Raw genomic sequence first — 57671 nt, 5'->3', positions numbered from 1 at the left:
GACTGGTAGTTTTAATTTGAATCGACAAAATAGATACTCTATATATATGCTGTGTTATTGATGTGAAATTCTGACCGCTTCTGTGGCTTCCACTAAGGCAGAAGTAACCCCAGTCTCCATTGCAGAGTGCCCTGCATCAGGAATGATTGATAGTGTTGCGTGAGGCATGGCTTTTTTAAGCTCCCAGGCACTGATTGGTGGACAAACCATATCATAGCGACCTTGAATAATAGTCGTCGGAATGTGACGGAGTGAACGGGCCTCTATGAGTAAATCTCGATGGCCAACAAAGCACTGATTCAGGATGTAATGAATTTGGACTCTTGCCCGCGCAACTTCAATCTCGACTGGGGTAGTGTTTTCTGATGAACTTACTCGGGGTAATAAGGACATGATGCTGCTTTCAAAAGCATTCCAAGTTAATGCTGCTGGGCCAGCAATGCTGATGTCGTCTGAAAATACTCGCGATCCATATGCCTTAAGCGGGCTTGATTGTTCATCGATGGGTAAAAAGCTAAGGAGTTTTTCCCAGCTTTCAGGATAAAAGCTTTTGACTTCCCCCAAAAACCAATCTAGTTCACTCGGCCTGCTTAAAAAGATACCACGCAGAATTAAACCGCTGACTGAATTTGGATGGGCAATCGCATAAGCCAGTGCAAGCGTACTCCCCCACGAGCCACCAAATACCAACCATTTGTTAATTCCTAAATGTTGCTTAAGCGCTTCAATGTCGCTGACAAGCGCGTCGGTATCATTTTCTTCTATACAGCCAAGCGGCGTGCTCCTTCCGCAACCGCGCTGATCGAGCAGAATGATGCGGTAAAAGCTAGGGTCAAAAAAACGTCTTTGAGATGGATTGCAACCGCTGCCTGGACCGCCATGTAAAAAAACAACAGGAAAACCGTCTGGATTTCCACATTCTTCGTAATAAACGGCATGTTTTTTGGTAACAATCAACTGATCAGAATGAAATGTAACCAATTCGGGGAATAAATTAAAGCTTGTTAATTGCATCGGAAAAAGTGCTTTCATGTTGATTATTTTCATTTATTTTAGATATGATAACATCGTCAAAAATGATGAATAAATTTTTTTCAATTAATTGTAAATAAATTGTTAACAATCTATTGCAAATCATTTTTGACTGATCTAATATCTCAATGCGCCCACATTACGTGAGGCGAAAGTGACGAATAAAATAATGAGGTTAATCACATAATATAAATGTGAAACTCGCAATTTTAGGAGTCATTTGTAGTTAACCCTTAGTACTTACCACTTTGGAGATTTAAAAATGAAGATGAGTAAAATCAATCTAGCTTTAGGTCTAGTAGTTGGTGCATCATTGGCTATGCCAATGGTAGCTTCTGCTGCTGCTGATCAAGAAGCTGCAATGAAAGATGCTAACAACTGGGCACATCCACGTGGCCAACACAATAACCAAGGTTATTCAGCATTAGCACAAATCAACAAGGGCAACGTTAAAAACGTTAAAGCTGCTTGGACATTCGCTACTGGTGTAAACCGTGGTCATGAAGGTTCACCAGTTGTTGTTGGTAACATGATGTATGTACATACAGCATTCCCAAACAACATCTACGCTCTTGATTTGAACGACAATCAAAAAATCGTTTGGTCATATTTCCCTAAACAAGACCCATCAGTTCAAGCAGTTCTTTGCTGCGACAACGTTTCACGTGGTCTAGGTTACGGTGATGGCAAGATTTTCTTGAACCAAAACGACGGTACTTTAGTTGCTCTTGATGCTAAGACAGGCAAAAAAGTATGGGATGTTAAGAACGTTGATCCAAAAGTTGGCGCTACTAACACAAACGCTGCTCACGTAATCAAGGACAAAGTTTTAGTTGGTTGTTCTGGTGCTGAGTTCGGTGTTCGTTGCTTCATGGCAGCTTACAACATCAAAGACGGTTCATTGGCATGGAAAGCATACTCAACAGGTCCAGATTCAGAAATGTTGATCGGTGCTGACTTCAACAAAGAAAATCCACAATATTCAGCTTTGTCAGTATACGAAGATGTTAACGGTGGTAACAAACTAGGTGGTTCTTTCAAGAAAATCGCTAACGACAAGTTAAAAGTTGGTGAAAAAGACCTAGGCGTTAAAACATGGTTGAAACCACAAGCAGTTAAAGATGGTTGGCAACATGGTGGTGGTTCAGTGTGGGGTTGGTACCCATACGACGCTAAGTCAAACTTAGTGTACTACGGTACAGGTAACCCATCAGTTTGGAACCCAGACGTACGTCCAGGTGACAACAAGTGGTCAATGACTGTATTTGCACGTGATGTAGATACTGGTATGGCTAAATGGGGCATGCAAATGACTCCACATGACGAGTGGGATTACGACGGTATTAACGAAGTTATCTTGTTCGACAAAGGTGGCAAAACATACGCTAACCACATGGACCGTAACGGCTTCGTTTACACATGGGAAGCTTCAAATGGTACTTTAGTTGTTGCAAACAAAGTTCACTCATTCGTGAACTGGGCTAGCGACATCGATTTGAAAACTGGTGTGCCAAACAAATTGGCTACAGCTTCAACTCACCAAGACTACAATGCAAAAGGCGTTTGTCCAGCTGCTTTGGGTACTAAAGATCAACAACCAGCTGCTTACTCACCAAAAACTGGTTTAATGTACATTCCATTGAACCACGTATGTATGACATACGAGCCAGTTGAATCTAAATATGTTGCTGGTCAACCATGGGTTGGCGCTACATTGACTATGTTTGCTGGTCCAGATGGCGTAATGGGTGGTTTCACTGCTTGGGATCCAATCAAGGGTAAATCAGTTTGGTACAACAAAGAGAAATTCTCAGCATGGGGTGGTGTATTAACAACTGCTTCAGACTTAGTTTTCTACGGTACTCTTGATCGTTGGTTCAAGGCTGTTGATGCACAATCAGGTAAAGAACTTTGGAAATTCCAAGTTGGTTCTGGCGTGATTGGTAATGCATTCACATACGGTAACAAAGGTAAACAATACGTTGGCGTGCTATCAGGTATCGGTGGCTGGGCTGGTGTTGCGATGAACCTTGGTATGACTAACCCAACAGACGCTCTTGGCGCTGCTGGTGGTTATGCTGAATTGACAAAATACAACGCTGCTCCTGGCGGCGGTGCATTGAACGTGTTCAGCCTATAATTTATAGTTGAAAAACTGTAGTTATAGAACTAACCGTTAGTTAGTTTGTCATATAAACACCCCGCTTCGGCGGGGTGTTTTTTTAGTTTTAGATTTATGCAATCTAACGAATAAAGGAAGATCAAATGTTAAAAAACCTATTACTGTCAATGTTGTTGAGTAGTGTTGTCGTAGGCAACGTGCTTGCTGCAGATATGCCAGATATTCCAGCAATTAATCCTGATGAAGGTCGTATTGGTGAAGTTCGTCGTGTTGAAGATCCAACAGAATTTAAAGTCTGTGCAGATCCTGACAATATGCCTTACTCAAACAGCAAACAAGAAGGTTTTGAAGACAAAATTGCTGAAGTCCTAGCAAAAGAATTAGGTAAGAAGATTTCGTATCAATACGCTTATTACCGCCAAGGTTTTTTAAGAAATACACTCAATGCGAACCGTTGTGACTACGTCATGAGTACCACATCGGATAATGATTCAATGCGCACATCTATTCCATATTATCGTTCAGGTTATGTGTTTGTTTATCGTAAAAGCAGTGGCTACAATATTACAGATTGGGATTCGGCCGATCTAAGAAAAGGGGTGATTGGCATCATTGGTCAAAGTCCACCAACACGTCCGCTCGCTGATAATAACTTAATGGGTAATGCTCGCCCATATCGTCTACAGCGCGATCTGAATTTTCCACCAAGTCAATTGATTGATGACTTAGCAAAAGGTGATATTGATGTAGCGATTGTTTGGGGTCCGATTGCTGGCTATTTTGTAAAGAAATCAACAGTGCCACTGGTCATGAATCCAATTCCTGAATACGAAGATAAAAACGTTAAAGGTAAAGAAAACTGGAACATTTCAATCGGCGTGCGCAACAAAGATAAAGCGCGTGTTGAAGAGCTAAATAAAGCAATTGTGAATCGTCAGGCTGATATTGATAAGATTCTTAACGATTATGGTATTCCACGTTCACCGGTTGTGATTGGTGATAGTCTAGAGAAAAAGGCACGTGAGAAAACACAAGGTGAGAAAGTAGATAAGCCGATCTAGTTACTGAGGATGATGATTGAATTTAGATAAATAAAGTCAACCATCATCCTTCGTATTCGTTATAAAATAATGGTTCAAGTTAATTTTAGCATCACATATAAATAGAAATTAATACACTAAATCTAGGAGATGACATGTTTAGCAACAACGCTGTAAAAGCAGTTATTTTGAGTTCACTTTTGGTGTTAGCAGGCCTTGCACCAATTCATGCAAATGCTGCTTGCCAATTAGTTTCAACAAAAGATGGTAGTCCTTTAGATATTAAAGTGACACCTGAAGATACACCAGAAGCTAAAGAGTTTTTAGCGACATGTGTAAATCCTTACACAAAACGCGCAGTGGCAGATGCTGATGTAGCAAAAAGTGGTAAAAAGTTGTTTGGTTATTGGTCATGTACACAATGTCATGGTGGTAATGCAGGTGGCCAAACAGGTCCAAGTGCAACAGATGCTACATGGCAGTACTCTAAACACATTACAGACAAAGGCATTTTTGAAACAGTTGCGGGCGGTTCAAACGCAGGTATGCCAACATGGCATTCACAGCCTGCAGGCAATCCTGAGTTGCTCAAAACAGATGAAATTTTGAGAATTATCGGCTGGTTGCGTACGATGTACGCTGGTGGTGGTGACAAACCTTGGTTGAATGAGACTCCACAGAAATAAACATTTGTAAGTGTTATCAAAAGGCCACCCTAGGGTGGCCTTTTTTGTTTTATGGGCATTAACAAGACTTGAGTTAAAATAGTATTGCAAGATCAAAATATACAAAATATGGAGATGATTATGCGAGCAAATCTATTGAGGAGTTCAGTGTTAACTTTTGCTGTATTAGCCGGGTGTTCACGTCAATCAGAAAGTGTACCGTCATCAACAATTGCGTCCACATCAAGTAGTGCCATGGTTACCTTTGTTAAGACACAAGATGGAAGCCCATTAGAAATTAAGGCCGAGCTATTTGATACCGCTCAGGCTAAAGAATTTAGTCGCACAGGTAAGAACCCATATATTGGCAATGCAGATGCGATTGCACAAGGTAAAAAGTTATTCCAGATGTATTCATGCACACAATGTCATGGCGGAGATGCTGGCGGCCAAACTGGCCCAAGCCTTCGTGGCCCAGACTTTCGATATGCAAAAGATGCTACAAACAAAGGGATGTTCGAAACTATTTGGCATGGTACTAATGGTGGTATGGGGGCAAAAGGTAAGGGATTGATGGACCCCACAGACCCAAACAATGGCTTAAAACCAGATGAAGTCTTGCAAATCCAAGCTTGGATTCGCAGTCATGATGGCAAACTCACTGGTAACGAATAAGTTGTATTTTAATTTTTATAGGTAACCTATTTTTATGCGATTCAAAAAACGATCAAATGCAGATCTTCACCAAGTCGTCATTGTTGGCGGTGGCGCCGGTGGCTTAGAGCTTGCTACACGCCTTGGTGATAGCCTTGGCCGCAAGGGTAAAGCAGAAATTACCCTGATTGATCGAACAAGAACCCACGTGTGGAAGCCTTTGCTGCATGAAATTGCAGCGGGCAGCATGAATCCAGACAAGCATGAATTAGAGTATTTAGCCCAAGCCCATTGGCATCACTTTAATTTTAGGCTTGGTGAAATGGATGGCTTGGATCGCTCTAAAAAAGAGGTGTATATCAGCGCCAATTACGACGAAAACGGCGCTGAAATTATTCCGAGAAGAACAATTAAATACGACACCTTAATTATTGCCATTGGAAGTACAACCAATGATTTTGGTATTAAAGGCGCTCGCGAGAATTCAATTGCATTAGATACGATGGATCAAGCAGAGCGATTCCATCGACGCCTGCACAATGCGTTAGTGCGCGCACAAACGCAAGCTGGACCAGTACATGCTGGGCAACTTGAGGTTGTGATTGTGGGGGCCGGAGCGACGGGTGTGGAGCTATCAGCAGAATTACACAATACTACCCGTGAGTTGGCAGCCTATGGTCTTGATAAAATCGATCCAGATAAAGACATCAACATTTCGTTGATTGAGGCGTCAGATCGTGTGTTGCCAGCATTGCCTGTTAACTTGTCCAAAGCCGTCGATTTAGAACTACGTAAATTGCGTGTTCGTGTCTACGCGGGTGAACGTGTGACGGAAGTCACGGATAAAGGGATTTACACCCACAGCGGCAGGTTTATTCCATCTGAGCTTGTCGTTTGGGCTGCTGGCATTAAAGCGCCAGATTTTCTGAATGGCATAGATGGTCTAGAGTCGAATCGTATTAATCAATTGATCGTGAAGCAAACCTTGCAAACAACGCTAGATGAAAACATATTTGCATTTGGAGATTGCGCTGCGTGTCCGAGGGCTGGCAGCATTGATAATGTGCCACCTCGAGCGCAAGCCGCCCATCAGCAAGCTTCTATGCTCATAAAAACAGTCAAAGCACGCTTGAATGGTAAAGCGTTGCCAAACTATGTATATCGAGACTATGGATCGCTTGTGAATCTTGGCAGTTATTCAACCGTTGGAAGCCTAATGGGGTCAGTGTCAGGCGGGACAATGTTTATTGAGGGTATGTTTGCGCGATTAATGTATCAATCGCTTTATAAAATGCATTTAATCGCATTACATGGGTTTTTTACCGTGTTCTTACAGACGCTTGCTCGCATGATTACAAGGCGCACAGAGCCTCAAGTAAAACTGCATTAAAAGCTTGAGAGGTCAAATTGAGAGGCCCAGCTTTGTTTAAGCTGGGCTTTTTTGTTGAATGTGTTTTCGGTATAAGTGGGCAATCGCCCCCATGGTTAAGATCACAAATAAACCAAAAATAATAATGATATGGTCGATTTCAAAATTTTTCCCAACCATCCACGTGTAGGCACCAAGCATCAGCAGAATCCCAATATTTTCATTGAAGTTCTGAACAGCAATCGAGTGGCCTGCGCCCAGTAACGTGTGGCCACGGTGCTGCAATAGCGAGTTGAGAGGCACCAAGAAGTAGCCTGCTAGTACGCCAATCGAGAACAACAGGATAGCCGCAACTATCGGATTATGAACAAACACCATGCCAACCACTAACACGCCCATATAAATGCCAGCTGGAAGAACGTTTGCTGCTTTTTCTAGTTTGACATAAATAGAAGCAATCACAGAGCCAACGGCAATGCCAACGGCAAGAACGCCAATGAGTTTGGTTGCATCTGTTTGATTGAATCCAAAATTTTGATCCGCCCATCTCAAGACCACGAACTGGAGTGTTGCGCCAGCGCCCCAGAACAGTGTTGTCACAGCAAGTGAGACTTGACCCTGGGTATCCTTCCAAAGTGTCGTAAAGGCGTGCCAAAAGTCCTTCATCAGGAAGCTCAATGAGCGCTGTTCAACGCGGTGATCAATCGGCATTTTTGGGATGTGATAATTAAAATAAGCCGCCAACAAATAAAGGCCAGTAATAATTGCAATACCAAAGTAAGGGTCGTTCGCGGATATGGTAGAGCCAAACACAGGGCCTAAAATAATGGCAGTCACGGTTGTCCCCTCCATCCAGCCATTGGCCATAATGAGTTGATTGGGGGGGAGCATTTCAGTCAGGATGCCGTATTTTGCAGGCGAATAGGCTGCGGCACCGATCCCAACAATGGCGTAGGCATAAAGTGGCGGGACGCCCATCAAAGCCAACACACAACCAAAAAACTTGATGCCATTACTCAAAAACATCACTTTGCCTTTAGGTAAAGCATCGGCAAAGGGGCCAACAAAGGGAGCCAAGACAATATAAGAGATAATAAAAAACTCTCTTAAAAGAGGCTCATGCCAAGTTGGCGCGTTGAGTTGATGAAGAAGCGCAATGGCAGCGAAGAGCAAAGCATTGTCCGCGACGGCAGATAAAAACTGTGCCAGTAGTAGCGTGAAAAATCCTTTGCCCATGACGCTTTTCAATTAGAGGATCTCGGAAGCAAAGTCAGCTAAGCGAGAGCGCTCGCCACGCATCAGTGTGATGTGGCCGTTATGACCCCAACCTTTAAAACGATCCACCACATATGTCAGACCAGAACTGCCCTCAGTTAAATACGGCGTATCAATTTGTGCAATATTGCCCAAGCAAACCACTTTAGTGCCAGGACCAGCGCGCGTAATTAAGGTTTTCATTTGTTTGGGCGTCAGATTTTGCGCTTCATCAATAATTAAAAACTTATTCAGAAAAGTGCGACCACGCATAAAGTTAAGCGATTTAATTTTGATGCGTGTGCGAATGAGATCTTGCGTGGCGGCTCGTCCCCAGTCGCCAGCGTCATCATCCGATTTGTTCAGTACATCAAGGTTGTCTTCTAAAGCACCCATCCACGGCGCCATCTTCTCTTCTTCAGTGCCGGGCAAGAAACCAATGTCTTCGCCTACTGGAACGGTGACCCTCGTCATGATAATTTCACTGTATATTTTTTTATCCAGCGTTTGTGTTAATGCAGAGGCTAAGGTGAGTAAGGTTTTGCCGCTACCCGCTTGGCCAAGTAATGAGACAAAATCTATTTCTGGGTCCATGAGGAGATTCAAGGCAAAATTTTGTTCGCGGTTGCGTGCTGCAATGCCCCAAACAGCGTGTTTGACTTGAGTAAAATCTTTAATGATTTCTAAAACAGCGGTGTTGCCTTCTATGCTTCTAACAATGGCCTCAAAAGGTTTTTCAAAGGCATAAAACACAAACTCATTAATGAGCAAGCTTCTGCAAAGCGGGCCTGTGATTCGGTAAAACATGCGTCCCGCATCTTGCCATGACTCCATGTCCTTGCTGTGTTTATCCCAAAAATTCTCAGGGAGCTCTTTTGTCCCTGAGTAGAGCAGCTCGGTGTCTTCAAGTACTTTGTCGTTAAAGTAATCTTCAGCGGGGACATTTAAGGCACGCGCTTTGATGCGAATGTTAATGTCTTTACTGACCAGCACGACTTCACGTTCGGGGTGTTTCTTTTTTAACGCAAGGACAACCCCTAAAATTTGGTTATCAGCAATGCTTCCCGCCAACATCGGTAAAGAAAAATCCATGGCATCTGTTTGCAGGAACAAGCGGCCCGTTGCATGCTTGTTGCCTTTGATCGATAGTAAGCAACCATCTTCTAGGTTGCCAAGACCTGCACCTACAATCTCTTCTAAATTTCGGCTAGTTTGACGGGCATTTCGCGCAACTTCCGTGATTCCTTTTTTGTTGTTATCCAATTCTTCAAGGGTCACCATTGGGAGGTAAATATCGTGTTCTTCAAAGCGGAATAAGCTTGAAGGGTCATGCATTAGTACGTTGGTATCAAGCACAAATAGTTTATTGCCAGCCGACTTTTTCTTAGCCATTCGATTAGATTCCCCTGAAAATACTAAAAATGAAAAGATAAATCTCTATAAAGAACGAATAAATTCTAATACCTCGGGGATGTGGCCATCCACTTTAACGCCGCGCCATTCGTGGATTAATACGCCATCTTTATTGATAATAAAGGTGCTGCGCTGAATGCCACGCACCTCTTTGCCGTACATTTTTTTCATTTTGATCACGCCAAATAATTGGCAGGCTAGTTCTTCAGTATCGGCTAGTAGATCAAACGGAAACTCAAATTTCGCTTTGAAGTTTTCATGTGACTTAATGCTATCGCGAGAAATGCCAAAGATTTCAGTATTTGCAGAGTTAAATTCTGCGTAATGATCGCGAAATTGCTGACCTTGTGTGGTGCATCCGGGCGTTGCGTCTTTTGGGTAAAAGTAAATGACAAGTGTTTTGCCGAGATGCGCTGAAAGCTTGAAAGTTTTACCGCCAGTGGATGGGAGTTCGAAGTCTGGGACGCTGGTATTGTTCATGGTGTTTGATTGAATTGACTTACGCTCATTGTTGTTAAAAAAAAAGATTAGCGCAAGTAAGTTTTATGAAGATTTGAAGAAGCCCTCAAATTTCTACTCTTTAGCGCTACTCGAGTCGAAATGAAACAGGCACCGTAACGTTAAATGCGTTACTTTTTAGGACTTCTGGAGGCGTGGGGAAGTTCGATTTTTTAACCATCTCTAGCGCTTGTTTATCAAGCACTTCAAAGCCGCTTGAAGTATGGATTTTTTGGCTCAAAATTTTGCCATTTCCATCCAACTGGAAATCAATTTCAACGACGCCCTGCCAGCCACGCATTTTTGCAATACCTGGATAGTTAATGTGTTTAGCAATTTCACGGCTTAACGCACTTCCGTATTGATTACGTGCTGAATCAAGATCGGCTTGATTAACCGAAGGCTTTGGTGGTTCTAGTTTAGCCACGACAGGCGTAGGCGCCACAAAAACTGGTGTCACTTCCGCTTTTGGGGCAGCAGCAATGACTGTTGGAGGTGGCTCGCTAACCGGTTGCGGCGTACTAACTGTCTTCACAACTGGCTGAGGAATTGGCTTCGCTTTTGGCGGCGGGACTATTTTAGGTTTTACCGGTTCGGGTGGTTTAACTGGAGCAGGAGGCGCCGGTGGTTCTGGTTTAGGTGGCGCTAATTCAATAATCAATTCTGGTGGTTTAACCGGCTCTTCCAAAGAAATATTGGGTATCCCTAGGGCAGCAATTAAATGCAGCCCAATAGAAATAAAAAACGCCCATGTCAGCGCATTTTCACGATTAAATAAAGGTGGGGATAATTTGGTCAAAATATGAAAGCGATGCTTCTGTATCAAGTGTTTATCTATATGCAGCGATTAAACGGTTCGTAAGTGAAGCTCAGATTATACATGAAGCATCGTTTTTACTACTTCAATGCTTATTTACTCCCACTCTAATCCAGGATAAATATTGTTCACATTACGTCGATTAACGATATCAAAGAGTTGCCAATAGCTGCGCTCAGAAGCAGCGGCGGTTCCCATTGCTTTTTCCATCACCTCGCCTTTTTTAATGCTCGCACGAATATCGTTTAATAGCGTCCATAAGTAACGCTCTTGATCATTCAGCTGCTTTTTCCAATTCGCATCTTTCAGTGAACTGCTGTGCCCAGGAATCGCAAATTCTGCTTCATTGGTTTTCAGCGCGTTAATCACCGCTAACCAGCCTTTGATGTCACCATCAATTGAAGGAGTGCGCTCCACAAAAAGCAAGTCGCCGGTCCAGAGCGTTGAACTTTTATGATCAAATACCGTTAAATCAGTGTTGGTGTGTGCGATTGGGTAAGCGGTTAGCAAAAGCGTTCTGTCGCCCAAATCTAGTTTGCTCTCGCCTTTCACTAGCAAGCTGGGTTTAATGATTTCGCTTCCTGCAAATGCATCACCTAACCATTGTTGGTTAATCCGTAAATAGTTCTCACGACGGCGTTCCATCGCATCCGGCAGTTTTTCATGTCCCACGAAAGTGGCTTTATCTTGAATAAATGCCGCGTTACCAAAAATATGGTCTGGATGCACATGGGTATTAATCACATATAAAATCGGCAATTCTGAAACTTGCCGAATCGCCTCACGCAAAGCTTGACCAGTTTTTAAGCTACCGCCCGTATCAATCACTGCAATACCCTTGCTCCCAACGATAAAGCTCAAATTGCAAATGTCAGCATGATATCCCTCGGACATATCTTCGTGCACACCATGATGCACGTAAATACCGTTTCCTAAGTTTTCCATGGTTAATGGGCTGGCAAGTGCAAATGTGGTACTCAAAATTGTGGCTATCGCTAGCATTATTCTTTTTAACATTTAAAATCCTTACAGGGATTAAATTCAGGTCTAGCAAGACAACGGTTTATGATGCAATATAGCACGCTAAGTTTAAGAAAAAATATCTAAAAGAGGAGAAAGTAATGACGCAGAATCAATATACAAAAACCGCCATTGTGTTGCATTGGCTCATTGGCGTTGCCATTTTGGCGATGTTTGCTTTAGGCTGGTTTATGGCCGACATTCCAAAGGACCAACCAAAATCAACGGCTTTCGATTTGTTTAATTTGGGTATTTACACTTGGAACTTGGCAACAGAAGTCACGCCAAGAACATTCTATTTTAATTTGCATAAATCAGTGGGCATTACCATCTTGGCGCTTGTTGCCTTCCGTATGTTTTGGCGCATCACACATCGCCCACCAGCGCTATTAGATAGCATGTCAGCAACAGAGAAAAAACTCGCTACTGGCGGCCACCATCTTCTTTACTTGCTAATGTTTGCTTTGCCTATCTCTGGTTTGGTGATGGCGATGAACAGCAAATTTGAATATGGCGTGAAATGGTTTGGCATCAGCTTGATGAATGGTCTTGATAATAAAGGCATTCGCGAATCGTTTGTAGAAGTGCACGAAGTCGTTGGCATTATTATGTTGGTGGCGATTGGCGTTCACGTGTTAGGCGCTTTGAAACACAAGTTCATTGATAAAGATGGCACGATGAGCCGCATGTCATTATGTGGTTTATGCCGCAAAGATGCTTGCAAAAAGTAACTCATGATCCGTTCTGCCCTTCACAATTAACTTGCCCGTTTACTGGCTGAGCTTGTCGAAGGGAATGTGTTTTGATGGTTCGACAAGCTCACCATGAACGGAAAGCTTGGGGTACAAGAAATTTGGGGTACGGAAAACTTAAGTACTAAATAAGAAAAGGGCGCATCAGCGCCCTTTTCTTTATCTCTGTCACCCCACGCATGATGCGGTGTCCACTTTGCTGCACTTCAAAATAGATGCCGCATCTAGGGCGGCATGACAGCCTAAATCTACTTCACGTCTGTCTGATGGCTAAACGCTTTGCCATCATTATCAGACGCTTTAACTTCCAACACGCCTGGCGCTTTGGGGATAAAGTTAAAGCGTAAATAAGGGTCTTCACTGGTGCCAACACCAAAATCGACATCCATCACAGGCACGTTGTTATAAGTGAAAGCCGCTTTCTGGATGTAAAACGCAGGCACAAACCCTTGAGAAACTAAGTCACGTTGCAAGCCAGTGCGCATCGGGTGTTTGATGATAAACGTTGCGGCGGTTGCATCCCCAAATTTAACTGGGCTTTCCACATTCATTTTAATCTTACCTGCGGATGCACGAATCGCAGCTTCATCACCATCTACCGTACCACCGCAGCCGCCAGCTGCACGAATCTCAACGGAGGCTAAGTAAAGTTTGCCATCGGCAGTTTCACCTACCGCACGAATATAAGAGTCCATCTCCATACGAATACGCGTAGCTAACTTAAACTTACCTAATTGATCAGTAAGGTGATAAGTCGCTGTTAAAGGAATTGGGTTGGAATCCACTAAAAGATAAAGCGTTTTAATCGCATTCGCATCGGCTTGTGTTTGATCTATCGCGATTTCAAGCGGCACTTGCGCACCACTCTCGGCACGGCGAGGTGCTACAAAAGTAATAAAGGGTGCATCTGCCATCGGGCGCTGAGCAAAAAAAGCCTCTTTAACTAAAGGCCATTTTGAAGGATCGGATTCAGCGTGTGTCTGCACGCTGAAACTGATGAACGCTAAGCCTGTAAAAAGTAGCTTTAATAAGAGGTTAATGTTTTTCATGAGGATCCCCAATTGAGTATTCGACTTAGTGCTTAGTCAGTGATTAAGACCAGATCGTTTAATTATTCATCTGATTTTAAGTGATTATCAACAAAAGTGAAAATAATTAGCTGATTTTTAGCAAAAAATCTGGGTTTTAGTGATTTTACGTATGGCTATTTATTTAACAATTCTTTAACATTCGCCGCGGTTATTTAACAAGTATTTAACATTTACGAATAAATTTAAGAATTGATTAATTTAAAAATGAATAAAAAACTAATTTTTTCACTGGTTGCGGCCAGCTTATCAACCTCAGCACTTGCTGAAGGCAAAATAATTTTGTCTCCTGTGGTTGTGACGGCAACTAAAAACGCTGTTAACAGCTTTGATTTACCAGTATCAATTGATGTCGTGGATAAAAGCAGTATCCAAGACGGGCAAGCACAAATGGTGCTTTCAGAAAGTTTGATTCGCGTGCCAGGTATTACAGCGCAAAATCGTACCCAGTATTCACAAGACCCACAAATTTCAACACGCGGCTTTGGCTCACGCTCTGCTTTTGGTGTGCGTGGTTTGCGCATTTATGTAGATGGTATTCCGTTTAGTATGCCTGATGGCATTGGTCAGCCTGGGAATATTGATTTAAACGCTGTTAAATCAATTGAAGTGATGCGCGGTCCATTTTCATCACTTTATGGCAGTTCATCTGGTGGCGTGATTCAGTTGTTAACTGAAGATTCACCAAAAACTCCATTAGAGGTAAGTGGCGGTTATATGTTTGGTAGCTACGGCACACAAAAAGAAACATTACGTGCTGCTGGCTCAGAAGGTAATTTTGAATACTTAGTGAACTACTCAAAATTTGAAACCGATGGTTATCGTGAAAATAGTGCAGCAAACAAAGAACAACTAACAGCGAAGATGAAGTTTAAGCTCACCGACACCACTAAAGTAACAGTGATGGCAAACTGGATGGATATGAATGCACAAGATCCTCTCGGATTAGGCCGCAACGCTACAACAGATTTGCCTTCAGCATTCGCAACACCAAAAGCTGTTCCGGGTGCAGCCTTTAGAGCAAACACACGGGTAAGTAGAACTAATACACAAGCCGGTATCAATTTAGAGCAAATCATTAATGAAAATAACACATTAAATCTAATTGCTTATGGTGGCCAGCGTGATAATTTACAGTTTCTATCATTGAGTCCTACCACTACATCGGGTCGAGCGAGTGCTATTGCGCGTGACTTTTGGGGCACTGAACTACGCTGGACAAACAAGGGTGAATTACTTTCACGTCCATACACTATCACTTCAGGTTTAACTTATGGTCGTATGGAAGATGCTCGTAAAGACATATCAGCTACAGCTGGTGTAATGCTAGATGAATCTAGTTTAACTAATGTTAATCGTCGCGAAACCAACATAGCCTATAATTTTGATCAGTACGTTCAGGGTCAATTAGGCTTGCTGGATAATTTAGATATTCACGCTGGTGTTCGTCACACCAAAGTTAATCTTAAAGTTGAGGACAATCTCGTTGATGCATCTAGAGCCCCCTATAGCGGATTTAATGCTAAATATAGAGATAGTAGCGGTAAGGTTAGTTATGATAAAACCACGCCAGTTATCGGCACTGTTTGGAAAGTAAACCCACAATTTAATCTTTATGCAAACTACGGTAAAGGGTTTGAGACGCCGACATTGATTGAAGTTGCTTACGCAACTGATACTGGCTCTGGCCCAAATCTTGGGTTAAAGCCAAGTACCAGCGATAATTATGAGATTGGTGCTAAAGCATTTGTAAGTGATATTGCTAGATTGAACGCCGCTTTTTTTAGAACAGATACAGAAAGTGAAATTGTTACATCACAATCTGGCACTTATGCGGTTTATTCAAATGCAGGAAAAACTAAGCGTCAAGGTTTAGAGTTGTCCGCCGATGCCAATCTGCCACATAACTTCGGTTTGTATGGCGCTTATACTTACTTGGATGCAACATTTACATCTGATTACCAATCATCTGGCAATACTGTGAAATCAGGCAACAAAATACCTGGCACATATCGAAGCCAGTTGTATGGTGAGATGTCATGGAAAGCACCAACGGTAGGATTTTCTACAGCCCTTGAAGCTCGCTATAACAGTAAAGTTTATGTGGATGATGTAAATTCTGATATTGCACCTTCTTATACAGTCTTCAATGTTAGAGCAGTGCTGCAACAAGAAGTGCAAAAATGGCGGTTCAGTGAATATGTTAGAGTGGAAAATTTGTTTGATAAAGATTATATCGGCTCTGTGCGTGTCAATGATTCCAACTCACGCTTCTTTGAAGCAGCGCCAGGACGTAATTATTTGATGGGCGTTAATGCAACTTATCGCTTCTAATTAAAGATGGTGCTCTAGTAAAAAGCCGTCATCATTTGACGGCTTTTTTATTGGCATGGAAATAAGGAGTCTATTTTGGCAGTCTTAGGATTTAATCATTACAACTTGCGTGCTGAGCGTTCGATGATGGAGCAGCTCAAGGTGTTTTATCGCGATGTGGTTGGTTTGCAGATTGGCGAGCGTCCGCAATTAACTAGCTTTGGTTATTGGCTTTATGCCGGTAGCAAGGATGTGCTGCATTTGTCTGAGGCAAAGTCAGAGGAAAAGCGAAAAGAAAACGTGGCAACGACGTTTGACCATGTCGCATTTACGGCAACCGATTATGATGCGACGATAGCTCGTTTAGAAAAGTTAGGGATTAAGTTTAAAGCCCGTGAGATATCCGATGCTGGCCAAAAACAGATATTTTTTAGCGACCCTGCTGGCAATGGGATTGAGCTGAATTTCTCTTAAAACGTTTTCTTAGCAGCACCCTAGCAAGTTAGGCTTTTACATAACCCCATCAAATAGTTGTACTTTGACCAAAGTACCAGCTTCTACGTTGCCCACCTCATCCTCTAGCACAATAAAGCAGTTGGCTTGCGACATCGAACTTAAAACCCCTGAGCTTTGATTGCCTGTGGTTTTCACTTGCCAATGGCCATCTTCGTCCACAAATAACATCCCACGTTGAAATTCCGTGCGACCCTTGAGCTTTCTAATTTCGCTGGTGCAAACCACATTGAGCATAGGAATAGACGCAGGGTTACTTTGCCCCATGAGCATTAGCATGGCTTGCCTGACAAATTGATAGAACGTCACCATCACCGCCACAGGGTTGCCTGGTAAGCCAAAGTAATGGGCATTGCCGATTTTGCCAAAGGCAAGTGGGCGACCCGGTTTCATGGCAATTTTCCAGAACAGCACTTGGCCAAGTTTTTGGAGTAGCTGTTTCATATAGTCCGCTTCGCCAACCGATACGCCACCGCTGGTTAATATTACATCTGAATTTTCAGCGGCTTTTAGAAGCGTTTTTTCTAGCAAAACAGGGTCGTCTGGGATCGCGCCTAGGTCTTGTATTTCAAGGCCCAGGCGGGTCAGCATGCCAAAGAGTGTGTAACGATTACTATCGAAAATCTGCCCTGTTTTTAAAGTACTACCAATACTGACCAGTTCGTCGCCTGTTGAGAAAAAACTGACCCGTAATTTTCGATAAACAGTGACCTCGCCAATGCCGAGTGATGCAATCAGACCTAAATCCGCAGGGCTGATTTGATGCCCAACATTTAAAACGACTTGTCCCGCCTTGAGGTCTTCTCCAGCATAGCGAACGTTGGCGCCACGTTTTGGCGCATCGTTCAATTGAACAAACTCACCATGTATTTCAACGCGTTCTTGCGCAATGACGGTATCTGCACCTGCAGGAATAGCCGCACCAGTCATAATCCTTACGCACGCGCCTGTTTCAAATTTCCCTGTTAGTGCATTGCCAGCAAAAGCTGCGCCGGTGATTTTTAAGCGCGTTGTTCCCTGGGCTAAATCGTCCGCATTAAAAGCATAGCCATCCATGGCTGAATTGTCATGGTTAGGTACGTTGTGGGTGGCATGGATTTCTTCTGCCAATACACGTCCTAAAGCAGCATGAAGATGCACGCGTTCAGTTTCTTGCACGGGGCTTAAAAAAGCTTTGATGTATTCTCTTGCCTGCGCAACCGGCATGGAATTTGGATCATAGTCATCACATACGCTGGTGGTGTTTGCAAGTTCGTTAAGCGTTTTTTTAGTCGTCATTTTTTAAGCCAAGTCGTGATAAACGCGGCAATCGCGTTAATGTCGTTTAGGTCAATTTGGGGGGTCGCTATTGGCAAAGGCGTGTCCGTTGCAATGGCAATAATATTGGCATCTTCTGATCCTAATAGCGGTGTGCCTAGAGCTGAACGATGCACTTCAATCTTGGGAATGGCTTCGTGTTTAAAGCCTTCAGCCAATACAAGGTCAGTTAAATTACCATCCATTTGCGCGAGTAAATGCGCAAGATTAGGATCATTTTCTGCATGCGGAGTGCGCACTAACTCGGTCATTAAAGCCCACCGCTGGCGGGATGCGACCATCATCTGCACAGCACCAGCTTGGCGCAACTTAAAGCTGTCTTTGCCTGCATGGTCGATATCAAATTCGTGGTGCGCGTGTTTCACGACCGAAATGCGTAAGCCTTGTTGGATGAGTGCGGGAATAAGTTGTGTCAATAAAGTGGTCTTGCCGATGCCGCTACTGTGGGCGCAAAAACCTAGCACGGGGATATGATTCGTATTTTTATGGTTGTTCAAGATTCACCCTCAAGCTTGCTTAATTCTTCGGGTGTATTGACGTTGGAAAACGCAGATGGATTGTCGTCAAAACTTACTTCTACATAGGCATGTTGTTTTTGCCAGCCTTCAACTTTGCGGCCACCTGCATTTAAAAAATCCTCAAGGTCTTGCACCAAACTTGTTCGGCATAAGCAAAATACTGGATGATGTTGTTCGCCTGTTTTAGCAACGGCAATGTCTGCTTGTTGCAATTCTAAAGCCGCCATTAATCGCTGGGATAAGTCTTCTGGCAGAAGTGGTGAGTCACATGGAACGCTGAGTAGAAATTCTGTTTTTGCGGCTTTCATGCCAGCATGTAAGCCAGCTAAAGGGCCGGCGAAATCTGATATTTCATCAGTAATGACAGTAAAGCTCAAGCTTTGGTAAGTCTCTATTTCTCTGTTGGCATTAATTAAAATTTCGCCAACTTGCGGGCTTAAACGCTGAATGACATGCGCCACCATCGGCTGGCCTTTAAACGCAATCAGGCCTTTATCTGAGCCGCCCATACGACTAGCTTTGCCGCCCGCGAGAATCAGTCCTGTGATCTTTTCTTTCATCCGCTAGCCGCCCGTGTGTGACATAAATCTAACAACAGCTGGCGCAGCACGCTTGAGATCAAAATCATGGCCTTTAGGTTTGATTTTCATGCTCTCGATAATCGCTTGTTTGAGCGGTTCATCATCATGGGGATGGGCGCGCAGAATCGGCATCAGTTCGATTTTGTCATCTTGGCCCAAGCATAAGTAAAGCTCGCCTTTGCAAGTGATGCGCACACGATTACATGCTTCGCAAAAGTTGTGGCTATGCGGTGAAATAAAGCCAACTTTTGTCTGGGTGTCAGTTACTTGCCAATAGCGAGCAGGGCCGCCAGTATTCAGCGCACTGCTTACGAGTGGAAAGTGTTGTTGAAGTGTGGCGAGCGTTTCGGTATTGCTGACAAAAGAGCTATCGCGCGCATGGTCAACAGCGCCTATTGGCATTTCTTCAATGAATGAAATATCAATTTTTTGCTCGATCGCAAATCGCACTAAATCTAATGTTTCATCATCATTGATGCCGCGCATGAGCACAGTATTGAGTTTAATGTTTTCAAAGCTCACTTGTTTGGCGGCGGCGATACCACCTAAGACTTTTGCTAAATCGCCGACGCGTGTGATCTTTTTGAAGCGTTCAGCATTGAGACTATCCAGACTAATATTGATGCGCTTAACGCCGGCAGCTTTTAATGCGAGTGCTTGATGCGCAAGCTGAGAACCATTGGTCGTGGTAACAAGCTCCCGCACGCCGGCCAATTGACCAATTTCTTCAAATAGCCAAATGGCATTTTTGCGAACTAAGGGCTCGCCACCGGTGATGCGGACTTTGCTTACACCCAGTGCAACGAAGGTTTTAACGATGCGAGCGCATTCTTCAAGACTCAGCACTTCGTCTCTGGATAAGAAAGAGACATCTTCGCCCATGCAATACGTACAGCGAAAATCGCAGCGATCGGTGATAGACAAGCGAATGTAATCGACTTGTCGTCCGTGCGCATCAATCAGTGTATTGGGTTCAGTTGGCATATTGGTTGTTAATCGGCTGAGATTTAGGCTTGGCTTACGGTATCTGTCTTTGAATATTAAGTCTTTGGGCAGCGGGACACAATGCTGTTCAACCTGTGGATATGGGTTTAGTTTATTTTTTGATACAGCCTAAACTTTTCATGTCGATCAGCGGGACGGTTGCCTTGCCAAATCACTTTCCACCCTTCACCCGGATTGATATGCCCGTGATGCTTATCTTCCTGAACCAAATATAAATCGCAATTTGGTTGGATGGTATTTTTTAAAGGAAGAACACGAAGTTCGGTGTAGTAATCCAACAACGCTTGTTGTGCTTGGCCGAAGCCAGTACTGTTGATGCAGCCATGTTTTTTGGGTAAAGCTTCTTTGAAACTCAACATCACGCTTTGATAGCTTTTGGCTGAATCTATCATTGGTAGCCATAATGCCATCAGCAAGCTCCAGGCCATGGTAATACCAACAGCCCAATCGGTGACTGCAGCACGGTTTGAGCGTTTGGCATTGATGGTAATTCCCCATACTAGGGTCGCGAATAAGGCAATGACTAGTGCAGGGTAGTTAATGTGGGCTTCTGTGAGGCCAGACAGAATATGCATGCGTGCCGAAAGTTTTGCGGGGTAGCCTGTCATGATGGCAATCCAGCCAAGCCAAATGAGAATGCCCATCAAGCCAAACAACACCAGACCGAACCAATTTAGCGCCCCAGCCGCGCCTCGTTTAAGCGTTTCCGCGGCACCACCAGCCATGGCTACAAGCGGAATAAGAAGCGTCAGTATGGCAACGTCAGCATTTTTTGATTTCAGCCCAATCATTAAAAATGCCATGATGAAAAAGGTCACGATTAGTTGAAATTTTGGTTTGGAAAGCAAACTTGAGCGAAATCGCCATACGCCCCAGCCTGCAATCGGAAGTGCTGGCCAAGCGAACCAGGAAAGGGTGCGGATGGTATATAAGTGGTTAAATTGCGAAAATTGTATTTGGTTGTCCCACCAAGCACTTAAATGGTTGGGTGACATATGCCACATCAATACAGGCCATATCAACATCCATGGGGCTAAAGTAATCGCAGCCAAGCCAAGCACAATGGCGTAGCTTTTTGATCGCCATGCTTTGAATAACATCGGCAATAGAATCGCTGTGAATAGGCTAATTGCAGCAGTGATCAGTCCTGTCGACATAAAGCTAATGCCGATGCCGGTCCCTAGCAATACACTGGCTCTGAAGGGCCTGCGTCTTGCAAGCGCTAATCCATAGAATGCCATGGCACTACCCGTCAGTGCTGAGACTTCTGGCATGAGTAAGTGGGCCACAGCAATGAGGCCAATCGAGCTGAGCATAATGAAGGTGGTTTGTCGTCCCATGCCTTCACCCCATAACTCCCGCCCTATCATGCCGGATAGAAGAAGTGTCAGTGCCATCCAAAAGCCACTCGCAATGCGTGCAGCATCATGCGTATTTAATAATGGGCTGAGTGCTTTAGAAAAGGTTGCTGCTGAGAGATAGTACAAAGGCGGGTTTTTGATGACGGAGTCGCCAATCGCAAGAGGCGTGAGCAGATGCTCGCCTGCGAGCATGCTTTTGATGATGCTGATACTGGTGGATTCGTTTGGCTTCCAAGGTTGATGGCCAATTAGACCGAGGCAAATCCAAATACAACAGAGAATAATTAAGAGGCGCGTTTTTGCTACCTCACCAATTCTTGCTCTTGGTGTGGCTAAATTGCCTTGCCAATCATGATCAATCTCAAATGCCATCTAGATTTTGCCTTGATTCCATATGCTTATTTCAGATGTTGGATAGTCTAAAATAAAAAAGGCAGCGTGAGCTGCCTTTTTTGAGTATGCACCCAATATTACATGCCGTATTTTTGGCGGAATTTCTCAACACGACCAGCAGTATCTAAAATCTTTTGCTTGCCTGTGTAGAATGGATGACATTGTGAACATACTTCAATGTTTAAGTCTTTGCTGTTAGTAGAACGCGTTTTGAACTTGCTGCCGCAGCTGCAAGATACGTTAATTTCGTTGTACTCTGGATGAATTTCGGCCTTCATGGTCAAATCTCTTTCAATAGCTTTTTACTGAGCCCGCAATTATCAATGAATTATTTAAATTAAGCAACTACTAAGCGGATATTTAAGCCGAGCAATTAACCTCTACGCATGCTGTCAAAAAAGTCAGCATTGTTTTTGGTGGCTTTGATTTTATCAAGCAAGAATTCCATCGCTTCCAAGTCGTCCATTGGGTAGAGTAATTTACGTAGCACCCAAATCTTTTGCAGAATATCTTTTTCAATCAACAGTTCTTCACGGCGTGTGCCAGATTTATTGACGTTAATCGCTGGATAAATGCGTTTTTCAGCCATGCGGCGGTCAAGATGGATTTCCATATTGCCTGTGCCTTTAAACTCTTCATAAATCACATCATCCATCCGTGAACCTGTATCCACAAGTGCGGTTGCGATGATCGTGAGTGAACCACCTTCTTCAATATTACGCGCTGCGCCGAAGAAACGTTTCGGGCGTTGTAATGCATTGGCATCCACACCACCGGTGAGTACTTTGCCTGATGCAGGTACAACCGTGTTGTAAGCGCGTGCTAGCCGGGTAATTGAGTCTAATAAAATCACCACATCTTTTTTATGTTCAACCAAGCGTTTTGCTTTTTCTAACACCATTTCAGCGACTTGTACGTGACGTGTTGCTGGCTCATCAAAGGTTGAAGCAACCACTTCGCCTTTGACTGAACGTGTCATTTCCGTCACTTCTTCAGGACGCTCGTCAATCAACAGTACGATCAAGCTAACATCAGGATGGTTGGCGGTAATCGCGTGTGCAATATGTTGCATCATCACGGTTTTACCGCTTTTTGGACTCGCCACTAAAAGGGCACGTTGGCCGCGGCCAATTGGCGCAATCATGTCAATGACACGGCCAGTCACGTTTTCTTCACTGCGAATATCACGCTCTAATGTGAGCGGAATAGTTGGAAATAGTGGCGTTAAGTTTTCAAACAGAATCTTGTTTTTGGTGTTTTCTGGAGACTCGCCGTTAACACTATCTACTTTCACTAAAGCAAAGTAACGTTCACCATCTTTTGGGGTGCGAATCTCACCTTGAATCGTATCGCCAGTGTGTAAATTGAAACGGCGAATTTGTGAAGGTGAAACATAAATATCATCAGGGCCTGCTAAGTAAGAGGTGTCTGGTGAACGTAAAAAGCCAAAACCATCTTGCAAGACCTCTAAAGTACCATCCCCAAAAATGCTATCGCCTTTTTTAGCCGTATTTTTCAACAAAGCAAAAATTAAGTCTTGTTTGCGCATGCGGCTGGCGTTTTCGATCTCGCTTGCAATGGCCATATCGACGAGTTCTGTGACGGGGAGGTGTTTTAGGTCTGATAAATGCATATGGGGAGGCTCACTGAAAAACGAAACTACTTAAGAGGGATGATGAAGCTTGGAACTTACAAAAAGTGTCTGGTTCTGAATGAACCAGACACAAGACTATATCGATTAAATGTTGCTGTCAATGAAAGCGGTTAATTGCGATTTTGATAGTGCACCAACCTTGGTGGCTTCTACGTTGCCGTTTTTGAACAGCATTAAGGTTGGAATGCCACGAATGCCGTATTTAGGCGGTGTGTTTTGATTTTCATCAATATTAAGCTTGGCAACTTTAACGCGGCCTTCATATTCTTTCGCAACTTCATCCAAAATTGGCGCAATCATTTTGCATGGGCCACACCACTCAGCCCAGTAATCAACTAATACTGGAAGTTGTGATTGTAAAACGTCTTGCTCGAAAGCGTCGTCGCTAGTATGAATGATTTGATCGCTCATGTTGTGGTGAACCTTTAAATTGAAAATTAATATCTGAAATTAGAAAAAGTTAAAAACTATTCCGCTATCCTAGCGAAAAAACAGCCTTAAGTGAAGTGTTGTCTTGATCTCTTTCGCATGAATCGATGCTGATTGGATTGAGGGATGACTCAAAGTGTGCGTCTTTGCTTGTGTTGGTGATAATATTTGATCATGAACTGTTTTCAATCTTTACGCATGATTCGTTTATTAAGCCAATGTTTATTGGCCTTAACTTTGTTAGCGCTGTCAGTATTTAACGCAAAAGCTGAGCTTTCTAACAATGAAGTTTCCAAAAGCATCGCCTCCAAGGATTTTGTGATGAAAGACCTGGCGGGCAAAGAGCATCGTTTATCTGACTATCGCGGCAAATGGGTATTAATCAACTATTGGGCAACCTGGTGCCCGCCTTGTTTAGATGAATTGCCAGATTTTATTTCGCTTTATGAACAACGCTATCTACAAGCCAAATCTAAGGATTTGATGGTGCTTGGCATCGCTGTTGACTATAAAAATGCCCAGGAGGTCCGTCTGTTTGTAGATGATATGCTGGTCTCTTACCCAATTATATTGGGGACCCCCAAAATTTTTGCGCAGTTTGGTTCACCAAAGATTCTGCCTACCACGCTGATTTACAATCCGCAGGGTAAGCTAGTGAAACTTAAACAGGGTGGGCTTACTAAGCTTGCTGTTGAGTCGATCATCATGGCGTCACCGCATGAATCAATAGAGAAGTAATGGCTTTGAGCCATAAAAAAGCCTGCGCTAAGGCAGGCGATTTTTTTAAACGAACGGTATTTTAAGTTGGCGTGTCAATGCTGACACCGTTTTCATCCAAGACGTTTAAATTATTTTCCGTCGAAAAGTGCATCAGTTGCGCGTAGCCTTCAGGATTGATGTCTTTGAGCTTTAAATCAACCGCCAAACAACGAACGCCGTTCACTACACGAGGCTTTAAGTAGGGTGAGTACTTGAGTTTACGGTCTGCGCCAAAGCTCGCGTAGGTGCTACACATGCGATCCACCCAGTCACTTGGACGGAATGGCTTGCCCGCGCGCGTCAGGCCTTCAATAATAATTTCTTTCGTTGTTTCACTCATATAAATTACCTAGTTATCCACATTACCAATTTTGTATAAACCTTATTTTATCAAGGAATAAGGCTCTCGCGTTTAATCTATATATTCAAATACCTTCACCACTGTTTTAACACCACCGATACTACGAGCAATTTCGACTGCATCATCGGCTTCTTTATGAGTTACCAAGCCAAGAAGATAAACGCTGCCGCTCTCGGTCACTACTTTGACATAGTTAGCCGAGAATTTATTTTCTTTAATAAAGTTGGCTTTTACTTTTGACGTGATGTAAGCATCATTGGTTCTAGTGCTCAGTGAAGAATTTGGGCCTATTGCAAGATAATTGTGAATGCTGAGTACGTTTTCAATGGGCTTCACTAATGACTCTGCTTTTTTCTTATTCGCTTCGTCCGAAACTTCGCCTGTAATCAGTAACTGGCGGTTAAAACTTGTTAGGTTTGCATGCACTTTTTCTTTGAGGCTATCTGCAATCGCTTTGCTGGCTTTAAGCTCTATGGCTTGGTCTTCAATATAAGTGCCTGATGTGCGTCTGTCAGCCGCCATTGAGCCGCCCACTGCAGCGCCGCCTACAATGACCGGAACGCAAGCAGTGAGTTGTGTGCTGAGGGCAGCAGCGAGGATTAACGTTCCAAGTGAAGTTTTAGTGAATACACGCATTTAATCTACTCCAAGTAAAAGACAATCGATAGCATCGCACAAGCAATGCAAAATGAGAATATAAGCTTCTTGAATTCTTGCGGGGCTGTCGTTGGGTACACCAAGGTGAATATCCTGGTCCTCCAACAGCTCAACCAACAAGCCGCCATCACCACCGCTAAGCGCAATCACGCTCATGTTACGTTCTTTTGCGGCTTTGATGGCATTTAATATATTCGCGGCATTGCCACTTGTGCTGATCGCAAGCAATACGTCACCCGCATAGCCAAGCGCTAATACTTGCTTAGCAAAAGTTTGATCATAATGACCAAAGTTCGCAATGGCAGTGAGCGTTGTGCTGTCAGCACTTAATGAAATGGCTGCCAAGCCTGGTCGCTCCATTTCAAAATGGTTGAGCATGCGAGAGCTAAAGTATTGTGCATTCGATGCCCCAGCGCCGTTGCCGCATGCAAGCACCTTCTTTTCTTTTAAAAATGCCTCGACCATGATCTCTGCGGATGCCGCAATTGGCTCAGCCAGGAGTTCTGCAAGCGCCAGTTTTAAGTGGGCACTGTCTTCAAAATGCTGAATGATGCGTTTTTTTAAATCCATGAAATTACCACTGTCTTTTCTGTTTTTATCGTGAGCTTAAGCTTCAAACGCATTTTTAATCCAATGAATGTGTTGCGCATCTAATTTGTCCATAAGGACAACATCAAATCGACAGGCTTGATTGCCCTGTTGCTGAAGAAAATAAGCCGCTGTCATGATGATTTTGTGTTGCTTTGATGCGGTAATGCTCTCTTCAGCTCCGCCAAATGCTTTATTTTTGCGAAAGCGTACCTCAATAAACACTAAGCTTTCGCCATCGCGCATAATTAAATCAATCTCACCAAAACGAGAGCGATAATTGTTAGCAATGAGCTTTAATCCTTTTGCTTTTAAGTATTCTGCCGCAAAGTCCTCGGCTGCTTGGCCCTGATCATTCATGACCTAAGTTAATGAGGGGCTTCCAGCCTAATGCCATCATTAGCAAAGCTAGCATTGGATAAAGTGCGCCTTATTTGACCGCTCGCATTGATTTCTATTTTGCCAGAAAGCCCGTCGATCGTGGCGCCATTGGAGGGCATTGCCTCTAGCGCAAGAATGATTTGATAGGCATCAGCACCCAATGCAAACCATCGCTGCATTTCACCAGCCGGTAAGTCCTTGGCGGCTTCTTTATAGCGTAAGAATTTTGGATTTTCTCTATCCGTTAGCCAAGGCGCATCAACAAATCGAATACCTTTTAATGGCGCGTCATCAGCATTAGCGCTGAGGCCGCTAAAAATCTCAGAGAGTCCAAATGTTGGCATATTGGTAGGCAGTAATTGGCGTATAGTCCTCGCACTCTCAGCCGGTTCTGCAATAAAAATCATGTCGCAAGCACACTCGTTAATTTGTTGTTTAATGTTCTGATCGTCAGCATTGGTGACGGTCAATAGACCACCCGTAGAAAGCCAGTTTTCCTTGAATACTTCAGCATTTTTTTGACTCAAAGCTTGATTAGTTTTAACAATCGCCGCTTTGGTCATGCCTAAGTTGTAAGCGAGTTTGATGATTTGTTGAATTTCATCAGATGCCGATAAGCCGTAAAAGAATTGGTTGGGATGGCTAGGGTTATTTTCTTTTTTGTGTAGCATCAATGTGATGGCTGAGCTTGTCTCATGACGGACGGCCTCCACTTCATTTTCAGTGAATGGGCCTAGAACATAACGCGCGCCTTCGTTTAATGCTTGTTGGTAAAGTAAAGTGGTATGGGTTGCATCCACATCGCTCGCGTATATATTGACAACAGCATTGTCATTGGCAATTTTTTTGGCCGCAGTAAACCCGCGTTCAATGGCATCCGAAATGGGATAAAGATCGGCTTTTGAAAAGGGCAATAAAATAGCCACAGGGCCTTTTAATTTTGCTTTTTGAATGCTTTTTTTGGATGAGGGGGCTGGCAATAACCCTGACGCAATAGTGTTTTTAGCGGCATGATCAGGATAAGCGAGGTGCCAGCGATCGATGGCTTGCTGATTGCTTTCGCCATTGTTTTGGTATTTTGCCGCGAGCGCTAAATCAATCCAGCCCTGAATATTCGTGTCGTTGCTATTTCCGCGCATTTCAGTCAGATTTTTTTTGCTTAAAACAGAAACAATCTCCCAAATCTGATGTTCGTTGGCATTGATATCTTCTTGGTTGATGGGCGTGAGTTTTTGCAGTAACGCATCAGCAATGACACGTTGCTCTAAAGCGCGAAGGCTATCTGATTGGTTTTCGTAGGCTAGTGCTAGGCTTGTGTGTAAACTTACGTTTGCCTGCAGATTCAGTGATTGATTTGTTTGCAGTGGCAGTAACTCAAGAAATGTTGTGTCAAAATCGCCCTCGATGCTGGCAAAAATCCCATTCAGAAGCTTTGAGTATGGGGAAAGACTGGGAATGCTTGCAGCGGCCAATTGTGCACAAACTTTGTCGTTCTTTTTGAGGCAGTTGTAACTTTCTACAAAATAATCCTCAGTGCTTTTTGTGAGCTTAGAATTTTTTTCTGCGTAAGCTAAATTGTTAGTACCAAATATAGTTGGGATGGCTGATAAAATCAGCACGAACAGCATGAAAGAGAGTTTGAATTGAGTGTTCATCATGAACCTACATTATATGTGGTCGCCACCCCAATTGGAAACCTCCAAGATATTACGCTACGCGCGCTAGAAATTTTAAAAACGGTGGATGCGATTGCAGCAGAAGACACGCGGCATACCTCGCATTTATTGTCACATTTTGCGATTCAAAAAAAGTTGATTGCTGTGCATGAGCACAATGAACAAAAATCCGCTCAAATTTTGTTGGATCGGCTGCGGGCTGGAGAGTCGATTGCGTTGGTTACCGACGCCGGAACCCCAGGCATTAGCGACCCAGGGGCGATTGTGGTGGACGTGCTTCGAGAAGCCGGGGTTAGGGTTGTACCGGTACCGGGCGCTAGCGCGGTGATTGCCGCCCTATCTGCCTCTGGCATTACCGCTAACGGCTTTGTGTTTCATGGCTTTTTGCCAGCAAGCGGCTCGCAAAGGCGCAAGACTTTAGAAGTCTTAAAAGCCTACCCATCCACATTGGTGTTTTATGAAGCGCCGCATCGTATTATTGAATGTGTAGAAGACTTGGCGACCGTATTAGGGGGTGAGCGTCGGATTACCATCGCCCGTGAGATTACTAAGACCTTCGAGACTTTTCGTCGCTGTGCTTTGCAAGACGCTAAAATATGGCTGGAAAGCGACTCTAACCAACAACGCGGGGAGTTCGTATTATTGGTCGAAGCGGCCGCTTTGGTTGAGCAGGCCGATATTAGCGAAGACGCTGAGCGCATATTAAAACTGCTGTTGGCTGACTTGCCATTGAAACAAGCGGTAAAATTAGCGACGGACATTACGGGTGTTAAAAAGAACATCCTTTATGAATTTGCCCTAAAACTCAAAGATGAATAACCATGCATAAAATCACCATCACCCGCCCAGATGACTGGCATTTACATTTACGCGATGGCGAGGCGCTAAAAGCGGTATTGCCAGATACCGCGCATCGTTTTGCTCGCGCTATTGTGATGCCTAATCTCCGTCCGCCCGTCACGACCATAGCCTTAGCGGCTGAGTATCGTCAGCGTATTTTAGATGCGTTGCCAACTGCTACCGTTCGTACTGAGCCTGTCGAGGGAGATGATCTTTCCACCCTTCGACAAGCTCAGTGTGAGCGGTCAGGTGAGTTGAATTTTGAGCCTTTAATGACGCTTTATTTGACTGACAATACCAGCATAAAAGATGTTGAAGAGGCTAAAGCAAGCGGCTTTGTAAAAGCGTTTAAGCTTTATCCAGCGGGTGCAACCACTAACTCTGATTCAGGCGTCACTAGCTTAGATAAATGTGCCGCGGCCTTAAGCGCCATGGAAAAGTTAGGCATGCCTTTGTTAGTGCATGCAGAAGTGACCGATGCTGACGTGGATGTGTTTGATCGTGAAAAAGTATTTATTGACCGTCATATGAAGCCTTTGCTGGTGAAATACCCAGCGCTTAAAGTAGTGTTTGAACACATTACCACCAAAGATGCAGCGGAGTTTGTGGCGAGTGCGCCGGCGAATGTTGCGGCAACCATTACGCCCCACCATTTACTCATGAACCGTAATGCCATGTTTACAGGGGGCATCCGTCCTCATCATTACTGCCTGCCTATCTTAAAGCGCGAAGAGCATCGTGTTGCTTTGGTCAAAGTAGCAACCTCAGGCAGCCCCAAATTCTTCTTAGGGACCGACAGTGCCCCGCATGCTAAATCAGCCAAAGAATCGGCTTGTGGATGTGCTGGTATGTATAGTGCGCATGCGGGGATTGAGCTTTATGCTGAGGTTTTTGAAACAGCGAATGCGCTTCATAAGCTAGAGGGCTTTGCGAGCTTTTACGGTGCTGATTTTTATGGCTTGCCACGCAATACAGACCAAATTACTTTGGTTAAGGAAGTGTGGTCTGTGCCTGCAGAGATTGCATTTGCCGATGAAGTTTTAGTCCCCTTGCGTGCTGGGCAAACGGTTGCTTGGAAGATAGTTTAGATTTGCCAGTGAATCGGCGTTTCACCACGTTTAGTCAGGTAAGCGTTAATTTGTGAGAATTGATGATTACCAAAAAAACCACGATGCGCTGATAAGGGTGAGGGATGTGTCGATGATAGTACTAGGTGTTTTTTTGCATCGATTATCTCGCCTTTTTTCTGCGCATAACTTCCCCACAGCACAAACACCAGTCCTTCTCGATGTTGATTGAGTGCGGCGATGGCGGCATCCGTGAACGCTTCCCAACCCCGCTTTTGATGTGAGCCAGCGTTGGCCATTTCTACTGTCAGCGTTGCATTAAGCAGCAAAACGCCTTGATCTGCCCAAGCGGTGAGGTCGCCCTTGCCGCTCATTTTGATGCCTAAATCCGCTTCAATTTCTTTAAAAATATTTCTGAGTGATGGTGGCAGTGCAACGCCTTGTGGCACTGAAAAGCTTAAGCCGTGGGCCTGCTCTGGTCCGTGGTAAGGGTCTTGTCCAATAATCACTACACGGACTTTATCAAACGGGGTGTGGTTGAATGCATTAAAAATCAGCGGGCTAGGTGGATAAATAATTTTGCCTGCGGCTTTTTCTTGCTTTAAAAAGTTTCTTAGCGACTGCATGTAAGGCTTACTGAGTTCTTCGCCAATGACGGCTTGCCATGAAGCGTCAAGTTGTCCATTTTTTTCTGAGGTCATCGGGAGCATGATCATTAAGGGTGATGTGTCATTATAAGGGCCGCTATCGTTTGCGTGTTAAAATGGCTTTGAAGCTGGCTAGACAGTCGCCGCTCAGCAATGGGGGGAGGAAAGTCCGGGCTACACAGAGCAGGATGACGGCTAACGGCCGTACGCTGAAAGCTAGCAATAGTATAAGGCGCGGAATAGGGCCACAGAGACGAGCGTATTCAGTTACGGTGAAACGCGGTAACCTCCATCCGTAGCAAGACCAAATAGGCTGACAATGGCGTGGCTCGCGCTGTCAGCGGGTAGGTTGCTTGAGCGTGTGAGTAATTGCACGCCTAGATGAATGACTGTCACTTGTCGCAAGGCAAGCACAGAACCCGGCTTATCGGCCAGCTTCACTTTTTACTTCATAGCCTTTTCCCCTTCAGCTCATACGCCCCACATTTATTCATACGAGCCATCCTTTTCAGCAAATAATTATTTTCAAATTTATTAATTTTTTTGATTTTTTGTCGCAATCCCCGCAATCCTTTTGTGGGCTTGGGTTTGTTAAATAATCTTAAATAATCCCCTGTTTTTGACTCTTTATAAGTCACATTCATTAAATTAGCTATGTGCTTATTTTTTAAGGATATTTTATTTATGTAAAAAATGCGCTAAGTCATTGTCCTATAAAGGAAAAATCACAAAAAAGGGCTTGCGATAGTTCTTTTTTTTATCTATAGTGTCAACAAGTGGGTGAAAGTGGTGTTTTGTGGGAATTTGCTGGTCGATTTGCTTGTACTCATCTTCTAAATCGGCCAGCAAGTTTTCTTCACTTTCATCATGACTCATCAAGATAAAAAAGGGATTGAATAGATTTTATGTTTCGCGGTGCTTCATCATTAAGTTTGGATGTGAAGGGACGGTTGGCTGTGCCAGCCAAGCATCGCGACGCCCTGTTGTCTCAAAGTGCTGGTCAGCTCGTGTTGACTGCGCATCCTCATCGTTGTCTGTTGTTGTATCCGCAAGTTGCTTGGGAGCCGATTCAAGCCAAGATGATGTCTTTATCTTCATTTGACAAGCGCTCAAGCGCTTTGCAGCGTTTGTTAGTGGGTTACGCTGAAGATATTCAAATGGATGCGGCAGGTCGATTGCTGGTGTCTCCAGCATTGCGTGAATTTGCAGGTCTGGACAAACAAGCCATGCTGGTTGGTCAAGGTAGCCACTTTGAGGTTTGGAATATCGAAGCTTGGCGCGCACAACTGGATATCGTCATGGCTGGCGAAGACTTAGCATTGCCTAATGAACTAGAGGGCTTTTCACTGTGAGCGCGAGCTCACCATTAAACAGCGCTGAACAAATGGTAGGAGAGGTGTCACCGCACATTACGGTGATGCTTGAAGAGGCAGTTGAAGGTTTGGCGATTAAGCCAAATGGTATCTACGTTGACGGTACGTTTGGACGTGGTGGCCACAGTCGTAAGATTTTGGAAAAGTTAGGCAGTAAAGGTCGTTTGATTGCGCTTGATCGTGATTTGGCGGCTGTCAGTTCTGCGGCATCTATTCAAGATGCCCGTTTTCAAATTGTGCATCGTCATTTTGCTGCCCTAGAGGAAGTGCTAGCTGAGCTAGGCATTTCTGCTGTGGATGGCGTTTTGCTGGATTTGGGCATTTCATCTCCGCAAATCGATATTGGCGAGCGTGGATTTAGTTTTAGATTTGATGGCCCATTGGATATGCGTATGGACCAAAGTAGCGGGCAAACCGCTGCTGAGTTTGTCGCGGTAGCTACAGAACAAAAATTGGCGGAGGTTATAAAAGCGTATGGTGAAGAACGGTTTGCTAAACAGATTGCAAGGGCGATTGTTGCGTCACGCACAGGGGGGCATGCCATCACCACTACTAGGCAACTTGCCAAGGTCGTGGCAAGTGCAGTCCCAAAAATCGAGCCTGGCCAAGACCCGGCGACGCGCACTTTTCAAGCTCTCAGGATTTTCCTCAATCAAGAGCTTGAGGAATTGTCGTTAGTTTTACCGCAGTGTTTGCGGATGCTTGCGCCTCAAGGTCGATTGTCGGTGATTAGTTTTCACTCATTAGAAGATCGTATCGTGAAACAGTTTGTGAAGGGTGAGCAAGATAGAGACGACTTGCCCTCAAACTTCCCTGTTCTAGCTAAAGATTTACCGCAGCCGAGAATGATGGCCATAGGCAAGGCGCAAAAGCCAAGTGCTGCGGAAGTGAAGAAAAATCCTAGATCAAGAAGCGCAGTATTGCGTGTGGCGGAACGCACCAAGGTGAGTTTATAAATGACGCGTTTAAACCTCATTTTATTTGCGGTATTAATCATTAGCTCCCTAAGTCTAGTGACTTCGCAGCACAAATCACGCAAATTATATTTTGAGTTACAGCAACAACAAGAGGCAGCAAAGCTTGCAGAAACTGAATGGAGTCAGCTGCAGTTGGAACAAAGTACATGGGCGATGCATAGCCGTTTAGAGCAAGTCGCCTCTAATCTGCTTCATATGCATGTGCCAGACACGAAGCATATTCAAATTGTGGCGCCTGATGATGTACAGGCAACACAAGTAACGACACAAACTTCTCATCAATAGGGTGGAAATAGAAAAATGGCCGTTGTTCAGCAAACCATCAAACTACCACAGTGGCGACGTCGCTTACTGTTGGTATTGATATTGCTGGGCTTTGCCGCATTGATTGGGCGCGCCGTATTTCTGCAGGGCATGAGACACACCTTTTTACAAAAGCAGGGAGATGCAAGAACAACACGCTCCATGACGCTTTATGCGCATCGCGGCATGATTACTGACCGCAATGGTGAGCCTTTAGCCATTAGCTCGCCCGTTGAGTCTATCTGGGTAAACCCTGCCGATGCAGTGGTGAGCAAAGAGCAAGTTGAGAAATTGGCACAACTGCTGGAGCTCAAGGCGCCAGACATTTCAGCCAAGCTGGCTGACCAAAATCGAGATTTTATTTATCTTAAACGACGCATTTCTCCGGAGCTGGCCAATCATGTGATGGCACAACATATTCCTGGTGTGTACATGCAGCGTGAATACAAGCGGTTTTATCCAGCGGGTGAAGTCACAGCACACTTGGTTGGATACACAGGATCTGACGAAAAAGGCTTAGAAGGTTTTGAGTTGCAATATCAGCCTTGGCTCTCTGGCAAGCCAGGAAGTCGGCACGTCATCAAAGACCGACAAGGGCATATTGTCGATGATTTAGAAGCGGTTAAATTGCCTCAGGACGGACGCGACCTGGTCGTTTCTATCGACCGTAAAGTGCAATATCTCGCCTATCGTGAATTAGCTAAGGCTGTGGAAGAGAACAAAGCAAAAGCAGGTGCGGCAGTGGTCTTAAATGCAAAAACGGGTGAGATTTTAGCCATGGTTAATTTGCCAGCCTATAACCCAAACAATCCAAGCAAAGATGTTGCAAAATCTAGGAATCGAGCGATTGTGGATCTGTTTGAACCGGGATCTACCATGAAGCCGATGACCATTGCAGCTGCGATGGAAACAGGAAAATATAATGCCGACACCAAGATAGACACGGCACCAGGCACTTATAAAATTGGCACGGCAACGGTGCATGATTCCCATCCGAATGGCACCTTGACGGTAGCGCAGGTCATTCAGAAGTCCTCTAACGTTGGGTCTGCAAAAATTGCGCTATCACTTGAACCACAATATATGTGGGGCATTTTTAATCAATTAGGTTTCGGCACCATCACGCATGTCAATTTCCCTGGCGAAGCGGCTGGCAAGTTAAGAAACTATAAAACATGGCATCCCATTGAGCAGGCCACTATTTCATATGGCAACGGTATTAGTGTCACGCTATTACAGCTGGCGCGGGCTTATACGGTATTTGCCAATGAAGGTGAGTTACGTCCTGTTACGCTGCTTAAATCTAAAGAGCCTGCGGTTGGTCAGCAAGTATTCTCAGCCGCTACAGCACTCAGTGTGCGCGATATGCTTGAAACGGTTGTTCAAGCAGGGGGTACAGCCCCGAAAGCACAAGTCATGGGTTATCGCGTAGCAGGTAAAACAGGCACGGCGCATAAGCCCGGCATCGGCGGTTATCAAGATAAATATATTGCATCTTTCGTGGGCATGGCCCCCGCAAGTAATCCTAAATTAATTGTGGCAGTCATGATTGATGAGCCTAGCAACGGTCAATATTACGGCGGTATTGTCGCGGCTCCAGTATTTAGTGCCGTCATGGGGGCGACGCTCCGGATGATGGGTGTTCCACAAGATGCACCCAACAATAACGTGATCTTGCCACCGGTCGATTTGCCTGATGTGAAGGAGGCAACATAATGCAAACCCTGCTTACATCACTAAAAGCGCAAGCCGATATTCAGTTCATCACAGCAGATAGCCGTCAGGTAAAAGCCGGTAGCTTGTTCATGGCTTATCAAGGCGATGTGGCAGATGGACGTTCATATATTGCACAAGCGATTGACCAAGGTGCGTCTGCAGTTGTGTGGGAAAAAGATGGATTTATATGGGATGACGCTTGGAAAATTCCGAATCAGCCAATTTTAGGATTGAAAAATCAAGTTGGTGCAATAGCGAGCGAGTTTTACGGCGCACCATCCGACCAGCTTTGGATGGTCGGCGTTACGGGGACAAATGGTAAAACGACTTGCAGTCATTGGCTGGCACAAGCATTTACTGCGCTTGGTCAACAAGCCGCTGTGATCGGTACCTTGGGCAATGGTTTATTAAGCGACCTATCTAAAACAATCAATACCACGCCTGATGCGATTGTTCTTCAGCATCTGTTAGCTGAATATTGGTCACAAAAAGCCAAGGTAGTTGCGATGGAGGTCTCATCGCACGGCTTGGATCAAGGCCGTGTCAACGGCGTCAATTTTGATGTCGCAGTATTCACTAATTTAACGCGTGATCATTTGGATTATCACGGTGATATGCAAGCCTATGGCGAAGCCAAGAAGAAGCTATTTACTTGGGCAGGTCTAAAAACAGCGGTCATTAATCGTGACGACGCATTTGGCTTAACCCTTGCCAAAGAACTCTCCGCCCAAGGCAGAGAAGTCATGACATATGGTTTGAATGAAGGCGATGTCGGTACAAATGATATTGCAGTAAAAAGCATGCAGTTGAGCGACGTAGGGATGACTTTAGAAGTGATCACGCCAAAAGGTGAGGCAACTATTCATGCTGCTGTCATTGGTGAGTTTAATGCTTACAACCTCCTTGCTGTGCTGGCAACATTGTTAGCCTCAGATGTGGCCTTGGTCGATGCGGTGAAGACGATCTCAGTGATTCAGCCGGTGGCTGGACGTATGCAGCAACTGGGCGGCGGTAATTACCCACTTATTGTTGTGGATTATGCACACACTCCAGATGCGCTTGCGCAAGTCCTTAAATCATTGCGGGCCCAGTTAAACCCAAGTTCAGCGCTGATATGCGTATTTGGTTGCGGTGGCGATCGAGATCAAGGCAAACGTCCATTGATGGGAAAAGTCGCTGCTGATCTTGCGAACCAGGTGATTGTGACTTCCGATAACCCGCGCAATGAAACACCTGCCAGCATTATTCAAGCGGTAATGAGTGGTGCTGGCCATCATGCTACCAGTATAGAAAATCGTGCTGAAGCCATTAAATATGCCATTCATCAAGCCAAAAAAGGGGATGTTGTCTTGATTGCTGGCAAAGGCCATGAAGATTATCAAGAAATTGCGGGCGTGAAATATCCATTTAGCGATATGCAAGTAGCCAATGAGATCTTGCAGGAGATGGCAGCATGATGCGCCTATCTGAAGTGGCTTTGGCAACAAGTGGCCAATTGGTCGGCCATGATGTTGAGTTTTGCTGCGTAGGTACAGATAGCCGCGCGATTAAAAAAGGCCAGCTATTTGTGGCGCTTAAAGGTGAAAACTTTGATGGTCATGAATATGTCGCGCAAAGTTTAGAACAAGGTGCATCGGCAGTGCTTGTTTCTCAGGCTTCAAATGCCAGCCCTGCAGTTCTTGTAAAAGATACGCGCTTAGCGCTTGGAGATTTGGCAGCGCATTGGCGTGCCAAGTTTGAGATGCCTGTAGTCGCGATTACTGGAAGCAATGGCAAAACAACGGTTAAAGAAATGCTGGCAAGCATTTTGAAACAATCCGCTGGTGATGATGCGAGCGTATTGGCGACACAAGGCAATTTTAATAATGATATTGGCTTGCCACTGACGATGCTTAATCTTTGCGATCAACATCGTTATGCCGTCCTTGAAATGGGCATGAACCATGCGGGTGAGATTTCCTATCTAACGCGATTATCAAAGCCAAACATTGCTTTGGTCAATAACGCGGGTTCGGCACATATTGGTGAGCTTGGAAGTCTTGAGGCCATTGCCAAAGCCAAAGGTGAAATTTTTGAAGGCTTAGCCGATGGTGGCACGGCCATTATCAATGCCGATGATGACTTCGTCGACTTATGGAAAAAGTTAGCAAGCAAGCATCAACAAATGACATTTGGTTTAAACGAGAAAGCAGACGTTTCCGCAACGTACCAACTGGGAGAGTCTAGCAGCGAGATTGAATTGCTCACCCCCATGGGCAAGGTGTCATTGACATTGCCTGCGCCAGGCTTGCACAACGTACGCAATGCGTTAGCAGCAGCTAGTGCTGGGTTGGCATTAAATGTGTCGTTGGAAAATATTGCATCAGGACTAAGCTGCTTTGCTGGCGCAAAAGGTCGTTTGCAGGTGAAACAAGGCCTCGCTGGTGCCAAGGTGATTGATGATACGTATAACGCAAATCCATCATCAATGAAGGCCGCCGTAGAGGTTCTAAAAGCCAGCCAGGGCCAACGCATTTTTGTGATGGGCGATATGGCTGAGCTTGGGGATGATGCCCCAATGATGCATGCCGAGATTGGGGCTTATGTTAAAGCCGCAGGCATTGAAAAGTTTTTTGCATTTGGCAAGCTCAGTCAATACGCAGCAGACGCCTTCGGTGAAAACGCTACGCATGTTGAATCCATTGAGGCATTGACTGCTTTGCTTACGCAAAGCCTGACTGATCAAGTGACTGTGCTGGTGAAAGGCTCTCGCTCGATGAAGATGGAGCGCGTGGTTGATGCAATTCAATTGGCAAACACAAATAATCACAAGGAAAATCACTCATGTTGCTAGAACTTGCACGCTGGTTAGCGCACGACATTCACGGCTTTAATGTATTTAACTACATCACCTTGCGTGCGGTACTAGCCACAATGACGGCCTTAGCCATTTCATTTGTGATTGGCCCCAAACTTATCCGTAAATTGACCGAATATAAAGTGGGGCAGTCTGTGCGAGATGATGGCCCGCAAACCCACTTAATTAAAGCGGGGACACCCACCATGGGTGGTGCACTCATTCTGGTGGCGATTGCCATTTCAACGTTGCTGTGGGCTGACTTAAGTAACCGTTATGTATGGGTGGTGTTATTCACCACCTTAGGCTTTGGGATTATTGGCTTTGTCGATGATTGGCGCAAAGTGGTGTACCGCAACCCAAAAGGTTTATCAGCAAAAGCGAAATACTTTTGGCAGTCAGCGATTGGTTTTGGCGTAGCAATTTATCTGGTGCAAACAGCCTCAATCCCAGCTGAAACGACACTTTATGTGCCTTTTTTCAAACACCTTGTTTTTCCAATGAGTGCAGTGGGATTTGTGGTGTTGACCTACTTGGTGTTGGTGGGGAGCAGCAATGCTGTGAATTTAACAGACGGATTGGACGGATTGGCGATTATGCCAACGCTCATGATTTCCGCGGCTTTGGCGATTTTTGCTTATGTCACAGGCCACCTATTTTTCTCCAAATACTTAGGTATTCCTTATGTGCCAGGCGCCGGTGAGTTGATGGTGTTTTGTGCAGCCATGTCAGGCGCAGGCTTGGGATTTTTGTGGTTTAACGCTTATCCAGCAGAAGTATTTATGGGGGATGTCGGCGCGCTGGCTTTAGGTGCGGCACTTGGTGCAGTGGCAGTGATTGTGCGTCAAGAAATCATCTTGTTTGTGATGGGGGGCGTTTTCGTGGTGGAGACCTTATCTGTTGCCATTCAAGTCACTTACTTCCGATATACGAAAAAGAAATACGGCGAGGGCCGTCGAATCTTTTTAATGGCACCTTTACACCACCACTATGAACAAAAAGGCTGGAAAGAAACGCAAGTAGTAGTACGTTTTTGGATTATTACCATGATGTTGGTGTTAGTTGGATTGGCGAGTTTAAAAATACGATGAAACTCGAATTACACGACAAACAGGTGTTGGTGCTAGGCCTTGGCGACACGGGGCTTTCGGCCTTGCGTTGGCTGCGTGGCCAAGGCACCCGTTTGTCTGTGGCTGATACACGTGAAATACCCCCTGGTGTTGAAATCGTAAAACAAGAAATGCCAGACGTTAACGTGTGTATCGGAGCCTTTAGCGAGTCCGTATTTAATCAAGCTGAAGTAATTGTCATTAGTCCAGGAGTGCCATTAGCTGAGCCTCTGGTGCAAGCCGCTCTTGAGCGTGGTGTGCCAGTCGTGGGTGATGTTGAGCTGTTTGCGCAATACAAACCCGCAAGTGCCAAAGTCATCGCAATTACTGGATCAAACGGCAAAAGCACTGTGACAACCTTGGCAGGTGACATGTGTAAAGCCGCAGGCTTAAAAACAGTGGTCGCGGGAAACATTGGCTTGCCAGTATTAGATACCCTTAATGATGAGACGCCTGATGTTTATGTGCTCGAGCTTTCTAGTTTTCAGCTTGAAACGACTTCTAGCTTGAATGCAGATGCTGCAACAGTGCTCAATATCAGTGAAGACCACATGGATCGTTATCACGGTCTTGTCGATTATGCACAAGCAAAAGCTCGTGTTTTTGCAGGATCTGGTGTGCAAGTGCTCAACCGTCAAGATGCTTGGAGCATGAACATGGCGATAAAAGGCCGCGCTTGCGTGACCTTTGGTTTAGACCAAGCCACTCATGCCGAAGATTTTGGTGTAGCAACACAAGCCGGTATTCCGGCGTTAATGAAGGGCGCAAGTGTTTTATTAAGCACACAAGCCATGAAGCTTGCAGGGCTTCACAATGCGGCCAATGCGTTAGCGGCGATGGCTTTATGTGAGGCGATTGGTGTGTCGCAATCCGCCATGCTGAACGCCTTATGTGAATACAAGGGCTTGCCGCATCGGGTGGAATGGGTTGCAAATATTGGAAATGTGGCTTTTTACGATGACTCAAAAGGTACTAATGTGGGGGCCACTTATGCAGCGCTTCAGGGCTTAGTTGGTCCAAATGACCCCAAGAAGATTGTGTTAATTGCAGGCGGTGATGGCAAAGGTCAGGACTTTTTACCACTGGCTGAAATTGTGGCTAAAAATGCGCGTGCAGTTGTGTTGATTGGGCGTGATGCGCCGAATATTGAAGATGCTTTAAAAAGTACGCAGGTGAATTTGGTGCGGGCAGAAAGCTTAGAAGAGGCAGTGAAGCAAGCCTATGCCTTAGCGCAATCAGGCGATGCTGTTTTACTCTCACCAGCTTGTGCTAGCTTCGATATGTTCCGCAATTATGTTCATCGTGCAGAAGTCTTTGTTCAAAGCGTTAAAGCGCTTGCAAACGAGGAGGCAGCCGCATGATGCCAATGTTGAACAATCGCAACAAAATTACGGGTGAAAGTTATGACCAAGCATTACTTTGGGTCACCTTAGTTTTGCTTGCGTTTGGCATGGTCATGGTTTACTCAGCCTCGATTTCTTGGGCAGAGGGTAAGTCTTTAACTCATCATCAAGCCTCTTACTATTTGGTGCGTCATGCAGGATTTTTAGTGGTCGGGCTAGTGGTTGCTGGCATTGCTTTTCAAGTGCCAATACGTACTTGGAAGAAGTATGCGACACCATTATTTTTAGTTGGTCTGGGGATGCTTATCTTAGTGTTAGTGCCAGGAATCGGACATAAAGTGCTAGGAAGTCGTCGTTGGATTAAGTTGGTGCTATTTCAAATACAACCCTCAGAGTTGATGAAGTTTTTTGCGGCAGTGTACGTAGCGGATTACACCACGCGAAAAGCAGCGCTGATGCATAGTTTCAAACAGGGCTTCTCACCAATGTTGATTGTAATGATATTTGTAGCATTTTTGTTATTGCAAGAGCCTGACTTTGGTGCGTTCGTTGTTATCGCCTCCATCTCGATTGCTATTTTGTGGTTGGGTGGTATCAATTTAAGAATCTTTGGTGGACTTCTTGTGTTGCTCGTGATTGGTTTCATCATTTTAATTTTGACTTCGCCATATCGCCTTCAACGGATTGTCGGTTATATGGATCCATGGGCAGATCCTTTTGGGAAAGGGTATCAGCTGACCCATGCGCTCATCGCGTTTGGGCGGGGTGAGTGGTTGGGTGTGGGTTTAGGAGGCAGTGTAGAGAAATTGATGTATTTGCCAGAAGCACATACCGACTTCTTGTTGGCGGTGATTGCAGAGGAGCTAGGTTTTATCGGCGTAGCGGCATTAGTTGGTTTGTTTGCTTGGGTCGTGGTGCGCTCATTCAAAATCGCGAAAGAATCCGTGAGTAATGAGCAGTATTTCTCCGCCTTATTAGCACAAGGTATTGGTGTTTGGATTGGCGTGCAAAGCATTATCAATATGGGTGTGAATATGGGCTTGTTACCCACCAAGGGTTTAACGTTGCCGCTACTCTCTTTTGGCGGCACGGGTATTTTGGCGAATTGCGTTGCTATGGCGGTATTACTCCGTATTGATTGGGAAAATAAACGTTTGTTTAAGGGTATTCAGGTATGAGTACCAAAACGCTTATGGTGATGGCAGGCGGCACAGGTGGTCATGTTTATCCTGCGATGGCTGTGGCTGACCATTTGAAAGCCCAAGGCTGGAATGTCGTTTGGCTTGCCACTGAAGGCGGCATGGAAAACCGTTTAATAGAAGGTAAAAACTATGCGAAAGCCATGATCACCATGCAAGGCGTGCGTGGTAAGGGCTTGCTAGGCTGGGTGTTGTTGCCAATTAAGTTAGCTAAAGCTTTAAGCCAAAGCTTTAGTGCAATACGCAAACATCAGCCGAATGTGGTGCTCGGTATGGGCGGATTTGCCGCATTCCCAGGCGGATTAATGGCACGCTTACTTGGCAAACCATTAGTGATACATGAACAAAACTCGGTGGCTGGTTTAACTAACAAATTGATGGCAAAAATCGCAACACGGGTTTTGGCAGCTTTCCCTGGAGCGCTTAATAAAGCGAACGTAGTTGGCAATCCAGTCCGTGCAGATATTGCCACATTAGCTGAGCCCTTAACGCGCTTTGAGACGCATGAAGGATCGCTTAAGTTATTGGTGGTTGGCGGTAGTTTAGGTGCGCAAGCACTCAACGATTTGATTCCACAGGCGATGGCAGTGATACCTGCCGAAAAACGACCAGTCGTGATTCATCAGGCTGGGATCAAGCATATTGAAGTGTTGAAAAGTAACTATGCACAACATGGCCTAGAAGCCGATTGCCGAGCTTTTATAGAGGATATGGCTGAAATGTATACATGGGCTGATTTTGTGATTTGCCGCGCAGGTGCGATGACGATAGCGGAATTATCAGCAGTAGGCTTGGGTAGTTTGTTGGTGCCATTTCCATTTGCAGTGGATGATCATCAAACCACGAATGCCGCTTATTTGGCAGAGTATGAGGCTGCTTTTTTGGTACAACAAAAAGCATTAACAGTAGAAAAACTAGTGAATATTTTGACGACATTAACCCGTGAGCGTTGTTTAAGCATGGCAAATAAAGCGCGTGCTTTAGGTAAGCCGTCAGCCACGGCGGATGTGGCAAGTGTTTGCATGGAGGTAGCCGTATGAAACATAAAGTGAAGAATATTCATTTCATCGGTATCGGTGGCTCAGGCATGAGCGGTATTGCTGAAGTGCTGGTGAACTTGGGTTTTAACGTCACAGGTTCGGATTTAGCTAGCAACAGTGTCACAGCAAGATTGAAGGCCGCAGGCGCAACGGTGTATCAAGGCCATCAAAAAGAGAATTTAACGGATGCGGATGTCGTCGTGGTTTCAAGTGCGGTCAATGAAGCCAACCCAGAAGTAAAAGAAGCGCGTGCACGTCAGATCCCGGTGGTTCCGCGTGCACTGATGCTGGCAGAGTTGATGCGCTTTAGACAAGGGATTGCTGTTGCGGGGACGCACGGCAAAACAACCACTACGAGTTTGATAGCGAGCATCTTAGCTGAAGCTGGGATGGACCCAACTTACGTCATTGGCGGCAAGTTGGAATCAGCGAATGCCAACGCAAAATTAGGCACGGGGGAATATATCGTGGCTGAGGCAGATGAGTCCGATGCCTCATTTTTACACCTCACACCAGTGATGGCAGTGGTCACCAATATTGATGCTGACCACATGGACACATATGAGCATAGCTTCGACAAGCTCAAAACTGCCTTTGTGGACTTCGTTCAGCAATTGCCATTTTGGGGGATGGCGGTTGTGTGTGTCGATGATGCCAATATCTGCGAAATTTTGCCTAGGCTTACCAAGCCAGTCATGACTTATGGCTTTAGTGAAGCTGCGCGTGTGAGAGCGATTAATGTCGTCGCAGATAATGGCCAAATGCGCTTTACCGTGCAACGTATTAATGGTGTGACTACTGAATTTGATGTGACCTTGAATTTACCAGGCAAGCATTATGTGCTCAACGCATTAGCAGCGATTGCGATTGCGAGCGAGCTGAATGTACCTGATGCGGCCATGATTAAAGCGCTTAAGGAATTTAAAGGCGTCGGTCGTCGCTTTGAGCGTTACGGCGAAGTAAAAGCGCCAGCAGGCGGCGCATTCACGTTGATTGATGATTACGGACATCATCCAGTTGAAATGCAAGCGGTGATTGCGGCGGCGCGCGGTGCATTTCCTAATCGACGACTCGTCTTAGCTTTCCAACCGCACCGTTACACCAGAACGCGTGATTGTTTTGAAGATTTTGTGAAAGTGCTTTCAAGCGCAGATGCCGTCTTGCTGACAGAGGTTTATTCGGCCGGTGAAGCGCCAATCGTCGCGGCAGATGGCCGCTCATTGGTGCGAGCTGTGCGTGTGGCCGGCAAGGTGGAGCCGCTTTTTGTAGAAACCACGACTGAATTGCCACAAGCGATTGCGAACATAGTGCAAGACGGTGATGTAGTGATTGTGATGGGGGCTGGTTCGATCGGTCAGGTTGCAAGTTTAACAAGGGATTTATGCAAGTGATGGCACAAGCCCAAACACAAGGAAGTTTGTTGTTGAACGAGGCAATGACTCGTTACAACAGTTGGCGCGTGGGAGGTAAAGCAGATCGTTTGTATATTCCTGTGAGCTTGGATGATTTAAGTGCTTTCTTGCAAACTTTGGATGCTAATGAGCCTTTACATTTTGTGGGTCTGGGTTCGAATTTGTTGGTAAGAGATGCGGGTGTGCGCGGCACGGTCGTGGTGCTTCACAACGCGCTCAACACTTTGCAAATGGAAGGCAATTTGGTTTATGCCGATGCGGGTGTCACGTGTGCCAAGTTGGCTAGATTTACCGCAAAACAAGGCAAACAAGGTGGTGAGTTTTGGGCTGGTATTCCTGGCACTGTGGGTGGTGCGTTGGCGATGAATGCTGGCTGTCATGGTGGCGAAACTTGGGATAGCGTAAAGCGCGTGTTGACGATTGATGCAAAAGGCATAGTGCATGAACGGGATGTGGCTGAGTTTGTAGCGACCTATCGCCATGTAGCCATGCCAGTGGCTAAAGAATGGTTTGTTGGTGCTTGGTTTGAATTGCCATCGGGTGATGCCGAAGCCGCTGAGCAAAAGATTAAAGCCTTACTCGCAAAAAGATTGGCAACGCAACCACTGAATTTGCCGAACGCGGGCTCAACCTTCCGTAACCCAGAGGGTGATTATGCGGCGAGATTGATTGAGGCTTGTGGCTTAAAAGGCTACAAAATTGGCGGTGCGCAAGTCTCAGAAAAGCACGCTAATTTTATTGTGAATTTAGGCGATGCCAGCGCAGATGATATTGAGCAATTAATCGTGTTGATGCGCGATACGGTCAAAGAAAAGTTTGGAATTAGCTTGCATCAAGAGGTGCATCTGTTAGGTGACAAAGTAGGCGAGAAATGATGAGTGAGACATTTGGAAAAGTAGCCGTTTTATTGGGTGGAAAATCAGGCGAACGTGAAGTTTCGCTCAAGAGCGGCTCGGCTGTGTTAGCTGCATTGCAAGCGCAAGGCATCGATGCGGAAGCATTTGATCCAGCGACTCGCCCATTGCATGACTTAGCACAATATGACGCGGCTTTTATTTCGCTGCATGGTCGCTTTGGTGAAGATGGCACCATGCAAGGCGCTTTGGAGTTGTTCGGCATCCCATATACAGGCTCTGGCGTGATGGCTTCAGCTATCGGCATGGATAAGTGGCGTACTAAGTTAATTTGGCACGCAGCAGGTGTAACAACGCCGGCATTTGAAGTCGTCAGTGCAGATTCTGATTTTGCAGCCATTGAGCAAAAACTGGGCTTGCCACTCTTCGTCAAACCCGCTAACGAAGGCTCAAGCATTGGCATTAGCAAAGTTAAAACAGCAGGGGGTTTGAAAGCCGCTTATGAATTGGCAGCTAAATCAGACCCGCTAGTCATTGCAGAGCAATTTGTAGGCGGCGGCGAATATACAGTGGGTATTTTGGGCGACCAAGTTTTACCGATTGTACGCATCGTGCCTGCGAATGAGTTTTATGATTTTGAGGCTAAATATTTACGTGATGACACGCAGTATTTATGCCCATGTGGTTTGCCATCAGCACAAGAAGCCAGAATACAAGCGGAAGCTTTACAGGCATTTAAAGCGATTGGTGGCACAGGTTGGGGTCGTGTGGATTTCTTGATGGATGAAGCGGGCAAGCATTACTTTTTGGAGGTGAATACCAGTCCGGGCATGACAGATCACAGCTTGGTCCCAATGGCCGCAAAAGCGGCAGGGATTCCATTTGGTGACTTAGTGAAACGTATTTTGAGTTTGGCAATAGCACAGCACGGAGCGAAAACGCGTGTGGGATAAACCCAATCTTTTGAATTGGATTGCAAATGCGCTGTTTGCGCTGGCATTCGTATTATTCATTTATGGATCGCTTTATATCGTGGTGCACTTGCCGATATTTCCACTCAATGAAGTGCGCGTAGAAGGTGAGTTAAAGCATGTGACGCGTGAGCAAGTGAAGTTGATTGCTAGCCGTTATCTGCAAGGTAATTTTTTTACGGTGAATTTAGTTCGGACACGCCAAGCATTTGAGAAATTGCCTTGGGCAAGAAATGTCAGCGTGAGACGGCGTTGGCCAAATCGCCTAGAGGTGATGATTGAGGAGCATCAGGCTTTAGCGCGCTGGGGAAACATTGCACTGGTGAATACGCATGGCGAAATCTTTCACGGAGCTTCAGATGCTGATTTACCTGTTTTTTATGGTCCAGGGGATGGTGTAAAAGAAGTGGCAGCCCATTATGGTGAATTTAATGCGTTAATCTTGCCCGCGAACATGAAACTGACCGAAGTGACATTAACGCCAAGGCGCTCATGGCAGGTGACGACCAACAATGGCATGGTGATTTCATTAGGCCGGGAAAAAATGGATATGCGTTTAGCGAGATTTATGCAGGTTTATCGCAAAACCTATGCTGGCTTAAAAGGGGATTTGAATTATGTGGATTTACGTTACCCCAGTGGTTTTGCGGTAAGAAGTCCGATGGCGTTAGCCGCGTTTAAGCCAGTGGTGGTTAATGCAGCTCCTAAAGAACAAAAGTTGAGCAATATTAAAAGTGAGCCGCTGCGCAAAGATGAAGGAAGAAAAGCGCCGATTAAAAAAGAACAAAGTAAACGTGGTGTAAAAAAAGCTGAGATAAAAAAGGCGAAGGCTTAGTGAGTGCAACAGGCAAGATTGTTTAAACGAATCAATAAGAATCAAAAATGCTAATTAAGAAAAGTGGAGAAACACAATGAGTAAAGCTAAAGAAGAGAAAAACCTCATTATTGGCTTGGATATCGGTACATCTAAAGTGGTCGCAATTGTTGCGGAACTGATGGCGGATGGCAGTATGAATGTGATTGGCCTTGGACAGCACGTTTCACGAGGCCTTAAAAAAGGCGTGGTGATTAACATCGACTCCACTGTGAATGCGATTCAGCGTGCCATCGAAGAAGCCGAGCTGATGGCAGATTGCACGATTAAAAACGTGTTTACAGGCATTGCAGGTAGCCATGTGCAAAGTATTAATGCGCGTGGCATGGTGAAGATTAAAGATGCTGAAGTGACTCAGGCTGATGTGGCGCGCGTGATTGAAACTGCGCAAGCGATTGCCTTGCCTTCAGACCAACAGATTCTTCATATTCTGACGCAGGAATACATCATTGATGGTCAAGAAGACGTGCGTGAACCTCTGGGCATGAGTGGCATGAAGTTAGAAGTAAAAGTCCATATCGTGACTGGTGCTGTGGCTGCTGCTCAAAACATCGTGAAGAGTATTAAGCGTTGCGGTTTAGAGGTCACTGATTTAATTCTTCAGCCACTTGCTTCAAGTGAGGCCGTCTTGACTGAGGATGAAAAAGAGCTGGGTGTGTGCTTGGTAGATATTGGTGGCGGTACTACAGACATTGCCGTATTCAAACAAGGGGCAATTCGTCATACCGCGGTGATTCCAATTGCCGGTGATCAAATCACTAACGACGTTGCGGTGGCTTTGAGAACGCCAACGCAGTCTGCAGAAGATATCAAGATTAAACATGGTTGTGCTCTTCGCCAATTGGCGGACCCGCGTGAAGTCGTGGAAGTGCAAGGGACTGATGGAAGAGAGTCACGTCAACTTTCCGTGCAAACCTTGGCTGAGGTGATTGAGCCACGGGTAGTTGAGTTGTACGAGTTTGTATTAGCTGAGTTACGTCGCAGTGGCCTAGAAGAAATGATTGCCTCTGGCATCGTGATTACAGGCGGTTCATCAATGATGAAGGGGATGGTTGAGTTAGGAGAAGAAATCTTCCATATGCCGGTGCGCATGGGTTTACCAAGATACGTAGGTGGCTTATCAGAAGTGGTCAGTAATCCACGTTACGCAACTGGCGTAGGCTTGCTGTTAATTGGTAAGCGACAAGTCGCACAACAGATTCAGGTAGGTTTAGATGCCAATTCATTCGGTCGCATTCTTGAGCGAATGAAAAGTTGGTTTCAGGGTAATTTTTAGTGGTGAGCAGTAGAAGTAGAAGTAAAGGCAGAAGTAATTTAGTTTAGGCAGATCTCAAGGAGAAATACAATGTTTGAAATTATGGATAATGAAAACCAAGAAGCCGTTATTAAGGTGATTGGCGTGGGTGGTTGCGGCGGAAACGCTGTTGAACACATGATCGCAAAAAATGTGGGTGGCGTAGAATTTATTTGCGCAAACACCGACATGCAGGCGCTTAAAAAGAGCCAAGCGAAAACTGTACTGCAAATCGGTATGGATATCACTAAAGGCTTGGGCGCTGGTGCGAAACCGGAAATTGGACGCGAAGCTGCATTAGAAGATCGTGATCGTATTGCTGAAATCATTGACGGCGCCGATATGTTGTTCATCACGGCCGGTATGGGCGGTGGTACAGGAACGGGTGCCGCACCGATCGTGGCTGAAGTTGCGAAAGAAATGGGTATCTTGACCGTTGCGGTGGTGACTAAGCCATTTGCATTTGAAGGTAAACGAAGCAAAGTGGCAACAGATGGCTTGGAAGAACTTTCTAAGCATGTTGATTCTCTGATTATTATCCCGAATGACAAGTTGATGGAAGTGTTGGGCGATGATGTGACATTTATCGATGCATTTAAAGCAGCAAACGATGTGCTGCATAACGCAGTGTCAGGGATTGCTGAAATCATTAATTGTCCTGGTTTAGTCAACGTCGACTTTGCTGACGTACGTACCGTGATGTCTGAAATGGGTATGGCGATGATGGGTTCTGCGATCGCAACAGGCCCAGACCGCGCGGTTTTAGCGGCTGAGCAAGCGGTCGCAAGTCCGTTGCTTGAGAACGTTAATTTGGCAAATGCACGTGGTGTTTTAGTCAACATTACTGCTAGCCACTCTTTCAAGATGAAAGAATATAACGATGTCATGCACACTATCCGTTCATTCACAGCTGAAGATGCAACTGTGATTATTGGTAACGTGTTTGATGAAAGCATGGGTGATGCGTTACGTGTCACGATGGTTGCAACCGGTCTAAATGGCGTAGGTGCTCAGCAAAAACCAAAACTAGTCATGGCAGCAACGCCGATGGTGCGCGATGGTACAACTAATCAACCTATTTACACTGGTGCTGGCAATGTAGGTTACATGGATGATGATGAGCCCGCTGTATTCACACAAAATAGTGGTCGTCGTGCGCAAGTCGATGCAATGAAAAAAGACGGGATTGAAGAATATGACATCCCAGCATTTTTACGCAAACAAGCGGATTAATGATCTTGCATTAGCGCCTTGTCCTAGCGGTTTGGACATGGCACTCGTGAGTGAGTGCGGCATCTATGCTATGCTTTTAGCACGATAGCTGGTCTTTATTGAGAGGGCTTCTTCATTAACCAAGAAGCCATAAAGGATTTTTTAGGTTTAGTTAAGGTGAAATTAGAAAAGTAAATATGCTGAAACAGCGCACCCTTAAAAAATCAATTAATGCCACTGGTGTTGGCTTACATACAGGCGAAAAAGTCACCATGACTTTGCGACCTGCATTGCCTGACACTGGGATTGTTTTCCGTCGCGTCGATCTGCCCGAATCAGCGGAAATCAAAGTGCAACCTCAATATGTATGCGACACCCGGATGTGTTCAGCCTTGGAACACAAAGGGGTGCGCGTCGCCACTGTCGAGCATTTAATGTCCGCACTAGCTGGGCTAGGGATAGATAATATTTACGTAGACTTGTCCGCTGGGGAAGTGCCGATTATGGATGGCAGTTCTGGCCCATTCGTATTCTTACTGCAACAAGCAGGCATTGTTGAACAAGCCGCAGCGAAAAAATTCATCCGAGTAAAAAAAACGGTGGAAGTCCGTGATGGGGATAAGTGGGTGCGTTTCGATCCATACTTTGGATTTAGAATCGACTTTACCATCGACTTTGCACACCCCGTATTTGAACACACAGGGAATAATGTAAAGATTGATTTTGCAGACAATTCTTATATCAAAGAAGTGAGTCGCGCACGGACATTCGGCTTTATGCATGAGGTCGAGGCCCTTCGCTCGATGGGTTTGGCGCGTGGCGGAAGTTTAGATAATGCGATTGTGTTAGATGAGTACCGCATCTTGAATCAAGATGGTTTACGCTATGATGACGAATTCGTTAAACACAAAACCCTAGATGCCATTGGCGATTTATATGTGCTCGGACATCCTTTACTTTGTGCTTTCACAGCTTACAAGTCTGGGCATGCTCTTAACAATCAATTGTTAAGAACACTATTGGCGGATGCCGATGCTTGGGAATATACAACATTCGATAAGGCTGAAGAGGCGCCAATCGGATTCCAAGCGCCGATGACAGCGTCGCCGGCTTTGCAATATCTTTAGGTGAGAATCATTTATGTCGCGCATTTTGTTATTTGTACTCATTTTAGTCGTGGTCATTTGTTATGCCGCTTACCTCATCAAAGGCGACAGAAGATACCTGACCCTGTTAATTCAAATTATAAAATACGCACTGATTGCGGTAGGTTTGTATTTTATTGTTAAGTTTATTTGAAGCGCTTATCTCTCATTTTTTTCTCTCGTCTATTTTTTAGGTCACTGTTCAAACATCAATGAAACATTGGGCCACATTATTCAGCATCTTTCTTTTTGCAACGCCATCAGCTTGGGGCATGAGTGCAGAGCAAACATTCGCCCACGCCCAAAGTGCTTATCAATCTAAAAATGTCAAAGCGCTTACTGATGATGCGAGTCAATTGCATGCTCAGAACTATCTCCTGGCGCCGTATGCAGATTATTGGCTTATGTTAATTACCTTGAGTAGTAGCGATAAGAGCGCCGTACGCGATTTTTTATCACAATATGCCGATTATCCCTTTGCTGACAAAGTGCGTGGTGAGTGGTTAAAAACTCTGGCTAAGCGACAGGATTGGGAAACGTTTTTTGCAGAGCTGATCAACTTTAAACGCGATGACTTAGCAGTGACGTGTTACTCCTTGGAGGGGCGTGCAAAAAAAGGGGATCTGATCGCACTGACGGAAGGTAAGGCGCTATGGATGAGTGCTGCCGAGCAGCCGGCCAATTGTGAGAGTTTGTTTGATTTGATGCAGGCATCTAAGGTGCTCACGCAGGACGATATTTGGTCACGTTTTCGATTAGCAATGCAAGAGGGAAAAATCGCACTAGCTAAAAGTATTATTCAGCGTGACAGCAATCTATCCAAGCTGGAAATGAAGCTCATTGATGTGGTTTACCAAAACCCACAATTGGCATTAGAAAAGAAAATCATCCCATTTAAAAGCCATTTAGGCCGTGCATTAAATCTATACGCGATCGATAAGTTGGCGCGTAGCAAGTTAGATGAGGGGTTGAGCACTTGGTCTAAATACATAGTTCAGTTTGAGGCTGATGAGCAGGCTTACATGTGGGGACGTTTAGCGATGCAGGCTGCGCGACGTCATGATGCTGAAGCATTAAATCTTTATGCAAAAGTGAACAATAGCGAACTTGAAAAAGATGCAATCGCTTGGAAAGTAAGAGCCGCATTGCTGGATCGAAATTGGACTATCGTTTTATCAACGATTGAGGATATGCAGCCCACTCAGCAAGAAGAACAGGTTTGGCGTTATTGGAAGGCGCGTGCTTATAAAGCGCAAAATGCAACGACTAAAGCGAATGCCATTCTTCTCCCGCTTTCGCGTGAACACACCTATTATGGATTGCTGGCAAAGGATGAGCTGGGTGAGGTCATTGCTAATCCACCAAGCAATTATGTGCCTACTGAAAATGAAGTGCAGTTAGTACAAAATCAAGCCGCCATTCAAAGGTCACTTGAGTTGCAGAAGCTGGATATGCGATGGGAAAGTCGTGCTGAATGGGCTTGGGCAACCAAAGATTATGACGATAAGCAAATGTTGGCTGCCGCAGAACTAGCCATGCGCCAAGCTTGGTATGATTTGGCGATTAGTACCGCTGAAAAGACTAAGTTTGTGCATAATTTTATATTGCGATATCCAGCACCTTATCGCGAAACTGTGCAGACTTTTGCCAAAGACTATGGATTGGATGAAGCCTGGGTCTATGGCTTAACCCGTCAAGAAAGTCGTTTTGTCAGTTACGCAAAGTCTGGTGTTGGCGCTTCAGGCTTAATGCAGGTCATGCCTGCTACGGCGGCATGGATAGCCAAACGCGCTGGCTTTAACGATTATCGACAAACGATGATTCACCAGACCGAAACGAATGTAAAGCTAGGTACTTATTATTTACGCTACACCTTGGATTTGATGAGTGGGCAGGCAGCGATGGCAACGGCTGCTTATAATGCGGGTCCCGGCAATGCGAGACATTGGGCACCAAAGAAGCCGATGGAAGGTGCAATCTACGCTGAGACCATTCCTATTTTGGAAACACGTCAATACGTCCAAAAGGTGATGGCGAATACTTGTTTTTATTCAAATCGCTTAGGAACAAAATCGATCAGCTTGAAACAAAGATTAGGGGTAATTATTGGTGATGGGAATATAATCGCCAACGATGATGTTGATGGTTAATCCATGATAAAAAACAGTAAAGGTTCGCAATAGAATGAAGCAAGTATGTGTGTTGGGTGGGTCAGGATTTGTTGGTAGCGCAATTGTTCGACAATTGAGCCTGGCAGGGCATGGGGTCAAAGTCCTTACGCGCAGGCGTGAGACCAGTAAACATCTTATTTTATTGGCCAATGTCGATGTGGTTGAGTGTGACGTGATGGATGATGCCGCGCTTGCTAACGCGCTTAAGGGCTCAGATGCTGTTATTAATCTGATCGGCATATTACACAATAGTAAAAAAGCCAGCTTCAATGCTATACATGCATTACTGCCAGCACGTTTAGCCAAGCTATGTAGTAAATTAGGGATTAAAAGGCTAGTGCATATGAGCGCTTTACAAGCTTCTCAGCAAGCACCAAGTGCTTATTTAAAGTCAAAAGCTGAAGGTGAGGCGGCTGTGCTTCGCGCAAATAAAAATCTCGATATCACGGTATTTAGGCCATCGATTATTTTTGGCCGTGGTGATGGATTTATTAATCTTTTTGCGACACTCGTGAAGATTTTGCCAGTGATTCTGCTGGCAAAACCAAATGCTAAATTCCAACCGATTTATGTTGAGGATGTTGCAAAGGCCTTTGTGACGAGTTTATATAATATTGATACTTATGGGAAAGCTTACGATTTGGGCGGTCCTAAAATCTACACATTGCGCCAATTGGTGACTTATGTGGCGAATACTTTGGGCAAGAAGCGCCCGATTATTGGCCTTAATAATATGCTTTCCTATCTACAAGCTTTTGCAATGGAGTTGTTGCCCGTGAAGCTTATGACAAGGGATAACGTGCGTTCAATGGAAGTGGATAGTATTTGTGTGACAAGTTTTCCAGCGTGCTTAGGCTTCCAGCCAGTTGCGCTTGAAACAATCGTGCCCGATTATTTAAGTGATGATAACCCACGCAATGCTTATAACCGTTTCCGCACAAGGGCTGGCAGATAACATGCAGATTTTCTGCGTAGGCGGTGCTGTGCGCGATGAGCTACTTGGCCTTGCCGTGAAAGATCGAGATTTTGTGGTCGTTGGTAGCACACCGCCTGAAATGGAAAATTTAGGATTCAAAGCAGTAGGGAAAGATTTTCCAGTTTTTTTACATCCTGAGACGCATGAAGAATATGCGCTCGCCAGAACCGAACGTAAGACGGCTAAAGGCTACAAAGGCTTTCAAGTTCATGCCGACCCTGATGTTACTTTGGAGCAAGACCTCGCAAGGCGAGATTTGACCATTAATGCAATTGCCAAGGATGCGAATGGTCAACTGATTGATCCATATCATGGCTTAGATGATTTAAGGCATAAAACTCTGAGGCATGTAAGCAGTGCGTTTAGTGAGGATCCTGTTCGCATATTACGTGCTGCAAGATTTGCTGCACGATTCACCGAGTTTGTTGTTGCACCCGAAACCATGGCGTTGATGTGCGATATGGTTGAAAGCGGTGAAGTCGATGCGCTGGTGCCAGAAAGAGTTTGGCAAGAGCTGGCAAAAGGCTTGATGGAAGCCAAGCCAAGCAGAATGTTTGAGGTGCTCCGTAGTTGTGGTGCATTAAAAAAAATCATGCCTGAGCTTGATAAACTTTGGGGTGTGCCACAGCCTGAAATGTACCATCCTGAGATTGATACAGGGGTGCATATCATGATGGTGATTGACTACGCCGCAAGTTGTAGTTACTCGTTACCGATACGTTTTGCGGCACTCACCCATGATTTAGGCAAAGGCACTACACCAGAGGCAATGTGGCCAAGACATACTGGGCATGAGCTTCGCAGTCTCAGTTTGTTGCAAGAGGTAAGTAAAAGGCTGCGTGTGCCAAATGAGTGTAAAGAATTAGCCCAAATCGTCGCAAAATTTCACGGAAAAATGCATCAGGTTTCGCAAATGCGAGCGGATACCGCATTGCAGTTTTTGATTGATACGGATGCGATTCGTCAGCCGCAGCGGTTTAAAGATTTTCTATTGGCGTGTGAATGTGATTCACGAGGAAGAACAGGCTTTGAAACTGCTGAATGTCCAGAGGCAAAGGTTTTAATCGGCTTACTAGAGGCTGTGTTGGCAGTGGATGCCGGCGCAGTCGCAAAACGACATGCTGCGCCGGAGGCAATTAAACAGGCTGTATTTGAAGCCCGTTTAGAAGCAATCAAACAGGTTTTTTAGCGGATTACTCCGCCCCATTTAAGTAATTCAGTTGCTGTTGTACGAACTCCATCGGTTTGCGTTTATACCCACTCTTTGCAAATTGATGCCAACGACCAATCACAAAACATAGCATCAAATTCGCTTGAGACTCAGCATCCATTGTTCTGCCAGTTTGCGTTTGTGCAATGCGGAATGACTGTTTGATTGTTGACTCCAAACGATCAAACATTTGGTTGATGCGAAGTTGCAACCTGTTGTCTTCGTTCACGAGCGCATCGCCAGTCAGCACGCGTGTCATGCCAGGATTTTTCTCAGCGAATAACAACATAATCGTCACGATACGGCGCACTTGGGTCATGCCATCCGTTTCTTCTGTGGTGATTTTATTGATGAGGCCAAAAAGGCTTTGCTCGATGAAAGAGATTAAGCCTTCAAACATTTGCGCCTTGCTTGCAAAGTGTCGATAAAGTGCTGCTTCGCTGACATCTAATCGTGCAGCAAGCGATGCTGTGGTGATTTTTTCTTGCGTTGGCGTTTCCAACATTTTAGCCAGCGTTTCAAGAATTTGCTGTTTACGTTCGCCTGGTTTTGTTGCCATGACATGCTCCAAGAGTGCTTAAAGTTGTTTCTTGATTATTAGTATAAGCCTTATTCAGATTATATTCTAGAATGAGTAAGCGCTAACACGTTATTGAGTCTTAGGTCGACAAAATTTGGTTTTTTTAGCTTTCTTGAAATCCAAATGGTCTTCATCCCCAATCTTTTTGCCGTCATTAAAGCAGGAAGGTTGTCTTCTAGCATCACGCAGTCTTTCGCTTCAGCATTGATTGCTCGGAGCAGTTGCTTGAACCCACGAACAGATGGTTTGGGATGAAACTTTGTTGATTCGACACTAAACACCAGGCTAAACAAATCATTAATGCCTAATGTATCTAAAACTCTGATGGCGTAATTCATGGGGGCATTGGTGAAAATTACTTTTCGGCCCTTGAGGCGCTTAATGCAATGTCTGAGCTGTTTGATTTCCGTGACCATATTTTCTAAATCCATGTTGTCATGGGTTTCGCAAAGGAAATGGTAGGGATCAACGCCATGATGGCGCATTAATCCTTTTAGGGTAGCACCATAGATGCGCCAGTAATGTTTACGCAATTCAAAAGCGTGCTGTTCATCTAAATCTAGCGTCTCCATGATGTATTGCGTCATGGCTTTGTTCATGATGGGGAAGATGTGAGAAGAGGCATCGTGCAGGGTGTCATCGAGGTCAAACACCCATACACGTCGGCTATCTTGCATTATTTGGCTTTGATGAGTGTACCCACGCCATCATCGGTTAAAACCTCTAATAGCAAGGCGTGCTCTACGCGGCCATCAATAATATGCACAGATTTCACCCCGCTTCTTGCCGCATCAAGCGCTGAGCTAATTTTTGGCAACATACCACCTGAAAGCGTCCCATCTTCGACCAAGTCATCAATTTGTTTAGGAGTGAGGCCGGTTAACAAATTACCATCCTTATCTAATACGCCTGGGGTATTGGTCAGCAAGATAAGTTTTTCAGCACCTAAAATTTCAGCGAGCTTGCCCGCAACTACGTCCGCATTGATGTTGTAAGTTTCACCATCTGGCCCCACACCAATTGGTGCGATGACAGGAATGAAGTCACCACTATCCAAAAAGTTAATAATGCTAGGGTCGATTTTGGTGATGTCTCCCACTTGGCCAACATCAATCATTTCTTCCGGATTGTTGAGATTGGCCATCAATAATTTTTCAGCATGAATGAAGTTACCATCTTGACCAGTTAAGCCAACTGCTTTTCCACCCTTGCGGTTAATCAAGTTCACAATTTCTTTGTTCACTTGACCGCCAAGCACCATCTCAACGATATCCATGGTTTCTTCATCAGTGACACGCATACCTTGGATAAACTCCCCTTTTTTCCCAAGTTTATCGAGCATCTCGTTGATTTGCGGGCCGCCACCATGCACAACGACAGGATTCATACCAACCAATTTGAGGAGCACAACATCACTTGCGAAAGACTCTTTTAATTGCGGATCTGTCATTGCATTGCCACCGTATTTAATTACGATAGTTTTATCAAAGAAGCGTTTAATGTATGGCAGCGCTTCTGCAAGGGTTTGCGCTTTTTGTGTAGATGATGTTTCGTTGCTCATATTGTCTGTCTCAATTCATATTATTTTCTTCATATTTTACTTGAAACAAACCTTATCCGGCGTTGCATTTTTGTTAAATGCTCAGAGCTTTTTTACAAAGACTTTTGAACGCCTTTGTAAGTTGTAAATTTTCTGTTTTTCGGCAGGCAAATCGGTGACTGTTTTTTCAATAAAACCACGCTCCAAGAACCAATGTTCAGTTCTTGTGGTGAGGCAAAAGATGGTTTTGAAGCCAAGCTCCTTCGCTTGGGCTTCACAATAATGAAAAAGCCTATCGCCTCTTCCGCCGCCGCGGTAAGCCGGATGGATTGCCAGGCAGGCAAACTCCGCCGTTTTTTCTTCAGCAAAAGGATAAAGCGCTGCACAACCAATGACTCGGCCATCATGTTCCATCACGTAGAACTGCTCGATTTCCATTTCCAAACGCTCTCTGCCGCGACGCACCAAAATGCCCTCAGCTTCAAGGGGTTCGATGAGTTGCAATAAGGCCCCAACATCATCAATTTCCGCTTGCCGCATTGATTCAAGTGGCATTTCGGTGACCATGGTACCAATACCATCATGGGTAAATAGCTCTTGAAGAATTGCACCATCAGTATGCCTACAAATTAGATGTGTTCTTGCAACGCCGTGGTCACAAGCTCGAATAGCCGCTGGCAAATAATAGGCTTCATCTTCAGTGATGTTTGGAGTCTCTTGGAAGTCTGCTTCGATATTGCCTGACTGATTTT

The 57671-nt window shown here is 45.0% G+C and carries 57 protein-coding genes and 1 other RNA gene (2 of these 58 running past the window's edge); 32 read left to right on the top strand and 26 right to left on the bottom strand.

Going from position 1 to position 57671, the window contains the following annotated elements; genetic code table 11:
* Positions 1–28 carry the 5' end (the start) of a YhjD/YihY/BrkB family envelope integrity protein gene (locus BN1209_RS07810; protein WP_045751675.1) on the bottom strand. The gene continues 1256 nt to the left of window position 1, outside the view, so the window shows 28 of its 1284 coding nt (coding positions 1–28); the start codon lies at positions 26–28; its stop codon lies beyond the left edge, outside the window.
* A 26-nt stretch (positions 29–54) separates the two neighbouring features.
* Entirely contained in the window at positions 55–1014 is a 960-nt protein-coding gene (gene pip, locus BN1209_RS07805; RefSeq protein WP_045751674.1) for a prolyl aminopeptidase, read from the bottom strand.
* 280 nt (positions 1015–1294) lie between these two features.
* Here pip and BN1209_RS07800 point away from each other — a divergent pair, with 280 nt between their 5' ends.
* From BN1209_RS07800 to BN1209_RS07780, 5 genes are all read left to right on the top strand, one after another.
* Positions 1295–3172, top strand: a complete 1878-nt coding sequence (locus BN1209_RS07800; protein ID WP_045751673.1) for a methanol/ethanol family PQQ-dependent dehydrogenase — start codon at positions 1295–1297, stop codon at positions 3170–3172.
* 125 nt (positions 3173–3297) lie between these two features.
* On the top strand, positions 3298–4215 hold the full coding sequence (locus BN1209_RS07795; RefSeq protein WP_045751672.1) for a quinoprotein dehydrogenase-associated putative ABC transporter substrate-binding protein: 918 nt from the start codon (positions 3298–3300) through the stop codon (positions 4213–4215).
* Positions 4216–4349: 134 nt separating this feature from the next.
* Positions 4350–4880 carry a c-type cytochrome gene (locus BN1209_RS07790; protein WP_045751671.1) on the top strand — a complete coding sequence of 177 codons (531 nt, stop codon included), beginning with the start codon at positions 4350–4352 and terminating at the stop codon, positions 4878–4880.
* Between the two features lie 108 nt (positions 4881–4988).
* On the top strand, positions 4989–5534 hold the full coding sequence (locus tag BN1209_RS07785) for a c-type cytochrome (protein WP_420885829.1): 546 nt from the start codon (positions 4989–4991) through the stop codon (positions 5532–5534).
* Between the two features lie 34 nt (positions 5535–5568).
* On the top strand, positions 5569–6903 hold the full coding sequence (locus tag BN1209_RS07780; RefSeq protein ID WP_045751669.1) for an NAD(P)/FAD-dependent oxidoreductase: 1335 nt from the start codon (positions 5569–5571) through the stop codon (positions 6901–6903).
* A 36-nt stretch (positions 6904–6939) separates the two neighbouring features.
* Here BN1209_RS07780 and lplT read toward each other — a convergent pair whose 3' ends face one another.
* From lplT to BN1209_RS07755, 5 genes are all read right to left on the bottom strand, one after another.
* Entirely contained in the window at positions 6940–8118 is a 1179-nt protein-coding gene (gene lplT / locus BN1209_RS07775; protein ID WP_045752069.1) for a lysophospholipid transporter LplT, read from the bottom strand.
* Positions 8119–8130: 12 nt separating this feature from the next.
* Positions 8131–9528, bottom strand: coding sequence for a PhoH family protein (locus BN1209_RS07770; protein ID WP_045751668.1), 1398 nt, complete (start codon positions 9526–9528; stop codon positions 8131–8133).
* A gap of 45 nt (positions 9529–9573) precedes the next feature.
* On the bottom strand, positions 9574–10029 hold the full coding sequence (locus tag BN1209_RS07765) for a peroxiredoxin (RefSeq protein ID WP_045751667.1): 456 nt from the start codon (positions 10027–10029) through the stop codon (positions 9574–9576).
* 106 nt (positions 10030–10135) lie between these two features.
* Positions 10136–10846 carry an energy transducer TonB gene (locus BN1209_RS07760; RefSeq protein WP_052661130.1) on the bottom strand — a complete coding sequence of 237 codons (711 nt, stop codon included), beginning with the start codon at positions 10844–10846 and terminating at the stop codon, positions 10136–10138.
* A gap of 114 nt (positions 10847–10960) precedes the next feature.
* A complete protein-coding gene (locus BN1209_RS07755; RefSeq protein WP_082048433.1) occupies positions 10961–11881 on the bottom strand; it encodes a quinoprotein relay system zinc metallohydrolase 2 in 921 nt (306 codons plus the stop codon).
* Positions 11882–11985: 104 nt separating this feature from the next.
* Between BN1209_RS07755 and BN1209_RS07750 the strand changes: the two genes are divergently transcribed.
* Positions 11986–12615 carry a cytochrome b gene (locus BN1209_RS07750; RefSeq protein ID WP_045751666.1) on the top strand — a complete coding sequence of 210 codons (630 nt, stop codon included), beginning with the start codon at positions 11986–11988 and terminating at the stop codon, positions 12613–12615.
* A gap of 269 nt (positions 12616–12884) precedes the next feature.
* Here BN1209_RS07750 and BN1209_RS07745 read toward each other — a convergent pair whose 3' ends face one another.
* Entirely contained in the window at positions 12885–13685 is an 801-nt protein-coding gene (locus tag BN1209_RS07745; protein ID WP_045751665.1) for a quinoprotein dehydrogenase-associated SoxYZ-like carrier, read from the bottom strand.
* A gap of 246 nt (positions 13686–13931) precedes the next feature.
* Here BN1209_RS07745 and BN1209_RS07740 point away from each other — a divergent pair, with 246 nt between their 5' ends.
* Both BN1209_RS07740 and BN1209_RS07735 read left to right on the top strand, forming a co-directional pair.
* The gene (locus BN1209_RS07740) at positions 13932–16058 is read left to right on the top strand and encodes a TonB-dependent receptor family protein (RefSeq protein ID WP_045751664.1); all 2127 of its coding nucleotides are present in this window, start codon (positions 13932–13934) and stop codon (positions 16056–16058) included.
* A 75-nt stretch (positions 16059–16133) separates the two neighbouring features.
* Positions 16134–16511: a VOC family protein gene (locus BN1209_RS07735; RefSeq protein ID WP_045751663.1), complete on the top strand. Its 378-nt coding sequence runs from the start codon at positions 16134–16136 to the stop codon at positions 16509–16511.
* A 36-nt stretch (positions 16512–16547) separates the two neighbouring features.
* On the opposite strand, the gene moeA is transcribed toward BN1209_RS07735, so the two are convergent.
* The 8 genes from moeA to trxA all read right to left on the bottom strand — a co-directional run bounded on the left by moeA (position 16548) and on the right by trxA (position 23790).
* On the bottom strand, positions 16548–17828 hold the full coding sequence (gene moeA, locus BN1209_RS07730) for a molybdopterin molybdotransferase MoeA (protein WP_045751662.1): 1281 nt from the start codon (positions 17826–17828) through the stop codon (positions 16548–16550).
* The gene (mobB, locus tag BN1209_RS07725) at positions 17825–18364 is read right to left on the bottom strand and encodes a molybdopterin-guanine dinucleotide biosynthesis protein B (protein ID WP_171816520.1); all 540 of its coding nucleotides are present in this window, start codon (positions 18362–18364) and stop codon (positions 17825–17827) included. The genes moeA and mobB overlap by 4 nt, the downstream gene beginning before the upstream one ends.
* Complete coding sequence (gene mobA, locus BN1209_RS07720) at positions 18361–18945, bottom strand: molybdenum cofactor guanylyltransferase MobA (protein WP_045751660.1); 585 nt, start codon at positions 18943–18945, stop codon at positions 18361–18363. The genes mobB and mobA overlap by 4 nt, the downstream gene beginning before the upstream one ends.
* Before the next feature lie 3 nt (positions 18946–18948).
* A complete protein-coding gene (moaA, locus tag BN1209_RS07715; protein ID WP_045751659.1) occupies positions 18949–19950 on the bottom strand; it encodes a GTP 3',8-cyclase MoaA in 1002 nt (333 codons plus the stop codon).
* A gap of 107 nt (positions 19951–20057) precedes the next feature.
* Positions 20058–21704 (bottom strand): ArnT family glycosyltransferase, encoded by a 1647-nt coding sequence (locus BN1209_RS07710; protein WP_045751658.1) that lies wholly within the window; start codon positions 21702–21704, stop codon positions 20058–20060.
* Positions 21705–21802: 98 nt separating this feature from the next.
* Positions 21803–22003 (bottom strand): 50S ribosomal protein L31, encoded by a 201-nt coding sequence (gene rpmE, locus BN1209_RS07705; protein WP_045751657.1) that lies wholly within the window; start codon positions 22001–22003, stop codon positions 21803–21805.
* A 95-nt stretch (positions 22004–22098) separates the two neighbouring features.
* Entirely contained in the window at positions 22099–23358 is a 1260-nt protein-coding gene (rho, locus tag BN1209_RS07700; protein WP_045751656.1) for a transcription termination factor Rho, read from the bottom strand.
* 105 nt (positions 23359–23463) lie between these two features.
* Positions 23464–23790 carry a thioredoxin TrxA gene (trxA, locus tag BN1209_RS07695; protein WP_045751655.1) on the bottom strand — a complete coding sequence of 109 codons (327 nt, stop codon included), beginning with the start codon at positions 23788–23790 and terminating at the stop codon, positions 23464–23466.
* A 192-nt stretch (positions 23791–23982) separates the two neighbouring features.
* Here trxA and BN1209_RS07690 point away from each other — a divergent pair, with 192 nt between their 5' ends.
* The gene (locus BN1209_RS07690) at positions 23983–24546 is read left to right on the top strand and encodes a TlpA disulfide reductase family protein (RefSeq protein ID WP_231855127.1); all 564 of its coding nucleotides are present in this window, start codon (positions 23983–23985) and stop codon (positions 24544–24546) included.
* 61 nt (positions 24547–24607) lie between these two features.
* On the opposite strand, the gene BN1209_RS07685 is transcribed toward BN1209_RS07690, so the two are convergent.
* From BN1209_RS07685 to BN1209_RS07665, 5 genes are all read right to left on the bottom strand, one after another.
* Positions 24608–24907 (bottom strand): DUF3579 domain-containing protein, encoded by a 300-nt coding sequence (locus tag BN1209_RS07685; protein WP_045751654.1) that lies wholly within the window; start codon positions 24905–24907, stop codon positions 24608–24610.
* A gap of 72 nt (positions 24908–24979) precedes the next feature.
* The gene (locus BN1209_RS07680; RefSeq protein WP_045751653.1) at positions 24980–25564 is read right to left on the bottom strand and encodes a BON domain-containing protein; all 585 of its coding nucleotides are present in this window, start codon (positions 25562–25564) and stop codon (positions 24980–24982) included.
* Positions 25565–26155: an SIS domain-containing protein gene (locus tag BN1209_RS07675; protein ID WP_045751652.1), complete on the bottom strand. Its 591-nt coding sequence runs from the start codon at positions 26153–26155 to the stop codon at positions 25565–25567.
* Between the two features lie 36 nt (positions 26156–26191).
* Positions 26192–26533 carry a YraN family protein gene (locus BN1209_RS07670; protein ID WP_045751651.1) on the bottom strand — a complete coding sequence of 114 codons (342 nt, stop codon included), beginning with the start codon at positions 26531–26533 and terminating at the stop codon, positions 26192–26194.
* Between the two features lie 8 nt (positions 26534–26541).
* Positions 26542–28212, bottom strand: a complete 1671-nt coding sequence (locus BN1209_RS07665; protein WP_082048432.1) for a penicillin-binding protein activator — start codon at positions 28210–28212, stop codon at positions 26542–26544.
* Here BN1209_RS07665 and rsmI point away from each other — a divergent pair.
* Together rsmI and pyrC are read left to right on the top strand one after the other, a co-directional pair.
* On the top strand, positions 28198–29049 hold the full coding sequence (gene rsmI / locus BN1209_RS07660; RefSeq protein WP_045751650.1) for a 16S rRNA (cytidine(1402)-2'-O)-methyltransferase: 852 nt from the start codon (positions 28198–28200) through the stop codon (positions 29047–29049). The genes BN1209_RS07665 and rsmI overlap by 15 nt on opposite strands.
* Positions 29050–29051: 2 nt before the next feature.
* Positions 29052–30158: a dihydroorotase gene (gene pyrC, locus BN1209_RS07655; protein ID WP_045751649.1), complete on the top strand. Its 1107-nt coding sequence runs from the start codon at positions 29052–29054 to the stop codon at positions 30156–30158.
* On the opposite strand, the gene ung is transcribed toward pyrC, so the two are convergent.
* Positions 30155–30838: a uracil-DNA glycosylase gene (gene ung / locus BN1209_RS07650; protein ID WP_082048468.1), complete on the bottom strand. Its 684-nt coding sequence runs from the start codon at positions 30836–30838 to the stop codon at positions 30155–30157. The genes pyrC and ung overlap by 4 nt on opposite strands.
* Positions 30839–30908: 70 nt before the next feature.
* On the opposite strand from ung, the gene rnpB reads away from it, so the two are divergent.
* From rnpB to BN1209_RS07545, 21 genes are all read left to right on the top strand, one after another.
* Positions 30909–31227: RNase P RNA component class A (gene rnpB / locus BN1209_RS08940), an RNA gene on the top strand.
* 462 nt (positions 31228–31689) lie between these two features.
* Complete coding sequence (mraZ, locus tag BN1209_RS07640; protein ID WP_045751647.1) at positions 31690–32136, top strand: division/cell wall cluster transcriptional repressor MraZ; 447 nt, start codon at positions 31690–31692, stop codon at positions 32134–32136.
* A 32-nt stretch (positions 32137–32168) separates the two neighbouring features.
* A complete protein-coding gene (gene rsmH / locus BN1209_RS07635; protein WP_082048467.1) occupies positions 32169–33113 on the top strand; it encodes a 16S rRNA (cytosine(1402)-N(4))-methyltransferase RsmH in 945 nt (314 codons plus the stop codon).
* Positions 33114–33419 (top strand): cell division protein FtsL, encoded by a 306-nt coding sequence (ftsL, locus tag BN1209_RS07630; protein ID WP_045751645.1) that lies wholly within the window; start codon positions 33114–33116, stop codon positions 33417–33419. It abuts the gene before it with no gap.
* Between the two features lie 15 nt (positions 33420–33434).
* Complete coding sequence (locus BN1209_RS07625) at positions 33435–35153, top strand: peptidoglycan D,D-transpeptidase FtsI family protein (protein WP_045751644.1); 1719 nt, start codon at positions 33435–33437, stop codon at positions 35151–35153.
* A complete protein-coding gene (locus BN1209_RS07620) occupies positions 35153–36610 on the top strand; it encodes a UDP-N-acetylmuramoyl-L-alanyl-D-glutamate--2,6-diaminopimelate ligase (protein ID WP_045751643.1) in 1458 nt (485 codons plus the stop codon). The genes BN1209_RS07625 and BN1209_RS07620 overlap by 1 nt, the downstream gene beginning before the upstream one ends.
* Positions 36607–37986, top strand: coding sequence for a UDP-N-acetylmuramoyl-tripeptide--D-alanyl-D-alanine ligase (locus BN1209_RS07615; protein ID WP_045751642.1), 1380 nt, complete (start codon positions 36607–36609; stop codon positions 37984–37986). The genes BN1209_RS07620 and BN1209_RS07615 overlap by 4 nt, the downstream gene beginning before the upstream one ends.
* Positions 37977–39080 (top strand): phospho-N-acetylmuramoyl-pentapeptide-transferase, encoded by a 1104-nt coding sequence (gene mraY, locus BN1209_RS07610; protein WP_045751641.1) that lies wholly within the window; start codon positions 37977–37979, stop codon positions 39078–39080. Before BN1209_RS07615 ends, mraY begins: the two co-directional genes overlap by 10 nt.
* Entirely contained in the window at positions 39077–40459 is a 1383-nt protein-coding gene (gene murD, locus BN1209_RS07605; protein ID WP_045752063.1) for a UDP-N-acetylmuramoyl-L-alanine--D-glutamate ligase, read from the top strand. Before mraY ends, murD begins: the two co-directional genes overlap by 4 nt.
* Positions 40456–41619 (top strand): putative lipid II flippase FtsW, encoded by a 1164-nt coding sequence (ftsW, locus tag BN1209_RS07600; RefSeq protein ID WP_045751640.1) that lies wholly within the window; start codon positions 40456–40458, stop codon positions 41617–41619. The genes murD and ftsW overlap by 4 nt, the downstream gene beginning before the upstream one ends.
* Positions 41616–42680, top strand: coding sequence for an undecaprenyldiphospho-muramoylpentapeptide beta-N-acetylglucosaminyltransferase (gene murG, locus BN1209_RS07595; protein ID WP_045751639.1), 1065 nt, complete (start codon positions 41616–41618; stop codon positions 42678–42680). Before ftsW ends, murG begins: the two co-directional genes overlap by 4 nt.
* Positions 42677–44071 carry a UDP-N-acetylmuramate--L-alanine ligase gene (gene murC, locus BN1209_RS07590; protein WP_045751638.1) on the top strand — a complete coding sequence of 465 codons (1395 nt, stop codon included), beginning with the start codon at positions 42677–42679 and terminating at the stop codon, positions 44069–44071. The genes murG and murC overlap by 4 nt, the downstream gene beginning before the upstream one ends.
* Entirely contained in the window at positions 44071–44967 is an 897-nt protein-coding gene (gene murB / locus BN1209_RS07585) for a UDP-N-acetylmuramate dehydrogenase (protein ID WP_045752062.1), read from the top strand. The genes murC and murB overlap by 1 nt, the downstream gene beginning before the upstream one ends.
* Positions 44967–45899 (top strand): D-alanine--D-alanine ligase, encoded by a 933-nt coding sequence (locus BN1209_RS07580; RefSeq protein WP_045752061.1) that lies wholly within the window; start codon positions 44967–44969, stop codon positions 45897–45899. The genes murB and BN1209_RS07580 overlap by 1 nt, the downstream gene beginning before the upstream one ends.
* A gap of 10 nt (positions 45900–45909) precedes the next feature.
* Entirely contained in the window at positions 45910–46752 is an 843-nt protein-coding gene (locus tag BN1209_RS07575) for a cell division protein FtsQ/DivIB (protein WP_320408764.1), read from the top strand.
* A gap of 76 nt (positions 46753–46828) precedes the next feature.
* Positions 46829–48067 carry a cell division protein FtsA gene (gene ftsA / locus BN1209_RS07570; protein ID WP_045751637.1) on the top strand — a complete coding sequence of 413 codons (1239 nt, stop codon included), beginning with the start codon at positions 46829–46831 and terminating at the stop codon, positions 48065–48067.
* Between the two features lie 69 nt (positions 48068–48136).
* On the top strand, positions 48137–49318 hold the full coding sequence (ftsZ, locus tag BN1209_RS07565; protein WP_045751636.1) for a cell division protein FtsZ: 1182 nt from the start codon (positions 48137–48139) through the stop codon (positions 49316–49318).
* 176 nt (positions 49319–49494) lie between these two features.
* Positions 49495–50424 (top strand): UDP-3-O-acyl-N-acetylglucosamine deacetylase, encoded by a 930-nt coding sequence (lpxC, locus tag BN1209_RS07560; protein WP_045751635.1) that lies wholly within the window; start codon positions 49495–49497, stop codon positions 50422–50424.
* Positions 50425–50654: 230 nt separating this feature from the next.
* Positions 50655–52592 (top strand): lytic transglycosylase domain-containing protein, encoded by a 1938-nt coding sequence (locus BN1209_RS07555; RefSeq protein ID WP_045751634.1) that lies wholly within the window; start codon positions 50655–50657, stop codon positions 52590–52592.
* Positions 52593–52626: 34 nt separating this feature from the next.
* On the top strand, positions 52627–53568 hold the full coding sequence (locus tag BN1209_RS07550; RefSeq protein WP_045751633.1) for a complex I NDUFA9 subunit family protein: 942 nt from the start codon (positions 52627–52629) through the stop codon (positions 53566–53568).
* Between the two features lies 1 nt (position 53569).
* Positions 53570–54778, top strand: coding sequence for a multifunctional CCA addition/repair protein (locus BN1209_RS07545; protein WP_045751632.1), 1209 nt, complete (start codon positions 53570–53572; stop codon positions 54776–54778).
* 4 nt (positions 54779–54782) lie between these two features.
* Here the strand turns inward: BN1209_RS07545 and slmA are convergent, their stop codons facing one another.
* The 4 genes from slmA to argA all read right to left on the bottom strand — a co-directional run.
* Positions 54783–55358 (bottom strand): nucleoid occlusion factor SlmA, encoded by a 576-nt coding sequence (gene slmA / locus BN1209_RS07540; protein WP_045751631.1) that lies wholly within the window; start codon positions 55356–55358, stop codon positions 54783–54785.
* A gap of 59 nt (positions 55359–55417) precedes the next feature.
* The gene (locus tag BN1209_RS07535; protein ID WP_045751630.1) at positions 55418–56056 is read right to left on the bottom strand and encodes a pyrimidine 5'-nucleotidase; all 639 of its coding nucleotides are present in this window, start codon (positions 56054–56056) and stop codon (positions 55418–55420) included.
* On the bottom strand, positions 56056–56940 hold the full coding sequence (gene argB / locus BN1209_RS07530; RefSeq protein ID WP_045751629.1) for an acetylglutamate kinase: 885 nt from the start codon (positions 56938–56940) through the stop codon (positions 56056–56058). Before argB ends, BN1209_RS07535 begins: the two co-directional genes overlap by 1 nt.
* Before the next feature lie 81 nt (positions 56941–57021).
* Positions 57022–57671, bottom strand: partial view of an amino-acid N-acetyltransferase gene (gene argA, locus BN1209_RS07525; protein WP_045751628.1) — the end only. The gene runs 994 nt beyond the window's last position; 650 of the gene's 1644 nt are visible here — the last part of the coding sequence; the start codon falls outside the window, past its right edge — the gene reads right to left on this strand; its stop codon occupies positions 57022–57024.

This window comes from Candidatus Methylopumilus turicensis (genome assembly GCF_000953015.1).
In the GTDB taxonomy this organism is placed as follows: Bacteria; Pseudomonadota; Gammaproteobacteria; order Burkholderiales; family Methylophilaceae; genus Methylopumilus_A; species Methylopumilus_A turicensis.
This window is presented reverse-complemented; position numbering and strand designations above follow the sequence as displayed.

Excerpts from the sequence above, each read along its gene's own strand:
- pip (WP_045751674.1), bottom strand. The coding sequence starts at position 1,014 with ATGCAATTAACAAGCTTTAATTTATTCCCCGAATTGGTTACATTTCAT.
- BN1209_RS07800 (WP_045751673.1), top strand. The coding sequence starts at position 1,295 with ATGAAGATGAGTAAAATCAATCTAGCTTTAGGTCTAGTAGTTGGTGCA.
- BN1209_RS07795 (WP_045751672.1), top strand. The coding sequence starts at position 3,298 with ATGTTAAAAAACCTATTACTGTCAATGTTGTTGAGTAGTGTTGTCGTA.
- BN1209_RS07790 (WP_045751671.1), top strand. The coding sequence starts at position 4,350 with ATGTTTAGCAACAACGCTGTAAAAGCAGTTATTTTGAGTTCACTTTTG.
- BN1209_RS07785 (WP_420885829.1), top strand. The coding sequence starts at position 4,989 with ATGGAGATGATTATGCGAGCAAATCTATTGAGGAGTTCAGTGTTAACT.
- BN1209_RS07780 (WP_045751669.1), top strand. The coding sequence starts at position 5,569 with ATGCGATTCAAAAAACGATCAAATGCAGATCTTCACCAAGTCGTCATT.
- lplT (WP_045752069.1), bottom strand. The coding sequence starts at position 8,118 with ATGGGCAAAGGATTTTTCACGCTACTACTGGCACAGTTTTTATCTGCC.
- BN1209_RS07770 (WP_045751668.1), bottom strand. The coding sequence starts at position 9,528 with ATGGCTAAGAAAAAGTCGGCTGGCAATAAACTATTTGTGCTTGATACC.
- BN1209_RS07765 (WP_045751667.1), bottom strand. The coding sequence starts at position 10,029 with ATGAACAATACCAGCGTCCCAGACTTCGAACTCCCATCCACTGGCGGT.
- BN1209_RS07755 (WP_082048433.1), bottom strand. The coding sequence starts at position 11,881 with ATGTTAAAAAGAATAATGCTAGCGATAGCCACAATTTTGAGTACCACA.
- BN1209_RS07750 (WP_045751666.1), top strand. The coding sequence starts at position 11,986 with ATGACGCAGAATCAATATACAAAAACCGCCATTGTGTTGCATTGGCTC.
- BN1209_RS07745 (WP_045751665.1), bottom strand. The coding sequence starts at position 13,685 with ATGAAAAACATTAACCTCTTATTAAAGCTACTTTTTACAGGCTTAGCG.
- BN1209_RS07740 (WP_045751664.1), top strand. The coding sequence starts at position 13,932 with ATGAATAAAAAACTAATTTTTTCACTGGTTGCGGCCAGCTTATCAACC.
- moeA (WP_045751662.1), bottom strand. The coding sequence starts at position 17,828 with ATGACGACTAAAAAAACGCTTAACGAACTTGCAAACACCACCAGCGTA.
- mobA (WP_045751660.1), bottom strand. The coding sequence starts at position 18,945 with ATGAAAGAAAAGATCACAGGACTGATTCTCGCGGGCGGCAAAGCTAGT.
- moaA (WP_045751659.1), bottom strand. The coding sequence starts at position 19,950 with ATGCCAACTGAACCCAATACACTGATTGATGCGCACGGACGACAAGTC.
- BN1209_RS07710 (WP_045751658.1), bottom strand. The coding sequence starts at position 21,704 with ATGGCATTTGAGATTGATCATGATTGGCAAGGCAATTTAGCCACACCA.
- rpmE (WP_045751657.1), bottom strand. The coding sequence starts at position 22,003 with ATGAAGGCCGAAATTCATCCAGAGTACAACGAAATTAACGTATCTTGC.
- rho (WP_045751656.1), bottom strand. The coding sequence starts at position 23,358 with ATGCATTTATCAGACCTAAAACACCTCCCCGTCACAGAACTCGTCGAT.
- trxA (WP_045751655.1), bottom strand. The coding sequence starts at position 23,790 with ATGAGCGATCAAATCATTCATACTAGCGACGACGCTTTCGAGCAAGAC.
- BN1209_RS07690 (WP_231855127.1), top strand. The coding sequence starts at position 23,983 with ATGAACTGTTTTCAATCTTTACGCATGATTCGTTTATTAAGCCAATGT.
- BN1209_RS07685 (WP_045751654.1), bottom strand. The coding sequence starts at position 24,907 with ATGAGTGAAACAACGAAAGAAATTATTATTGAAGGCCTGACGCGCGCG.
- BN1209_RS07680 (WP_045751653.1), bottom strand. The coding sequence starts at position 25,564 with ATGCGTGTATTCACTAAAACTTCACTTGGAACGTTAATCCTCGCTGCT.
- BN1209_RS07675 (WP_045751652.1), bottom strand. The coding sequence starts at position 26,155 with ATGGATTTAAAAAAACGCATCATTCAGCATTTTGAAGACAGTGCCCAC.
- BN1209_RS07670 (WP_045751651.1), bottom strand. The coding sequence starts at position 26,533 with ATGAATGATCAGGGCCAAGCAGCCGAGGACTTTGCGGCAGAATACTTA.
- BN1209_RS07665 (WP_082048432.1), bottom strand. The coding sequence starts at position 28,212 with ATGATGAACACTCAATTCAAACTCTCTTTCATGCTGTTCGTGCTGATT.
- pyrC (WP_045751649.1), top strand. The coding sequence starts at position 29,052 with ATGCATAAAATCACCATCACCCGCCCAGATGACTGGCATTTACATTTA.
- ung (WP_082048468.1), bottom strand. The coding sequence starts at position 30,838 with ATGACCTCAGAAAAAAATGGACAACTTGACGCTTCATGGCAAGCCGTC.
- mraZ (WP_045751647.1), top strand. The coding sequence starts at position 31,690 with ATGTTTCGCGGTGCTTCATCATTAAGTTTGGATGTGAAGGGACGGTTG.
- rsmH (WP_082048467.1), top strand. The coding sequence starts at position 32,169 with ATGGTAGGAGAGGTGTCACCGCACATTACGGTGATGCTTGAAGAGGCA.
- ftsL (WP_045751645.1), top strand. The coding sequence starts at position 33,114 with ATGACGCGTTTAAACCTCATTTTATTTGCGGTATTAATCATTAGCTCC.
- BN1209_RS07625 (WP_045751644.1), top strand. The coding sequence starts at position 33,435 with ATGGCCGTTGTTCAGCAAACCATCAAACTACCACAGTGGCGACGTCGC.
- BN1209_RS07620 (WP_045751643.1), top strand. The coding sequence starts at position 35,153 with ATGCAAACCCTGCTTACATCACTAAAAGCGCAAGCCGATATTCAGTTC.
- BN1209_RS07615 (WP_045751642.1), top strand. The coding sequence starts at position 36,607 with ATGATGCGCCTATCTGAAGTGGCTTTGGCAACAAGTGGCCAATTGGTC.
- mraY (WP_045751641.1), top strand. The coding sequence starts at position 37,977 with ATGTTGCTAGAACTTGCACGCTGGTTAGCGCACGACATTCACGGCTTT.
- murD (WP_045752063.1), top strand. The coding sequence starts at position 39,077 with ATGAAACTCGAATTACACGACAAACAGGTGTTGGTGCTAGGCCTTGGC.
- ftsW (WP_045751640.1), top strand. The coding sequence starts at position 40,456 with ATGATGCCAATGTTGAACAATCGCAACAAAATTACGGGTGAAAGTTAT.
- murG (WP_045751639.1), top strand. The coding sequence starts at position 41,616 with ATGAGTACCAAAACGCTTATGGTGATGGCAGGCGGCACAGGTGGTCAT.
- murC (WP_045751638.1), top strand. The coding sequence starts at position 42,677 with ATGAAACATAAAGTGAAGAATATTCATTTCATCGGTATCGGTGGCTCA.
- murB (WP_045752062.1), top strand. The coding sequence starts at position 44,071 with ATGGCACAAGCCCAAACACAAGGAAGTTTGTTGTTGAACGAGGCAATG.
- BN1209_RS07580 (WP_045752061.1), top strand. The coding sequence starts at position 44,967 with ATGAGTGAGACATTTGGAAAAGTAGCCGTTTTATTGGGTGGAAAATCA.
- ftsA (WP_045751637.1), top strand. The coding sequence starts at position 46,829 with ATGAGTAAAGCTAAAGAAGAGAAAAACCTCATTATTGGCTTGGATATC.
- ftsZ (WP_045751636.1), top strand. The coding sequence starts at position 48,137 with ATGTTTGAAATTATGGATAATGAAAACCAAGAAGCCGTTATTAAGGTG.
- lpxC (WP_045751635.1), top strand. The coding sequence starts at position 49,495 with ATGCTGAAACAGCGCACCCTTAAAAAATCAATTAATGCCACTGGTGTT.
- BN1209_RS07555 (WP_045751634.1), top strand. The coding sequence starts at position 50,655 with ATGAAACATTGGGCCACATTATTCAGCATCTTTCTTTTTGCAACGCCA.
- BN1209_RS07550 (WP_045751633.1), top strand. The coding sequence starts at position 52,627 with ATGAAGCAAGTATGTGTGTTGGGTGGGTCAGGATTTGTTGGTAGCGCA.
- BN1209_RS07545 (WP_045751632.1), top strand. The coding sequence starts at position 53,570 with ATGCAGATTTTCTGCGTAGGCGGTGCTGTGCGCGATGAGCTACTTGGC.
- slmA (WP_045751631.1), bottom strand. The coding sequence starts at position 55,358 with ATGGCAACAAAACCAGGCGAACGTAAACAGCAAATTCTTGAAACGCTG.
- BN1209_RS07535 (WP_045751630.1), bottom strand. The coding sequence starts at position 56,056 with ATGCAAGATAGCCGACGTGTATGGGTGTTTGACCTCGATGACACCCTG.
- argB (WP_045751629.1), bottom strand. The coding sequence starts at position 56,940 with ATGAGCAACGAAACATCATCTACACAAAAAGCGCAAACCCTTGCAGAA.